The organism is Alteromonas infernus (assembly GCF_902705815.1).
In genome coordinates, this window is the sequence record NZ_CACSIG010000017.1 from 230,686 (window position 1) to 288,356 (window position 57,671).

General features: G+C 45.1%; 46 protein-coding genes, 1 other RNA gene and 1 pseudogene (2 of these 48 only partly in view). 29 read left to right on the forward strand and 19 right to left on the reverse strand.

Annotated features, from left to right (window positions below; all coding sequences use genetic code 11):
• The 6 genes in view from lptB to ACX5J7_RS04860 are tightly spaced (at most 2 nt apart) and all read right to left on the reverse strand, a layout consistent with a single transcriptional unit that may run on beyond the window.
• A protein-coding gene (gene lptB / locus ACX5J7_RS04835; RefSeq protein WP_012517340.1) for an LPS export ABC transporter ATP-binding protein crosses the window boundary here: on the reverse strand, window positions 1-712 show its 5' portion. Its footprint begins 14 nt before the window's first position; only the first 712 of its 726 coding nucleotides appear in the window; the start codon lies at window positions 710-712; the stop codon falls past the left edge of the window.
• 2 nt (window positions 713-714) lie between these two features.
• Window positions 715-1,269 (reverse strand): lipopolysaccharide transport periplasmic protein LptA, encoded by a 555-nt coding sequence (gene lptA, locus ACX5J7_RS04840; protein WP_020745391.1) that lies wholly within the window; start codon window positions 1,267-1,269, stop codon window positions 715-717.
• The gene (lptC, locus tag ACX5J7_RS04845) at window positions 1,238-1,816 is read right to left on the reverse strand and encodes an LPS export ABC transporter periplasmic protein LptC (protein ID WP_012517342.1); all 579 of its coding nucleotides are present in this window, start codon (window positions 1,814-1,816) and stop codon (window positions 1,238-1,240) included. The genes lptA and lptC overlap by 32 nt, the downstream gene beginning before the upstream one ends.
• Window positions 1,813-2,361, reverse strand: coding sequence for a 3-deoxy-manno-octulosonate-8-phosphatase KdsC (gene kdsC, locus ACX5J7_RS04850; RefSeq protein ID WP_012517343.1), 549 nt, complete (start codon window positions 2,359-2,361; stop codon window positions 1,813-1,815). The genes lptC and kdsC overlap by 4 nt, the downstream gene beginning before the upstream one ends.
• Entirely contained in the window at window positions 2,362-3,342 is a 981-nt protein-coding gene (locus tag ACX5J7_RS04855) for a KpsF/GutQ family sugar-phosphate isomerase (protein ID WP_012517344.1), read from the reverse strand. It abuts the gene before it with no gap.
• 2 nt (window positions 3,343-3,344) lie between these two features.
• Window positions 3,345-4,301 carry a calcium/sodium antiporter gene (locus ACX5J7_RS04860; RefSeq protein ID WP_012517345.1) on the reverse strand — a complete coding sequence of 319 codons (957 nt, stop codon included), beginning with the start codon at window positions 4,299-4,301 and terminating at the stop codon, window positions 3,345-3,347.
• 583 nt (window positions 4,302-4,884) lie between these two features.
• Here ACX5J7_RS04860 and mlaF point away from each other — a divergent pair.
• The 7 genes from mlaF (at window position 4,885) to murA (ending at window position 9,592) form a co-directional block, all read left to right on the forward strand.
• Window positions 4,885-5,685: a phospholipid ABC transporter ATP-binding protein MlaF gene (gene mlaF, locus ACX5J7_RS04865; RefSeq protein ID WP_012517346.1), complete on the forward strand. Its 801-nt coding sequence runs from the start codon at window positions 4,885-4,887 to the stop codon at window positions 5,683-5,685.
• Window positions 5,682-6,458, forward strand: coding sequence for a lipid asymmetry maintenance ABC transporter permease subunit MlaE (mlaE, locus tag ACX5J7_RS04870; protein WP_012517347.1), 777 nt, complete (start codon window positions 5,682-5,684; stop codon window positions 6,456-6,458). The genes mlaF and mlaE overlap by 4 nt, the downstream gene beginning before the upstream one ends.
• A gap of 9 nt (window positions 6,459-6,467) precedes the next feature.
• A complete protein-coding gene (gene mlaD / locus ACX5J7_RS04875) occupies window positions 6,468-6,941 on the forward strand; it encodes an outer membrane lipid asymmetry maintenance protein MlaD (protein WP_012517348.1) in 474 nt (157 codons plus the stop codon).
• A 118-nt stretch (window positions 6,942-7,059) separates the two neighbouring features.
• Window positions 7,060-7,725 carry an MlaC/ttg2D family ABC transporter substrate-binding protein gene (locus tag ACX5J7_RS04880; protein WP_012517349.1) on the forward strand — a complete coding sequence of 222 codons (666 nt, stop codon included), beginning with the start codon at window positions 7,060-7,062 and terminating at the stop codon, window positions 7,723-7,725.
• Window positions 7,722-8,030: an STAS domain-containing protein gene (locus tag ACX5J7_RS04885; protein WP_012517350.1), complete on the forward strand. Its 309-nt coding sequence runs from the start codon at window positions 7,722-7,724 to the stop codon at window positions 8,028-8,030. The genes ACX5J7_RS04880 and ACX5J7_RS04885 overlap by 4 nt, the downstream gene beginning before the upstream one ends.
• 29 nt (window positions 8,031-8,059) lie before the next feature.
• On the forward strand, window positions 8,060-8,317 hold the full coding sequence (locus ACX5J7_RS04890; protein ID WP_012517351.1) for a BolA family protein: 258 nt from the start codon (window positions 8,060-8,062) through the stop codon (window positions 8,315-8,317).
• A gap of 12 nt (window positions 8,318-8,329) precedes the next feature.
• Complete coding sequence (gene murA, locus ACX5J7_RS04895; RefSeq protein ID WP_015066281.1) at window positions 8,330-9,592, forward strand: UDP-N-acetylglucosamine 1-carboxyvinyltransferase; 1,263 nt, start codon at window positions 8,330-8,332, stop codon at window positions 9,590-9,592.
• A gap of 70 nt (window positions 9,593-9,662) precedes the next feature.
• Here the strand turns inward: murA and ACX5J7_RS04900 are convergent, their stop codons facing one another.
• The 3 genes from ACX5J7_RS04900 to ACX5J7_RS04910 form a co-directional block, all read right to left on the reverse strand.
• Window positions 9,663-10,733 carry a trypsin-like peptidase domain-containing protein gene (locus ACX5J7_RS04900; protein WP_012517353.1) on the reverse strand — a complete coding sequence of 357 codons (1,071 nt, stop codon included), beginning with the start codon at window positions 10,731-10,733 and terminating at the stop codon, window positions 9,663-9,665.
• A 298-nt stretch (window positions 10,734-11,031) separates the two neighbouring features.
• Window positions 11,032-12,393 carry a DegQ family serine endoprotease gene (locus ACX5J7_RS04905; RefSeq protein ID WP_015066282.1) on the reverse strand — a complete coding sequence of 454 codons (1,362 nt, stop codon included), beginning with the start codon at window positions 12,391-12,393 and terminating at the stop codon, window positions 11,032-11,034.
• Window positions 12,394-12,481: 88 nt separating this feature from the next.
• Window positions 12,482-12,919, reverse strand: a complete 438-nt coding sequence (locus ACX5J7_RS04910; RefSeq protein ID WP_012517355.1) for a ZapG family protein — start codon at window positions 12,917-12,919, stop codon at window positions 12,482-12,484.
• A gap of 255 nt (window positions 12,920-13,174) precedes the next feature.
• On the opposite strand from ACX5J7_RS04910, the gene zapE reads away from it, so the two are divergent.
• Both zapE and ACX5J7_RS04920 read left to right on the forward strand, forming a co-directional pair.
• The gene (gene zapE / locus ACX5J7_RS04915; protein WP_498706290.1) at window positions 13,175-14,272 is read left to right on the forward strand and encodes a cell division protein ZapE; all 1,098 of its coding nucleotides are present in this window, start codon (window positions 13,175-13,177) and stop codon (window positions 14,270-14,272) included.
• Window positions 14,273-14,500: 228 nt separating this feature from the next.
• On the forward strand, window positions 14,501-15,223 hold the full coding sequence (locus ACX5J7_RS04920; RefSeq protein ID WP_012517357.1) for a YebC/PmpR family DNA-binding transcriptional regulator: 723 nt from the start codon (window positions 14,501-14,503) through the stop codon (window positions 15,221-15,223).
• Between the two features lie 131 nt (window positions 15,224-15,354).
• Here the strand turns inward: ACX5J7_RS04920 and ACX5J7_RS04925 are convergent, their stop codons facing one another.
• On the reverse strand, window positions 15,355-15,786 hold the full coding sequence (locus tag ACX5J7_RS04925) for a group I truncated hemoglobin (protein ID WP_498706292.1): 432 nt from the start codon (window positions 15,784-15,786) through the stop codon (window positions 15,355-15,357).
• Between the two features lie 12 nt (window positions 15,787-15,798).
• Window positions 15,799-16,746, reverse strand: a complete 948-nt coding sequence (locus tag ACX5J7_RS04930) for a DUF3034 family protein (protein WP_498706293.1) — start codon at window positions 16,744-16,746, stop codon at window positions 15,799-15,801.
• 447 nt (window positions 16,747-17,193) lie between these two features.
• Between ACX5J7_RS04930 and ACX5J7_RS04935 the strand changes: the two genes are divergently transcribed.
• The 4 genes from ACX5J7_RS04935 to rnpB all read left to right on the forward strand — a co-directional run bounded on the left by ACX5J7_RS04935 (window position 17,194) and on the right by rnpB (window position 22,245).
• Complete coding sequence (locus ACX5J7_RS04935) at window positions 17,194-17,571, forward strand: hypothetical protein (protein ID WP_498706294.1); 378 nt, start codon at window positions 17,194-17,196, stop codon at window positions 17,569-17,571.
• Between the two features lie 84 nt (window positions 17,572-17,655).
• On the forward strand, window positions 17,656-20,232 hold the full coding sequence (secD, locus tag ACX5J7_RS04940; protein WP_498706296.1) for a protein translocase subunit SecD: 2,577 nt from the start codon (window positions 17,656-17,658) through the stop codon (window positions 20,230-20,232).
• Window positions 20,233-20,393: 161 nt separating this feature from the next.
• Window positions 20,394-21,857, forward strand: coding sequence for a potassium/proton antiporter (locus tag ACX5J7_RS04945; protein ID WP_498706297.1), 1,464 nt, complete (start codon window positions 20,394-20,396; stop codon window positions 21,855-21,857).
• A gap of 37 nt (window positions 21,858-21,894) precedes the next feature.
• An RNA gene (gene rnpB / locus ACX5J7_RS04950) (RNase P RNA component class A) lies at window positions 21,895-22,245 on the forward strand.
• A gap of 102 nt (window positions 22,246-22,347) precedes the next feature.
• Here the strand turns inward: rnpB and ACX5J7_RS04955 are convergent.
• Complete coding sequence (locus ACX5J7_RS04955; protein ID WP_498706298.1) at window positions 22,348-24,741, reverse strand: TonB-dependent receptor; 2,394 nt, start codon at window positions 24,739-24,741, stop codon at window positions 22,348-22,350.
• A gap of 387 nt (window positions 24,742-25,128) precedes the next feature.
• Between ACX5J7_RS04955 and ACX5J7_RS04960 the strand changes: the two genes are divergently transcribed.
• Complete coding sequence (locus tag ACX5J7_RS04960) at window positions 25,129-26,073, forward strand: DMT family transporter (protein ID WP_462835131.1); 945 nt, start codon at window positions 25,129-25,131, stop codon at window positions 26,071-26,073.
• Between the two features lie 266 nt (window positions 26,074-26,339).
• Here ACX5J7_RS04960 and ACX5J7_RS04965 read toward each other — a convergent pair whose 3' ends face one another.
• Together ACX5J7_RS04965 and ACX5J7_RS04970 are read right to left on the reverse strand one after the other, a co-directional pair.
• Window positions 26,340-29,219 (reverse strand): ATP-binding protein, encoded by a 2,880-nt coding sequence (locus ACX5J7_RS04965; RefSeq protein WP_015066292.1) that lies wholly within the window; start codon window positions 29,217-29,219, stop codon window positions 26,340-26,342.
• The gene (locus ACX5J7_RS04970; protein ID WP_015066293.1) at window positions 29,219-30,397 is read right to left on the reverse strand and encodes an ABC transporter substrate-binding protein; all 1,179 of its coding nucleotides are present in this window, start codon (window positions 30,395-30,397) and stop codon (window positions 29,219-29,221) included. The genes ACX5J7_RS04965 and ACX5J7_RS04970 overlap by 1 nt, the downstream gene beginning before the upstream one ends.
• A gap of 321 nt (window positions 30,398-30,718) precedes the next feature.
• On the opposite strand from ACX5J7_RS04970, the gene ACX5J7_RS04975 reads away from it, so the two are divergent.
• Entirely contained in the window at window positions 30,719-31,222 is a 504-nt protein-coding gene (locus ACX5J7_RS04975; RefSeq protein ID WP_015066294.1) for a 3'-5' exonuclease, read from the forward strand.
• A 38-nt stretch (window positions 31,223-31,260) separates the two neighbouring features.
• Here the strand turns inward: ACX5J7_RS04975 and ACX5J7_RS04980 are convergent, their stop codons facing one another.
• Both ACX5J7_RS04980 and metK read right to left on the reverse strand, forming a co-directional pair.
• Complete coding sequence (locus ACX5J7_RS04980; RefSeq protein WP_012517369.1) at window positions 31,261-31,731, reverse strand: hypothetical protein; 471 nt, start codon at window positions 31,729-31,731, stop codon at window positions 31,261-31,263.
• A gap of 243 nt (window positions 31,732-31,974) precedes the next feature.
• Window positions 31,975-33,120, reverse strand: a complete 1,146-nt coding sequence (metK, locus tag ACX5J7_RS04985; protein WP_012517370.1) for a methionine adenosyltransferase — start codon at window positions 33,118-33,120, stop codon at window positions 31,975-31,977.
• A gap of 405 nt (window positions 33,121-33,525) precedes the next feature.
• Here metK and tkt point away from each other — a divergent pair, with 405 nt between their 5' ends.
• From tkt to ACX5J7_RS05035, 10 genes and pseudogenes are all read left to right on the forward strand, one after another.
• Window positions 33,526-35,517 (forward strand): transketolase, encoded by a 1,992-nt coding sequence (gene tkt / locus ACX5J7_RS04990; RefSeq protein WP_015066295.1) that lies wholly within the window; start codon window positions 33,526-33,528, stop codon window positions 35,515-35,517.
• Between the two features lie 18 nt (window positions 35,518-35,535).
• Window positions 35,536-36,546, forward strand: a complete 1,011-nt coding sequence (gene epd / locus ACX5J7_RS04995) for an erythrose-4-phosphate dehydrogenase (protein ID WP_071950839.1) — start codon at window positions 35,536-35,538, stop codon at window positions 36,544-36,546.
• Between the two features lie 110 nt (window positions 36,547-36,656).
• Complete coding sequence (locus ACX5J7_RS05000; RefSeq protein ID WP_015066297.1) at window positions 36,657-37,832, forward strand: phosphoglycerate kinase; 1,176 nt, start codon at window positions 36,657-36,659, stop codon at window positions 37,830-37,832.
• A gap of 301 nt (window positions 37,833-38,133) precedes the next feature.
• Window positions 38,134-39,033 (forward strand): fructose bisphosphate aldolase, encoded by a 900-nt coding sequence (locus ACX5J7_RS05005; RefSeq protein ID WP_490369998.1) that lies wholly within the window; start codon window positions 38,134-38,136, stop codon window positions 39,031-39,033.
• A gap of 165 nt (window positions 39,034-39,198) precedes the next feature.
• Complete coding sequence (locus ACX5J7_RS05010) at window positions 39,199-39,513, forward strand: hypothetical protein (RefSeq protein ID WP_015066299.1); 315 nt, start codon at window positions 39,199-39,201, stop codon at window positions 39,511-39,513.
• Between the two features lie 251 nt (window positions 39,514-39,764).
• A complete protein-coding gene (locus ACX5J7_RS05015) occupies window positions 39,765-40,253 on the forward strand; it encodes an efflux RND transporter periplasmic adaptor subunit (RefSeq protein ID WP_498706307.1) in 489 nt (162 codons plus the stop codon).
• 1 nt (window position 40,254) lies between these two features.
• Window positions 40,255-40,854 (forward strand): efflux RND transporter periplasmic adaptor subunit, encoded by a 600-nt coding sequence (locus tag ACX5J7_RS05020; RefSeq protein ID WP_498706309.1) that lies wholly within the window; start codon window positions 40,255-40,257, stop codon window positions 40,852-40,854.
• A 10-nt stretch (window positions 40,855-40,864) separates the two neighbouring features.
• Window positions 40,865-44,047, forward strand: a complete 3,183-nt coding sequence (locus ACX5J7_RS05025) for an efflux RND transporter permease subunit (protein WP_015066301.1) — start codon at window positions 40,865-40,867, stop codon at window positions 44,045-44,047.
• Window positions 44,040-45,545: a TolC family protein gene (locus ACX5J7_RS05030; RefSeq protein WP_498706311.1), complete on the forward strand. Its 1,506-nt coding sequence runs from the start codon at window positions 44,040-44,042 to the stop codon at window positions 45,543-45,545. Before ACX5J7_RS05025 ends, ACX5J7_RS05030 begins: the two co-directional genes overlap by 8 nt.
• Window positions 45,546-45,730: 185 nt before the next feature.
• Window positions 45,731-47,840, forward strand: a pseudogene (locus ACX5J7_RS05035) (prolyl oligopeptidase family serine peptidase).
• Window positions 47,841-47,925: 85 nt separating this feature from the next.
• Here the strand turns inward: ACX5J7_RS05035 and ppx are convergent.
• The 3 genes from ppx to ACX5J7_RS05050 all read right to left on the reverse strand — a co-directional run bounded on the left by ppx (window position 47,926) and on the right by ACX5J7_RS05050 (window position 52,226).
• Window positions 47,926-49,488 (reverse strand): exopolyphosphatase, encoded by a 1,563-nt coding sequence (gene ppx / locus ACX5J7_RS05040; RefSeq protein WP_012517377.1) that lies wholly within the window; start codon window positions 49,486-49,488, stop codon window positions 47,926-47,928.
• Between the two features lie 16 nt (window positions 49,489-49,504).
• Window positions 49,505-51,577, reverse strand: a complete 2,073-nt coding sequence (gene ppk1 / locus ACX5J7_RS05045; RefSeq protein WP_020745401.1) for a polyphosphate kinase 1 — start codon at window positions 51,575-51,577, stop codon at window positions 49,505-49,507.
• 142 nt (window positions 51,578-51,719) lie between these two features.
• Window positions 51,720-52,226: a glycine cleavage system transcriptional repressor gene (locus tag ACX5J7_RS05050; RefSeq protein ID WP_012517379.1), complete on the reverse strand. Its 507-nt coding sequence runs from the start codon at window positions 52,224-52,226 to the stop codon at window positions 51,720-51,722.
• A gap of 209 nt (window positions 52,227-52,435) precedes the next feature.
• Here ACX5J7_RS05050 and ACX5J7_RS05055 point away from each other — a divergent pair, with 209 nt between their 5' ends.
• The 4 genes from ACX5J7_RS05055 to phoU form a co-directional block, all read left to right on the forward strand.
• The gene (locus ACX5J7_RS05055; RefSeq protein ID WP_498706314.1) at window positions 52,436-54,619 is read left to right on the forward strand and encodes an ABC transporter permease subunit; all 2,184 of its coding nucleotides are present in this window, start codon (window positions 52,436-52,438) and stop codon (window positions 54,617-54,619) included.
• Window positions 54,612-56,171, forward strand: coding sequence for a phosphate ABC transporter permease PstA (gene pstA / locus ACX5J7_RS05060; RefSeq protein WP_015066308.1), 1,560 nt, complete (start codon window positions 54,612-54,614; stop codon window positions 56,169-56,171). Before ACX5J7_RS05055 ends, pstA begins: the two co-directional genes overlap by 8 nt.
• A 17-nt stretch (window positions 56,172-56,188) precedes the next feature.
• The gene (pstB, locus tag ACX5J7_RS05065; protein WP_015066309.1) at window positions 56,189-56,995 is read left to right on the forward strand and encodes a phosphate ABC transporter ATP-binding protein PstB; all 807 of its coding nucleotides are present in this window, start codon (window positions 56,189-56,191) and stop codon (window positions 56,993-56,995) included.
• An 84-nt stretch (window positions 56,996-57,079) separates the two neighbouring features.
• Window positions 57,080-57,671 carry the 5' portion of a phosphate signaling complex protein PhoU gene (gene phoU, locus ACX5J7_RS05070; protein ID WP_012517383.1) on the forward strand. 125 nt of this gene lie beyond the right edge of the window, so only the first 592 of its 717 coding nucleotides appear in the window; the start codon lies at window positions 57,080-57,082; its stop codon lies off the right edge, out of view.

A 57,671-nucleotide genomic window follows, 5' to 3' on the forward strand; every position in this document is an offset into this window, starting at 1 on the left:
GTTCGCCTAGGTATACATCCCTTACTTTTTGATTACTTAAAACCTGTTCCGCTGTTCCTTGCGCGATAAGCTCGCCATGACTCACAATGTACGCTTTCTCACAAACATCCAATGTTTCTCGCACGTTATGGTCGGTGATAAGGATTCCAATACCCCTATCTCGAAGATGCTGTATTATCTTCTTTATATCATTAACTGATATTGGATCAACACCAGCAAACGGTTCGTCTAATAAAATAAATTGCGGATTAGCTGCTAGTGCGCGTGCTATTTCAACACGCCGTCGTTCACCACCGGACAAACTCATCCCTGTACTATTACGTATATGGTTAATATTAAATTCATCAAGTAGCGCGTCAGCTTCTTCTTCCTGCTGCTGTGAATTTAAATCTTTACGGGTTTGCAAAATGGCCATGATATTTTCATGTACCGTAAGCTTTCTGAAAATTGATGCCTCTTGCGGAAGGTAGCCAATTCCGCGGCGTGCACGCTCGTGCATGGGCTGATGAGTAAGCTCATTATCATCAATTTCAATCTTGCCTTTATCCAGGTTAACCAACCCCACAATCATATAAAATGTAGTGGTCTTACCAGCGCCGTTAGGCCCAAGTAAGCCAACAATTTGACCCGTCGAGACAGAAAGGCTGACGTCGCGTACTACCTGACGCGATTTATATGCCTTAGCAAGGTTGGTTGCGCTCAAAGTTGCCATTGCTATTGATTGTCCCCACTGTCTTTATCTTCTTTCTTCGATGATGCCTTGCGAATGGATTCAGGAGTAAATACCGTAGTCACTCGACCTTCTCCATTTTCGCCCGCACCACCAGTAGCAAGTAACTGCTCAGTAATCATGTCGAAAGTAATGTTGTCACCTTGCACTTTACTGGTGTCTTGTTGAAGTTCCGCGTTTCCTGAAAGAGAAATCGTGCGATTGATCACCTCATAACGAATTTCGTTTGCCTTAGCAGACACCGGAGTACCGTCTTCTAGTGTTTGAGAATAACTGGCTGGCTTTCCTCTGGCGATAAAAATTTCGCGGCCACTACCTTCACTCGCGATAACTTCCACTTCGTCGGCTTCAATTACCAGCGAACCCTGGGTAATCAGTACATCTTCTTTATACAACGCCGTTTTATTTTTACCGTCGATAAATTGAGTATTTGAGCCTATTTTAATGGGCTGCGAAAAATCATCTTCGCTTGCGTTTACCGCACCGCTAGCGATGACAAGTAAAAGGCTAGTTGCTAGGGGAATAAGTGGTTTGTACATGATCTAAAAGCTCGTATTCTTGTGTGCGTAAATTCGCGTTAAACCCATTGCTCAAAATGACATATTGGGTACCCTGTATTTCAACGACTTGATCAGATGTCATTTGTTTGGTGTCTAAATTAATCTGAATGTATTCGGTTGAGAGGCTTTTGACAAAGTCATCGCTGGTTTGGTTCTCGATAACAACCTGGTTTTCTAATTGAATCAGATCGTTGTTGTAGAGCGTTCCTTCTTGCGCCGTCACCACCCAAGGAGACGTAGCGTTCTCAGTATACAGTGTATACTTGGGCTGTTGGAACAATACAAAACCTAGCTGGTCGTAGTGCTCCATTGATTCGGCAAATACCTTGTGGTTTAACTCGCCTTCTTGGTTGTAAAGGGTAGTGGTCAAGTTCTTCGCTTTATAGGCAGGTTTTAAGGCGCCATTCTCGCTGCTGCCTTGTGATTCTGGCTGCTCTTCCATCCACGTAGGTACATACATCAGCAACGCCAAGATAAACAGCGCCGATATACTTAAGCCTAAGCGATTAAAGCCAAATTGGCTCATACACTTGCTCCAAAAATCTCATTCGCTACGCCTTTGGCGTGTAAAATAGTATCTGATATCTCGCGCACCGCGCCAAATCCGCCTGGCAAGGTGGTTATCCAGTTCGCTTGTTTTGCCACGAAAGGGTGTGCGTCGGCAACCGCTATTTTAATCGCCACATGCTTATACATGCCGGTATCAGGCATGTCGTCGCCCACCGCGGCAACCTCGTCAGCGCTTAAACCAAGATTTTCTATCAATGTGCTCAATGCGTCAGCTTTGTTTTCTTCACCTTGAATAATGTGGGCTACGTTGAGCGCACTCATTCTGTTTTCTACAATTGCGGAACGACGCCCGGTAATAACCGCTACGTTAACACCGTTACTGACTAGGGCTTTCACCCCATAACCATCACGAGTATGGAAAGCTTTCAGTTCTTCACCGTCGTTGCCTAAATAAATTCGACCGTCTGAAAACACGCCGTCCACATCACATACCAATAACTTAACGTTAGCCAGCGCATCGAAAAGCCCGTCATCCATTTCTGTGTACAAGGTTGTTGTCATTTATAGCACTCCAGCTTTAAGTAGCATATGCATGTTAAACGCGCCCACTGGTTTGTGCTCGTTATCCGTGACCATTAATGCACTAATCTTATGAGTTTCCATTAAGTTTAATGCTTCGACAGCAAGTTGTTCGGCTGTGGTTGTTTTACCGCCTTTGGTCATAACACTTTCGACGGTTGCGCTATGTACGTCAATGCGAGCATCTAAAATGCGCCGTAGATCACCGTCAGTAAATACGCCTGTTAGGGTACCATCAGTGTCAAGCACCCCAGTCATTCCTAGCCCTTTTTTAGAAATTTCGAGCAAAGCATCAGCCACCGATGCGTTTAACTCGATAAGCGGAATATCACTGCCAGTTAGCATGATGTCTCGCACCTTAAGCAACAGTTTACGCCCTAAGCTTCCCCCAGGGTGTGATAACGCAAAATCATCAGACGTGAACCCTTTCTGGTCAAGTAACGCAACGGCAAGCGCATCCCCCATTACTAATGTAGCCGTGGTGCTAGTAGTTGGAGCTAGACCAAGTGAACAGGCTTCTTTCTCAACGCTAATATCAAGGATGACATCAGCATGCTGCCCTAGCGAGCTTGAAGCACTGTTGGTCATGGCTACCACTGGAATACCTAAGCGTTTGACTACAGGCAATAAGTTTACAAGCTCATTGGTTTCACCAGAGTTGGATATGGCTAATAAAACATCGCCTTTGCCCAACATTCCTAGGTCGCCGTGATTGGCTTCACCAGGGTGCATAAAAAAAGCAGGTGTACCTGTGCTAGCCAGCGTGGCGGCAATTTTATTACCTATATGCCCAGATTTCCCCATACCGCAAACCACAACCTTTCCCTGACAGGCAAAAAGAATATCGCAGGCTGTAATAAAGTCGTCGTTTAAGCGCTCACTTAAATTGGCAATGGCCTGCGTTTCAATTTCAATAACGCGCTTCGCCGAGTCGATATAGTTCATCTGAGTTTGTGTATTCATGGTTATCCGAACAGCCAAAATTGGTAGCCGATAAAGCAGGCCAGAAATAAGCATCCGTTTGTTCTTGATATTGTACGCTTTCCTATTAAATCGAAACTGAACAGGAACAGTAATAGCGTTAAACCTAACATAACGTACATATCGCGATTATAAACGTCGGGGTCTAATAAACCGGGAGCAATGAGGCCAGGCATACCTAGCACAGCCAGCAAGTTGAAAATATTAGAGCCTATTATGTTGCCCAGCGCTAGGTCGTCTTCACCCTTTAATACGCCGGCAATACTCGCAGCAAGTTCAGGAAGACTTGTGCCCAATGCGATTATTGTTAAGCCTATGACTAGGTCTGATATTCCCATATATCGCGCAATTTCTACCGCAGAGTTCACTAAAAAGTGTGCACTTAAAGGTAATATAACAAGACCAACGCCTATCCAAATCAGCGCAGAGGTATTAGATACGCCTTTTGGAATCTCATCAGCGGTCTCTGCAACAAGGGGGTCTTCTTTATCAACCTGTAGTGACAACCATGCCATCATTGCCAGCACGAAAATGAATAGACCCAGCAAGATAATTCCTTCGTAAGACTTGAGTTCGCCGTCGAACATAAAGCCAATAGCAATTAATGAGATGATAAGAAGAGCAGGGAGTTCACGCTTTAACGTTGTAGATGACACTAGTAGCGGTTTAACTAGCGCGGTAATGCCTAGCACCAGAGCGATATTCGTTATATTGGAGCCTAATGCATTACCTACGGCGGTATTCATATTGCCATTCGCAGAGGCAATGGCAGAAACCACAATTTCAGGTGCCGAAGATCCCATAGCGACAATCGTTAACCCAATCATCATTGGAGATATGCCAATGTTTTTTGCTAATGCCGAAGCACCGTATACAAAACGGTCAGCGCTCCAACTCAGTATAACCAGCCCTACAATAAAAATGACGATGTTTAAAAGCACAACAACCTGTAATAAAAAGTATTTCGCTTGATTGTCGCAAAAAGAGTGCCATTTGCCTATGCTCGCAATGCTTTATTTTTAGCAAATAGGGTTAAATGCCGTAAATTCCCGCTGAAGAGGACATTAGACGCGGGGGCAGGCAGTAGAAATACCACATTCAGTTTCAGTTAATAAACAGGGAAATAGGATAGGAGTTGCGTGTGGGGATTTGCTTCGCTTGTTTCGCAGGGCTTAGGCAGGCCGCACTTAAACCCGAAAGACCTTACATTCGTCTTAATCGAACATAACTTGTAACTTTTTGACTTTGGCGAGGGTCTTGAAAACGCGTACAATGCCACAAAATTACACCGCCTAGTAAATAGAATTAGCCGGTTGGGTTAATAAACTACACTGCAGAGTAAACTTTCTCGGTATTTTGTGTTCTTAAAGTACACTATTGAGTATACTTTAAGGGCAATAGGTGCCGCAGGCATAGAAATTGAATACTCAGGTTGCTTGTATTCACTTAATAAATTTTAAAGTAGGCCGTGAGTATGATTCTTACAGCCATAATCTTACGTCAGGGGTCGACATTTAAGTAACTATGGATCATTTAGTTGAAGTAGATAACCTAACCTTTAAGCGTGGCGATCGCATCATTTACGATGAGATTTCGCTTAAGGTACCCAAAGGTAAAATTACCGCGGTAATGGGGCCAAGTGGAATAGGTAAAACCACCTTGTTGCGCCTTATCGGCGGGCAGTTAACGCCAGATCAAGGCGACGTTAAGTTCGATGGCGACTCTATTGTTTCCATGTCGAGAAAATCGCTGTATGAAACCCGACGTAGAATGAGCATGTTATTTCAAAGCGGCGCGCTTTTTACCGATATGAGCGTATTTGATAATGTGGCATTTCCTCTTCGAGAGCACACCAAACTAAGCGAAGATATTATTGCAACGATTGTCGCATTAAAGCTACAGGCTGTAGGTTTACGCGGTGCCGCTCAACTAATGCCAAGTGAACTTTCAGGCGGTATGGCAAGACGTGCAGCACTCGCTCGCGCAATCGCGCTTGACCCTGACTTAATTATGTACGATGAGCCTTTCGCCGGGCAAGATCCTATTTCGATGGGAGTACTGGTGAAGCTTATTCGCGAGCTCAATGATGCGCTTAACTTAACAAGCATTGTCGTAACTCATGATGTAACAGAAGTGCTCACCATTGCTGACTACATTTATATTCTGGCCGACAAACGCGTCATTGGTGAAGGCACGGCCCAAGAAATTAAAGAAAGTGACTCTGAACTGGTTCAACAGTTTTTGAAAGGGAAAGCGGATGGCCCCGTGCCTTTTCATTATCCTGCGCCTGATTTAAAAACGAGTTTTTTGGGAGCAGATAAATGAAGTTCTTTCAATCAACTGGGGCCAAGACCATAGGCAAGATAACGGCGATTGGCCGTGCGGCGCTTATGTTATTCGGCGCACTAATCGCGATTCCTAGAGCTAAAAATATTCCACTGACAATCAAACAGCTTTATGTGGTCGGTGTACAGTCGCTACTTATTATCATGGTGTCGGGACTATTCATCGGTATGGTTATGGCCCTACAAGGCTACACCATTTTGGTTGATTATGGCGCTGAAGGAAGTTTGGGCCCCATGGTGGCCCTGTCTCTTTTACGGGAACTCGGGCCGGTGGTTACCGCGTTGCTGTTTGCAGGTCGAGCAGGCTCTGCATTGACCGCAGAAATAGGCTTAATGAAAGCCACTGAACAGCTAAGTAGCTTAGAAATGATGGCGGTAGATCCACTAAGGCGTATCGTTGCCCCACGTTTTTGGGCCGGTATGCTCGCTATGCCAATGCTTGCCATTATTTTCAGTGCGATTGGTATTTTAGGCGGTCATTTAGTAGGTGTCGACTGGCTTGGCGTTGATGCCGGCAGCTACTGGTCAATCATGCAGTCAACGGTGGATTGGAACCAAGATGTCATTAACGGCGTAATAAAAAGCCTCGTGTTTGCCTTGGTTGTGACGTGGATTGCCATATTTAAAGGTTACGATTCTATTCCCACGTCGGAAGGGATCAGCAAAGCGACTACTGAAACGGTAGTCTATTCATCATTAGCAGTATTAGGGCTGGACTTCGTGCTAACCGCCCTTATGTTTGGTATCGAGTAGGGGATTGGAATGAGTAAGTATAAAACGGAAGTAATGGTTGGTGTGTTTGTCATGCTTACTATAGGTGCATTGTTATTATTGGCACTTAAAGTGGCAAACCAAACGGTGGCTACCGAAGGCGATACCTATACCTTATACGCGAAGTTCGACAATATTGGCGGCCTAAAACCACGTTCAGCGGTAAAAGTGGGTGGTGTAACAGTAGGGAGAGTTTCATCAATTTCACTCGACCAAGAAGATTTCACGCCGGTGGTAGAGCTGTCTATTTTAAATGAATACAACGGCTTTCCTGAAACCAGTTCGGTGTCTATTTTAACCTCTGGTTTACTCGGTGAGCAGTACGTAGGTTTCCAGCCTGGGTTTTCTTTTGATGGCGTCGCTAACCTACAAGACGGCGATTACCTTCAAGATACAAAGTCTGCATTAGTACTGGAAGACCTTATCGGGCAGTTTTTATTTAACCGCGGTAGCGACGAAGACTAGTTATTGCAACCGCGATGGATGAGCTATAAGCCGCCGCTTAAAAATTACAGAGGCTTGATGAAACAAAATCGATATTTGTCAGGTCTGCTTAAAAGAGTTTGAAGTTAGGAGAGATATTTTGAAAAAAATTATGGTAGCAATTGGCATCTTTATGATGTCTGTAGCGGGTGTAGCCAATGCACAAGACGTGAACGAGCAAAACCCTTATGAACTTGTTCAAGATGTGGCAAACCGAACCTTTGACCGCATTAAAGCTAACCAAGATGCAATTAAAGCTGACCCTGAAATGTTGCGTACTATTATGCAAGAAGAACTGGTTCCGCATATCGATTACAAATTTGCCGCTTTCATGGTGCTAGGCAAGCATTTTAAGTCTGTGCCGCAGGAAAAAATGGGTGAGTACATTAGCGTATTTCGTCAGTATCTGGTAACAACGTATGCGGTAGCAATGGGTTACTACGATAACCAAGAAGTTATTTTTGAGCCTGAATCATCGTTTGATGATAAAAAGTCGGTGACGGTACGCGCCGTGGTCCAAGATCCAAAACGCCCGGAAATTAAAATAGCGTTTAAAGTGCGCAAAGACAGCAAGACCAACGAATGGAAAGCGTATGACATGGTTGCTGAAGGTATCAGCATGCTTAACAGCAAACGCAGCGAGTTCGAGTCAATCCTGCGCCAAGAAGGCATTGATGCTGTTATTGCCCTAATGCGCGAAAAAATTGGTAAGCCTGTGGAGCTTAAGCAAGACGAGCCTATCGAAATCAAGGGAGAGGCTGAGTGAGCCTATTTGAGGTAAACGATAAAGGTGACGTGGTTGTTCACGGTCACCTTGACCGTGATACGCTGTCTAAAAACTTCTGGGAAAGCCTAGCGAGTAGTGAGCGCAATACGTTAGTTCAAAACCAACGTTGTTCAGTAGATTTGAGCGATGTAGAGCGTGCAGACAGTGCGGGTTTAGCTTGGCTTATTAATGCCGTTAGGGATGCAAAGCAAAATGGTGTTAGCATAACCCTTCATAAAATGCCGGAAAAGTTGCACAAGCTTGCAAAAATTAGCAACGCCGATGGCTTTTTACCCGTAGAATAAACACCAGTTAGCGAATAAAGAAGTAAGTTATGGAATTGTCTGAAATTGAAAAAATCTTGAAAGATGCCTTAGATCTTCACGAAGTCCACGTAAAAGGTGAAGGTTCGCATTTTAATATCATTGCAGTGAGCGATGCGTTTAATGAAATGAGTCGCGTAAAGCGCCAGCAGGCCGTGTATGCGCCTTTGGCGGATAAAATTGCAGACGGTAGTATGCATGCAATTACTATCAAGACGTTTTCAGTGAAAGACTGGGAGCGTGAGCGCCAGTTTAATATTCCTCAATAATAGGCGCTGCTCGTGGATAAACTCGTAATTAAAAAAGGCTCAGCCTTAAACGGAACTGTGCGTATCTCCGGCGCTAAAAACGCGGCGTTACCATTGTTGATGACAAGTTTGCTTACTGACTCTCCTTGTCGCTATACCAATGTTCCTCGCCTTCGCGATATTAACACTACTACCGCGCTGTTGCGTGAGCTAGGCGTTGAAGTTGCGCTTCCTGCTCCTAACGATATTGTTATTGATGCCAGTACACTTGAAAGCGTAACGGCGTCTTACGATCTTGTGCGTACTATGCGTGCGTCAATTTTAGTACTAGGCCCGCTTCTCGCGAAGCAGGGTAAAGCGAATGTATCATTACCGGGTGGCTGTGCTATTGGAGCTCGCCCTGTAAACCTTCATTTAACTGGCCTTGAAAAAATGGGCGCAAAAATTGAAGTGGACGAAGGTTATATTCGCGCTGAAGTTGATGGTCGCCTTAAAGGCGCGCGTATCTTTATGGATATGGTGAGCGTGGGCGCTACGGAAAACTTACTGATGGCAGCGGCCCTGGCTGACGGTACTACCATCCTAGAAAACGCAGCACGTGAACCGGAAATTGTTGACCTAGCAAACTGCCTTATTCAGATGGGCGCTAAAATTAGCGGTGCCGGAAGCGATAAAATTACTATCGAAGGTGTGGAAACACTCAATGGTTGTGATTATGCCGTGTTGCCTGATCGCATTGAAACAGGGACTTTCTTAGTGGCGGCTGCCGTCACAGGTGGCAAAGTTCGCTGCACAAATGCTGCGCCAGATACTCTTGATGCCGTGCTTGATAAGCTAGAACAAGCCGGAGCAAAAATTACCACAGGTGAAGACTGGATTGAACTCGACATGGAAGGGCGGAAGCCTCAAGCTGTAAGAGTTAAAACCGCACCGCACCCGGCATTTCCAACCGACATGCAGGCGCAGTTTGTTACCTTAAACTGTGTTGCCGAGGGCACGGGCGTAATTACGGAAACGATTTTCGAAAACCGCTTCATGCACGTACCTGAACTGCAGCGTATGGGGGCTGAAATTGCGCTTGAAGCTAACTCTGCGGTATCGAAAGGCAGCTCAAGCCTTAAAGGCGCACCCGTGATGGCAACAGATCTTCGCGCGTCGGCAAGCTTAGTGATAGCGGGGCTTATTGCCGAAGGTGAAACTCATGTAAACCGCATTTACCACTTAGACCGTGGTTACGAAGCAATAGAAGAAAAGCTAGGCGGGTTGGGTGCCATTATTGAGCGCGTTAAAGAGTAATACTCACAACTTATAAGAATGCTAAAAAGCGCCCGAATATCCCACGAGGCGCTTTTTTCGTGCCTTATTACTATTGTCCTGCGCGAAGCTCACCCACTGTAGCGGTAAGTGTTAACGAACGCCCATCGCGGCTCAATTCAATTTCAAGCTCTGTGCCAGGTTCTGTTTCAGCAATCATATCCAGCGTTTTCGATGCACTTTCTAAGCGTACGCCATCTATTGCCACTATAATGTCCCCTGGGCGTATACCCGCCACGTCAGCAGGGCTACCTTTCGCTACTGCCGACACATCAATGCCAGGGCGGTTGCGGTTCTCTCCACCCACAAAGCCTAGCTGGCCGCGTATAACTCTGCCGTTACTAATAATTTCATCCATTACGCGCTTGGCTAACTCGTAAGGTACCGCAAAGTTAATGCCGTCTACGTTGCGAACACGGTTATTTGAATCAAGTACCTGGAAGTTGGCGTTGGTAATGCCTAGCAAAATACCGTTACTGTCTACTAATGCACCGCCGGAATTTCCTTGGTTCAACACCGCATCGGTTTGGATAAAGTCTACGTAGTTTGAAAGCCCGTTACGACCAGCTCTACTTACAATACCTTGAGTAATGGTTTGGCCTAAATCAAACGGGTTACCAATTGCCATGACGACGTCGCCAACGTGGGTATCAGGTTCAGCGACTTGTGGAATAATATGTAGGTTATCAGCGGTAACTTTTAACACTGCGAGGTCGGTTAGTGGGTCGGTACCCACAATTTGCGCTTCTAGTATACGCCCGTCTTGCACTGCTACATAGATACTGTCGGCATCCGCTACTACGTGATGGCAGGTAAGCAAATAGCCGTTTTCTGTCATGATAACCCCGGAGCCCAGATTGGTGCGCCCACGGGATTGATTGCGAAATAGCCCCGAGCCATTTTCGATGCTAACACTGTAGATATTGACCACAGCAGGTGCTGAGCGGCTTAACGCTGAAAAGTAGCTTTCGCGACTAGCGCTAACGGATGACTCGTTAAAGAAGCCTTGTGCCAAACCTTTACCTTGACGAAGCTCAGGTAAAAAAATTAATAGCAAAGCAGCAACGGCAACACCGAGGATCACAGATTTTAGTAAGAAGTTTATTATTGAGCGGCCAGTCACAAGTCACACTTATCGTTGTCTGTCGCACTTACTCCATACGTACCGTTATTGGGGTACTACTTCACAAATTAAAAGCGCAACGTTCTTGAATTATCTTTATTAGTGTAAAGGATATCACTTTATTCACTAAACTACCGTAACGAAACGCAAATTTTGTGTAACTCAAAGAGTCTGGTTATTTCTGTAGAAAGGGGGTTTGCGAACCGTGTCAGTAAGCCTTGAATTGGTAAAGTAAAAATAAAAACGGCGCTTTAATAGCGCCGCTTGATCAATAAGTTAAACGATACCTAAATGAAAACTACTGCCTAATAACTAAGTATAAAGTAGAGTTTCCGCGTTTCACGTTAAGCGCGATAACGCCTTTAGCTTCATCAAGGGCATTTCTAAACTCGGCCACTGTAGACGTGCGCACTCGGTTAACACCAATAATAACGTCATCGGACTGTAGCCCAATTCTTGCCGCTGGCGCACCGCGTTCAATATCAGACACAACAACACCTGCATTACCTGCATCATCGGCTCCGTTAGAAAGGGTTGCACCTTCAAGGGCCGGGTGGATTTGCGCTGCCGTAACCGTAGTATCGGTAGCATCGTCAAGCACCACATCAACATTCATTTTCTTACCTTTACGCATTACGGTAAGTTCAACTTCAGCACCTGCTCCCATGCTTGCGATTTTCGCGCGTAGCTCTTGGAAACTGTGAAGTTGACGGCCATTGATGGCAGTAATGATGTCACCCGCTTGTAGGCCTGCTTTCTCTGCTGCTGATTCTGGCTGAACTTCGCTAACGAATGCGCCAATATTCACTTCGGCATTCATTGCTTCAGCTAGGCCAGCGTCAATATCGCTACCCAGAATACCGAGCAGACCACGACGCACTTCACCAAACTCAGCTATTTGGTCAACAAGACTCTTCATCATATTGGCAGGGATGGCAAAACCGATCCCTACGTTTCCGCCGTTAGGGCCAAAAATAGCGGTGTTGATACCAACCAATTCGCCGTGAAGGTTAACCAGTGCGCCACCTGAATTACCGCGGTTGATGGCGGCATCTGTTTGAATGAAATCTTCGTAACCGCCAATGTTAAGACCTGAACGGCCCAAGGCGCTTACAATGCCCGACGTTACGGTTTGAGAAAGACCGAATGGATTACCAATGGCGACTACAAAGTCACCTACGCGCAGGCCGTCAGAATCGGCAAGAGGGAGGGCTTTTAAATCATCGGGTTCGATTTTTAGAAGCGCAATGTCACTTTGTTCATCAGAACCCAGCTTTTTCGCTTTAAATTCGCGACCGTCGGTTAGCTTAACGGTAATTTCATCGGCGTTATCGACTACGTGGTTGTTGGTAACGACATAGCCCTTGTCGGCATCGATGATAACGCCAGAGCCAAGGCCTCTAAAGGGGCGCTCTTGAACTTGCTCTTGGGGAGCGCCGAAGAAGTAGCGAAACATTTCAGGTACGCGTTGACGTGAGGTCTGCGTACCCTCAACTGCAATACTGACTACCGCAGGGGTAGCTTCTTCGAGCATGGGCGCTAAAGACGGCACTTCATCTTTTGAATCAGAAAAAAACGGTAACGCCGCCTGCGTGCTAGCAGTAAAGCCCAGTGAACTTACAACAACGGCAGACGCCAATAGACAATGGCGGAAAGACATTTTCATGTTCGCTTACACTCCTTCATGTTATATGCGACATAGCATGGTTTCAGTAAAAGAGTCCGACGTCGTAATAAAGTTCCCGATGTTACTGTTTTTCTGCGTTATTCTGCTCAGAACCGCCGACGAACAACCCCGAACCTGAGTTTGCGAAGTCTTTCGGCTGGGTATCAGAAACACGATTAACTTTAGACTTATCTGACCCTTTCAGATTATTACGTAAATAGGTAGTAGCCTGTTCCCCGTAAAAAGGAACTTTGCTGTCTTCTTCATCACCGCCTTGTTCTAGCAGTGTTTCGTACTCTTCAATTTGTTGCTTTAGCGTTTCGCACTGGCTTTCAATGCTTTCTAAGCTTTGACGCGTTTGATGAATGTGATGCTGTGCCTGCTGTGCGAGGATCTCTTTCACTTGCTTCTCAGTTTGTGCAGCATTACCTGCGCCCTGCTTTTGTTGAAAAAAGCGACCTGCGAAAAAGCCAATAATTAAGCCAACAACTAACAAAGCAAGAGATACTAACAATTCCATTATATTCTCCGAATAAATCTACATCGTGCAGCCGACCTTTACTTCTACGATCTAAAAGCTGCTTTCGACCATATGCTGAATATAGCAAGGTCGAACCCGAAAAGCGCATACATAGTGACATTTATTCAGTGTATGTCGAATTTCAATGTGAGATTCTACCGTGATTTCCATTAAAATTAAGGTCATAATTGAGAAATTCAAGCAGGTCGGTGCAGCGTGCGCCGCTATTGACTTTTATACGGAGTGGTTTCGGCGATGACGCCATGGGAAAAATATCAGCTAGATCTTAAGTCGTCTGATTTTCATTACGACGCGGCACAAGAAAATGCAGTAAAAGAACTTCAACGTTTGTTTGATGAACTAACCCAGCCTGAAAAGAAAATGACGTGGCGGGTAAAGTTAAAAGCAGCATTTGGTAAAGGCCATGCAAAACCGGGCATACAAGGTATTTACTTTTATGGTGGTGTAGGGCGAGGCAAAACCTATTTGGTGGATACCTTCTACGACTGCTTACCGTTTGAAAAGAAAATGCGTGTGCATTTTCACCGCTTTATGTACCGCGTTCATGACGAGCTCAAACAGCTTAAAAACGCCCAAGACCCGCTGAAGCTAGTAGCTGAAAAATTAGCAAAAGAAGCGCGAGTGATATGCTTTGACGAGTTTTTCGTGTCAGACATTACCGATGCCATGATTTTAGGCACGCTAATGGAAGAGTTGTTTGGCCATGGTATCGTGCTGGTGGCAACGTCGAACATAGTACCCGATGACTTGTATAAAAACGGGCTACAACGTGCGCGATTCTTACCAGCAATTGACCTGCTCAACCAAAACACTCGGGTGGTGAACGTAGACAGCGGTATTGATTATCGTCTAAGAACCTTAGAACAAGCTGAAATTTATCATTACCCACTTGATGAAGAAGCCACCGAGAACCTGCATAGCTATTTTGCACAGCTAGCGCCAGAGGAAGGGTCGAAGGACGAAGATATTGAAGTAAATAACCGCAAAATTAGTACCCTGAGAAATGCTGACGGCGTGCTTATGATTGATTTTAATGCGCTATGCGGTGGGCCTCGAAGCCAAAGTGACTATATTGAACTAAGCCGTTGCTATCACTCGGTATTGCTCGCCAATGTAAAAGAGATGGGGCAACACAATGACGATGTAGCAAGACGCTTTATCGCCATGATAGATGAATTCTACGAACGCAATGTAAAACTGATAATATCCGCAGAAGTTGCACTTGAAAGCCTTTATACAGAGGGCTTGCTCAACTTTGAATTCAGGCGATGCTTGAGCCGATTAAAAGAAATGCAGTCCCACGATTACCTAGCCACAGAGCACTTGCCATAGACACAAGTGTGTGGGGTCAGAGTACATTTAGTACTGAATGAAAACGTAAAGGCAACATGCCAGCTTCCTTTCTAAGGGCATTCACATTGGTATTAAACGAAAATTAAGGTAGAATTTCGCACAATTTTTCTGTGTCGCTAGGCAAAACTCCAAGGCTTGCCATTGCGCGGCACGGTAGCCCGATAAAACCCAACGCAGCGTTCTAATTGCGAGAAAGAGAATTTTAAGATGGGAAGAGCATTCGAAGTACGTAAAGCCGCCATGGCGAAAACCGCTGGCGCAAAAACTAAGGTTTATTCTAAATACGGTAAAGAAATTTACGTGTGCGCGAAAAACGGTGGTGCCGACCCAGACACCAACCTTTCACTTCGCCGCCTTATGGAAAAAGCGAAAAAAGATCAGGTTCCAAGCCACGTTATCGAAAAAGCAATCGATAAAGCGGCAGGTGGTGCTGGTGAAGACTTCCAGCCTATGCGCTATGAAGGTTTCGGCCCGGGCAACTGCATGGTAATTGTTGACTGCTTATCTGACAACGCAAACCGCACTATCACCGAAGTACGTAACTGCTTTACAAAAACTAACGCCAAGTTAGGTGCGCAAGGCGCGGTATCGCACATGTTCGACCACCAAGCTGTGTTCCAGTTTGAAGGTGACGATGAAGACGCTATCTTAGAAGTGTTAATGGAAGCAGACGTAGACGTCACTGACGTTGAAGTTGAAGACGGTAAAGTAACGGTTTATGCACCGCATACTGAATTTTACCAAGTGAGAACTGCGCTAACTGAAGCGTACCCAGACCTTAGCTTTATCGCAGATGAGATAAGCTGGATGCCGCAAACTGAAACTGAAATCAGCGAAGAAGACATGCCTATGTTCGAAAAATTCATGGACATGCTTAACGATTGTGACGACGTACAAGACGTTTACCACAACGCGGTAACGCCTAGCTAAAAAGCGCACTATGTAGATGCTCAAAACCCTCGTTTATACGAGGGTTTTTTAATACACGTACGAAGAAAAAAGTGCTTTGCAACAATTAGGATTTTTCGGAAAAGCTTAATCTTGTGATAAGGGCTCATATCTTAGAGATAAACGGTTTCGTATTTAATAGGCGCCAACTTTTTAAGAATGCGATTTTCTTGTTGATAAGTCAGGCCCACATCGCGCATGGCGCCCTGCACGTATTCCACTAAAATATAGAACTCCCGCTCTTTGATATTTAGGTCTTTATGAGACTCTACCATGGTCTTACCGTCATACTCGCAAGGCCCCCCAATAAGCTCGCACGTTTGCAAAACAAGCTGGTCACGCAAATGCTTTTTGGGAACCCCTTTAAAATAGTGACCAATTACAGGGTCTGTATAAATTCGCGTAATAGCTACGCCGTATATAGTATTAAGCGTTTTATGGCCCCCAATTTCATCATAAAGGCTTTGTTCAGGAGAAGTCGCGCACGCGCTGATAAAAGCGCCTAGAATCGCGGATACTGTTAACCTAATGCAATGTTTGATCATTGTATTCCCCTATCAAAAGTTGCCGTTAACCGAAAGGTAAAAGCCACTGGAGCTTTCTTGTAACGGTAAGTTACCTAAATCGACGTAAGCTGCCGTAATTGAAATAGATTTATTGGGGAAGTAAGCAATAAAGGCATCAACAACCGTATCTTCTTCGGCCAGCCCACCAAGTCGGTTAGTCTGCGTTCTAAACTCTGTTCCTATTGCGGTAGTTGGGCTAATTAACAGGGCCAATGAGCCTTCCCATTCAAGCTTTGCATTGTCGTTTTCTTCGGTACCGAACCCCAACAGACCAAACACATTGGCTTTTGTGTATCGAGCGGTAAGATTGGTAAGTAAATTGTAGCCTGATGGTGTACCTAACCATAATTTAGTAGCCGAAACGTAAACATCAGTGCCGCTATCGTCTTTTGCGCCTAAAAGCAAAGGTACGCCGATCTCTGGAAGTGGAACGGTGCCATCTGGCAATGAAAGCGAACTGTCGAAATCTCTATTTTTCTTATACTGGGCACCTATCGCAACTTGTGGAACCCATGAGTTTTGCGTAAATACACCATCCCCAAATAATTTCACTTTCGCGCCCACGATATCTTGTTCGATAGTCGCACTGTTAGCGTTGGTCACCGCACCTTCTGTAAGTAACGCAAAAACATTGCTGGTTAACCCTGCAGAAATATCTAAACGCTGGCGCTGCACGCTAATCTCTACGCGGTCAAACAGACTTATGCCTGCACCAGCAGTAGTGAGCGAGTAATCGTTAAGGCTTAAGTATTGAACATTGGCAGAATAACTTATCTCTTCTTTACTGGTGTACCCACCAATGAACGCCCATGGGGTTATACCGCCACCCGCGGTGCCCTCGAACCCTGTAATTCCCCCTGAGGCTATTAAGCGAGAACCGCTTTGTGCAAATACTAGCGGCGAAATAAAAAATAGGGATAACAGCAAACGCTTTATCATAAGGTAAACCTAATTTATTCATGGAGTTATTTGAATTATCGTAATTCAGCATAGCGGTTAGCCCTCCCCTTGTGAAGTTAATCACAAAAAGGTTTTAATAACGCATTCCACGGTATTGGTTTAGAAAGATAATCCTCCGATGACGATAAAGCAGCTTTAAGAGGTTTTCCGTTTGTACTTAAACTTATTTTCAAATTTACTTTGAAACTGATTCATTTTTTATAGGGCTTATCAGTGAAAATCTGAATCTATACCATACGCACAACTTTTAGATTATTCCCATTTATGTATTGAGGAGTTAGTTGTGTCTCACCCAATTATTGAAGATTTAAATAAGCGTTATACGGTTAAGAAGTACGATGCAAACAAACGTTGAAAATAATCTGTCCGCCCCCATCTCACCTGCTTGTCTAAAATCGTATTTTTAGTAAAACCAGCCTAAATATCGTGCGCGCTTTTATAAAACGCTATTGCCCTTCTTCATTTACGCCGCTTCTCGCCGCGTGGGTATTGTCGTATCTAATTGTTAGTACGGGTTTTCAGACACCTGATGTAGCGAATAATGCTGAAGTTACGTCGCAATCTCCGCTGGCTAAGTTTGTTCACAGCACGCAAAACTACTCTCTTAGGTTTAGCGCCACTAAGCTGACCGGTGATAAAGGCGATAAGGCCTTTGACGCAGAGCCGCACGGCTTAATATCGGCATCGCCAAACTTTGCCTTTTACAAAGCTTCATCCACCAAGGTGCCATCAGCAGGGCCTTTCTTTAACCGTAAAACGTGGGTAAAAGCGAGCCCGCGAGGCCCACCTTCCATCCTGAGTTAACCCCTTTACATGCGCTAACGTGAAAGCAAAGCTCCTTTGTTTCTCGTTATAGCGCCTTAAAACTTAATTACTCAGGATTTTAAAATGGCACGATTTTCATTTCGTGGCTTTGTGTATGTGCTCATCGTTATGCTCGGTTTACTGAGCGCTGCGCCCAACATATTGCCACAATCAGTTAAACAACAGTTACCCACGTGGTATACCACTAGCACACTTTCTTTAGGCTTAGATTTACAGGGCGGCTCGCATCTGCTCTTAGCCGCAGACACCAACGCGCTGTTTGCGAAGCAACTCAACAGTTTTTCCAGCGATGTACTTAGCGAATTACGTAGCCAAAACGTACGCTATACCAGAACACCTCACTCGCTTTCTTCTAAGGCCAGTAGTGAAGATAGTGCTGGACGCGTTGTATTTACCTTGCGCAGTGCAGATGATGCTAGAAAGGTCAAAGACATTGCCTATCAAATTTCCGCGCAACCGAACGGAACAAGTGCACTTGATGTTGCGATAAAGCAAAACACCGTCACCCTTACGCTTAATGAGTTGTACACCGAAGAGTTGGTTAAAGACACATTAAACCGAAGTGTAGAGGTAGTTCGAAAGCGTTTGAACGAAACAGGACTTACTGAGCCAAGTGTTACCTTACAGGGTAAAGACGCGATTTTAGTCCAGATGCCGGGCATGTCTGATCCTACCCAAGTTAAAAAACTATTGGGCACTACAGCACAAATGACCTTTCATTGGGCTGCAAACAGCCAGTCTGAGCAAGTAATGAATAAACAGGATGTCGCAGGCAATACCTATCAATTAGAGCAAAAGGTGGCGCTAAAGGGTGAGCATATCACTGATGCGGCAGGTGTCTTAAGTAGCGAAACCGGTCAGCCCGTAGTGACCTTTCGTTTAGACAGTGCCGGTGCTAAGCAGTTTGCCACTATGACCCGTGACAATATTGGCCGCGTGCTAGCTATTGTTCTTGACGACAAAGTGGTAACCGCCCCGGTTATTAACAGCGTGATCCCAGGCGGACGAGGAGAAATTACCGGTAACTTTACGTTGCCCGAGGCAGGTAATACTGCATTAATGCTTCGCACCGGTGCGTTACCTGTGCCCCTTAATATTATAGAAGAACGTACGGTTGGGCCTGATTTAGGTAGCGATGCTATTCAAACCGGTGTAGAAAGCGGTATAGCAGGTGCGTTGCTAGTTTTAGCATTTATGGTAGCGATTTATGGCAGATGGGGGGCTATTGCAAGCTTTGCTCTGTGCATCAACATGGCATTGGTGTTTGGTGCGTTAACCTTATTTGGCGCAACACTCACATTACCTGGCATTGCAGGCTTGATTCTGACTATGGGCATGGCGGTAGATGCAAACATTTTAATTAATGAACGTATACGTGAGGAAAGTAAAAAAGGCCGCCCTGCAGCCAGTGCAATCGAAGTGGGCTTTGAAAAAGCATTCGCAACAATAGTAGATTCAAACTTCACTACGCTTATCGCAGTCAGCTTATTGTTTATGTTCGGTAGTGGGCCTATCAAAGGTTTTGCTATCACCATTGCCCTCGGTCTTGTGTCCTCTGTTTTTACTGCGGTTGCCTTAACTAAAGTGCTAATGCTAAAAGTGGTTAAGTCGAAGCACAGAAATACGCGAGACCGCACTCAGCAGCGCCTTTATTTGCGCTTCTCATCACCGCTACTGCGGTTGAGCGATAAGCTTAGCGGTATTGATTTTCTGGCTAAACGTAAAATCGCATTAGCTATTTCGGTATTGGTAACAGTGCTCTCAATCGGATTATTTGCCAAACCAGGTTTACATTATGGCGTCGATTTTACCGGTGGCACCATGATTGAGCTGACTGCGCCAGCGCTCTCGACTGACGAGTTACGAGATGTCATTGAAAGTAATGGTTTTGATCAGGTAGCCATTCAAGAGTATGGCAATGAGCATCACTATTTGTTGCGCGCACCTGTTCTCGACAGCAATGGCGAGCTTGAAAATAGCAATGCAAAGCAGACTGACGCGCTGAAACGTGCGATTTCACAGGCTGACGACACGGTAAGCTTTGATAAAATTGATATGGTTGGTCCCAAAGTTAGCGGAGGTTTCGCGGAGCTATCTATTCTTGCGCTGCTTATCGCCGGTGGTGGCATGTTGGTGTACCTGTGGGCGCGTTTTGAAGCGCATTTCGCGACAGCAGCATTACTTACTGTGTTACTCGATTTAACCAAAACCGTAGGCTTTTTCGCGTTAACCGGTATCGAGTTTAACTTAACCGCTGTCGCGGCGTTATTAGCGCTTATTGGTTATTCGATAAACGATAAAGTGGTGGTGCTTGATCGCATCCGTGAATTACTGCGTTTAGACCCAGCTAAACCTTTAGCGAACACTATCAATGAAGCGGTGAACAGCACATTAAGTCGAACGGTATTTACGTCAGTTACCACGCTATTAGCGCTGCTCCCAATGGCTATATTTGGTGGTGACGCAGTAGAAAGTTTTGCAGTGCCTATGGTCTTTGCTGTCGTAGTTGGCACGTCTTCAACTTTGTTTATTACCTCTACATTACTGTATCTATTGGGAAGTAGAAGAGAGAGGCAAGGAAAAGCACAGTTAAAGCCCACTGCAGAAGAAATTAAGGCGTCGTTGTCGCATATTCCTTAAGCGACACACGCTCTTTAATTCATCCCCGTACCGCGTTTTTGGTGCCTCAATACATTTGCGTAGAAACGCGGTAAGGTAACAGTATTAACAGGAACCTTTGATGTGTACCTACTTAGTTTGTGAGTATGTATATTGACATTAAAGGCAATAAGGAACGCATAATGTTTGCAGTTGATCACATTATTTTACTTAGCGCAGTGCTGGCCATTCTAGGCGTGCTGGCCAGTAAATTGTCTCCGCGCTTTGGTGTACCTGTTTTGGTGTTATTCCTTGGTGTAGGTATGCTGGCTGGTGAAGATGGGATTGGGCGTATCTTCTTTGATAATGCCGATGCTGCGCACGCTATAGGTACGTTCGCGCTTATTCTTATCCTTTTTGACGGCGGCCTGCAAACCTCAAAAAGATCGATTGTTCAGGCGTGGAAACCGGCTGCGCTACTGGCAACTTTTGGTGTTATCGGTACCGCTACATTAACCGGTCTGTCCGCTATGATTATACTCGATTTACCGTTATACAAAGGCTTGTTGCTGGGGGCTATTGTAGGCTCTACCGATGCCGCCGCCGTATTTTCAGTATTGCGAAATGCAGGTATTCGCATACCGACTAAAATAAAATCTACCCTAGAATTAGAAAGTGCCTCAAACGATCCCATGGCTATCTTTCTTACCATAGGTCTTATTACCCTCATTCAAGATAGCACCACCAACCCTCTGGATTTGGCCTCTTTATTTGCCAGTCAAATGGGGGTGGGTGCTTTCGTGGGTATTGCTATCGGCGGTATTGCCGTGTGGCTCTTTAGACGAGTTACACTCATGGCGATAGGGTTGTACCCGGTGTTTGTGATGCTGTTTGGTGTGTTATCTTTTGGCCTAGCTGCAAACCTAAACGGAAGTGGCTTCCTCGCCACGTTCATTACGGGTGTTATTGTGGGCAACAGCCGCTTTGCCTATCAGCGCAATACCTTTGTGTTTCTCGACGGGCTGGCCTGGCTAGGCCAAATTGCTATGTTTGTTATCTTAGGTCTGCTGGTTACCCCAACAGAGTTGTTTGTTAGTTGGAAAGACGGTTTATTGATTGCCTGTGTGCTGATATTTATAGCGCGCCCGCTGGTGGTAATGCCCATTTTGTTGCTTTCTAAGTTCTCGTTTAAAGCGTCTCTGCTTATTTCGTGGGTGGGGTTACGCGGCTCAGTGCCCATTATTTTGGCTATATTCCCGCTTATATTCGGCATGCCTTACGCCGAGCTTATATTCAACGTGGTATTTTTCATCGTGCTAATTTCGGCCTTGTTGCAAGGTTCTACGCTCCCCTATGCAGCGCGTAAGTTAGGCTTGGTATTAGATGATAACGTTAAAGCATCGAGTACCCTAGAAATTGTCAAAGTCGCCAAGAGCAAGCGGGAACTTATCGAAATTGAAGTATCAAAGCTTTCGCCAGCGCTTGATAAAACTATTAGTGAGTTAGCGTTACCCGATAATACGGTTGTGGCGATGATTGCCCGTGGAGAAGACACCCTTATCCCTAAAGGAAGCACGAAAATAGAGAGAGGCGATCAAATTTTTATCATCACAAAACTGCTCGATAAAAACGCCGTTGAGCAGTGCTTTTACAGCGAGCAGGAATAGGGTGCTATTGTAGTGCACTTCATGTAGAATGCGCCGCGGAGTTGGCCAGGCAATCGCCGCTTTCGTAAGAAAGGGGAGGAAAGTCCGGGCTCCAAAGGGCAGGGTGCCAGATAACGTCTGGGCGGCGTGAGCCGACGACAAGTGCAGCAGAGAGAAGACCGCCTAAGCATGTTTACATGCCGGTAAGGGTGAAAGGGTGCGGTAAGAGCGCACCGCACCTCTGGTAACAGAGTGTGGCAAGGTAAACTCCACCCGGAGCAAGACCAAATAGGATCCCTCAACGTGTGGCCCGCATGGGGATCGGGTAGGTTGCTTGAATCAGTGAGCGATTGCTGATCTAGAGGAATGGTTGCCCACGACAGAACCCGGCTTACGGCCAACTCCACTCTTTTCCAAGATAGCGTTTATTGACGCTTTTGTTATTTAGCTTTCAGGTGAACGCTTTACCTGAAGGCGCATACCTCCAGGCAAAGCGTTTATTCATCCGTAACTAGAAGAAATAACGGAAGGTTGCGCCTACAGTGCGAGGCTGGTTAGTGGTAAAGCCAAGGCGTGCACGACCACCACGTTCTCTATCAAACGACAACAGTGCGTTCTCGTCGAACAGGTTGTTAGCGTAGACTAAGATTTCGTAATCATCGTACGTTAAGCCAAAGCTCATATTCAGCGTGCCGTAGTCGTCTAACAACAAATCTAATTCCGTTGTTTCGCTACCTGTAGCTCCGCCAAAGGCAAGCCCTGATGTGAAAGTGCCCGCGCCCGCAACTTGGTCGCTTGGTTGGGTTATACGATCGCCCACATATTGATACGAACCTTGGAAATAGGTCGCATTTGATGAGAATAAAGGCTGCGCTAAATCGTAAGTAAACGCGATAGCGAAGCTTTCTTCAGGTACTGACGCTAAACGATTCCCTTTTTCTACACCACCAAGTACCGCACCGTCGCCATCAACCACCGTTGAGTCGAACTCAGCTTCGATGATGCTACCGGTTAACGAGAAGAATAGTTGCTCGGTAAACTGGCGGGTAAGTTCAAATTCAATACCTTGGGTGAGGGCTTCAGGTACGTTAAACGAGACCCGTGAAGAACAAGACCCCGCATCTAACGTAACTTGAAGATCTTCGATATCGTTATAGAAAGCCGAGATATTAGCCGTCCATCCACGACCTGATGATTTCATACCAATCTCATAGTTAGTAAGCTTTTCATCGTCATAGTCTTGGAATGAACCAAAGATGGCTTCATCTTGGTCGGTACACAAGCTGCGGTTTAGCGGGTCATTAACGCCGCCAAGTCTAAAGCCCTGTGACACCTGAGCATTAAAGTTCACGTTGTCGTTCAGGCTGTACTGGCCAATTACGCGAGACGTAAAGCCGTCTGATTCTGTTGCGTCGGTTTGGTTATCGCCGTTAGCAAACAAACCGCCAGAGATAAATTGTCGCTCTTCTTCGTAATCGTAAAAACGCGAGCCAACGGTCATTTTGAAGTCATCATTAACCTGATAATTTACTTCACCAAATACCGCCAGCTGTTTTAAGTCGTAAGGTAGGTAAGCGTTGTATGGCGAATCTGCTTCAAAGCCGTTTGCTACAGCCGCCGAAGTGCCTTCGCCTAACGTTGCATCAGTGAACGCGTCGTACCTAGGGGTTGGAAGTGATTGATCGTACACGCGCTCGGTAGACGAGTAAAATGCACCAACAAGCCAGTCTAGCGCACCATCATCGTTAGACGCAGCGCGAAGCTCAAAGGTGTCCTGTTCTACTTCTGTTCTATCCAATAAGTTCGATGGCAATAATACCGCTTCATCTGGAAAGCCTAGGTCGATACTAACCGAGCCTGATAGGGCGCTGGCGTCGCGACTAACCAGGATATCGCGGTCGGTGTAGCTGTAAACAAAGGTGAAATCGGCAATATCAGCTTGATATTCAGCGGTTACGTCAGCAATAAAGGTGTCATCGGAGAAGCCTTCATCGAGCAATAAATATTGCTCACGCTCATCAAATTCGACAGTGGGTCGTGAGGTGGTATAAGGGTTATCAAACAGGTTATACACTTCTTGACGGTTAAATCCATTCATTTCCAGTTCTTGGAAAATAAGTCGTGGAGTAATGGTTAATTTATCATTTGGCGCTATCACGAAGGCAACGCGACCGCCGGTTCTATCGCCGTCATTAACGTCTTCTTTAAACGCGCCATTTTCGCCATAAGCATCAATAAAACCCGCGTAGTCTGTGCGATACACTACAGCGCGCATAGCGATGGTATCTGAGATGGGTAGGTTAACCATACCTTTCACGTGTCCGCCTACGCCGCCATCGGTCACTGTATTTAAGTTTGCTTCAAATTTACCTTCAAAGGTGTCTAATTCAGGCTGGTTGGTAATGTATCGAAGGGTACCGCCAATAGAACCCGAGCCAAACAATGTGCCTTGTGGGCCGCGCAGCGTTTCAATACGGTTAAGATCAAAAAGATCGAGATCCGGCGTGAATAGAGATAGCGAGATCACGCTTTCATCTAGATACACACCTACCTGCTCTTTAACGCCGGGCTGATCGCGAACGATTTGCCCTGCCGATACACCACGCATAGACACTTGACTCTGACCCGGTCCAAGGTTTTGAATGGATACGCTTGCTACGTTTCTTGCTACATCTTCAAGATTTCCAGCACCACTGCGCTCGAAGTCACGCTGTGTTTGAGCGTTAATGGAAAACGGAATGTCTTCAATGGATTCTGCACGCTTCGTTGCTGTAACAATAATTTGCTCGAAGTCGTCATCGTCTGCTTGTTTTGTGTCCTGTGCTATTGCGCCAGAGCTAAGTAAACTCATTACCGCAATGCTTACTGTGCTTCGTCGAAACGACGAATTTTCTAGTTTAAACATAAGTCCATCCAGGTTGGTTGTTTCTATTTTGTTATTAGGCAAGGGCGTAATGTGGCAAAAAGCGGGGGATTTTCCATAGATACTAGAATAAATATTTCAACTTTAGTCGAATATCTTGATGTGTATTTTAATTGTAATAGTAATGTTAATCTTGGTGTTGGCTGGACGCAGTAGTGAACTTGCGTCTAAAAGGTCAAAAAAAGCGTCTATCAAGCTAAATACAATGGAAACAATCCACGTATGATCATGTTTAAGTAAGTTGTCACGCTAAATAAACTTGGCGTAGCGATGAATAGAACTTTGCACTAGCTTGGCTATTACACAGTTAGTAAGCAGGGCTATAAAGCAAGTGGTATCTATCAGGAATATCTGTCAGGAGCATCAGAAGTGAAGAAAGTTTCAAGCGTGGACGACGGGTTAAAGGGCATTATTGCTATCGTTATCGCCAGTTTTTTATGGGGAACAACCGGAACTGCGGCGCAATTCGCCCCCGAGATAAGCCCCCTCGCTATTGGTGCGTTTGCTATGGGAGTAGGGGGCATTTTGTTGTGTGTGAGTGCCCACAGGGCCTTGGTTCGCGATGCACATATTCTATTTTCTAGGCCTTGGGTGCTGGTGTTTGGAAGCGTATGCGTGGCTGTATATCCGCTTGCGTTTTATAGCGCGATGCGATTATCTGGCGTTGCAATAGGTACCGTAGTCTCAATTGCCAGTGCGCCGCTATTTGCTGCTGTTTTGGAACGCGTTATCAGCAAAAAGCCGGTATCTTTTAAGTGGGCTGTTAGCTTCGTGATAGGCGCCATCGGTATTGCACTATTAGCGGCAGGGAGGTCTACTGAAACCCTCGGGTTGTTAGAAGCACAGCGTCATCAAACATTAGGCGTTGTATTAGGCCTAGTTGCAGGTTTAACCTATGCAGGCTACTCGTGGGCTGCTAAGCAGTTAATTGAGACAGGCGCAAATTCGACTTCCTCAATGGCCGGGCTTTTCGGGTGCGCTGCATTAGTATTATTACCGTCGCTTTATTTTACCGGTCAGAATGTGTTTGAAAGTACTATCAACACGAGCGTTTCGCTATATATGGCTGTGGTGCCTATGTTTTTAGGGTACCTTCTTTTTGGGTATGGTCTGCGTACCACACAAGCAAGTAAGGCCACCCTTATTACCCTCATTGAGCCTCTTGTTGCAACGCTATTTGCCATATTTCTTATTGGCGAAGCGTTTAAGCCGGTAGGGTGGGTTGGCATGGGGCTAGTTTGCCTCTGTTTACTTATTCAAACCGTGAAACTTCCGGTCTTTTTACAACTTTCAAGTCGAAAGGCCATTACCTAAAGGTTTGTCATATTCTATTTTTAATCCCGCCCTATCCATAATAAGCGGCAGGTTTTCAACTAAAATGCCTGCTCGATTTTCGTTAATAGCATTTTCATAGGGGGGGAGCTGCCAGAAGTACCTATATTATAACGCAGTACTTCTTCCGCTAAGGCGAAATTGCAATACATCATGGCAGCCACGAACAAGCGCAATAAACAAATCTGTTTGAGGGAAGTTGGCACACTTGCAAAGGCATTTAACGGCCTAAATTTATTACCACGGCACTAATGTACGGCGTTCGCTTCTTGGTCTTTCTCAATACTTGCCCAACGTTCCACTTTGTCGGTAAGGTCTTCGGCGTCAAAAGGCTTACTTAAATAATCGTCCATCCCAGCGCTTACGCAGCGCTCTTTGTCACCTTTCATGGCATTAGCCGTAAGGGCTATGATGGGGACATTCAAATATCGAGAGCCGGCTTCGCCATTTCTAATGCGCTTGGTGGCTTCAAACCCATCCATTTCGGGCATTTGGCAATCCATCAAGATAACGTCGAAGGTAACCTTCATTTTGTTCAAAGCTTGCAGGGCCTCAACACCCGACTTTGCACTTAACGTGGTGTGATTGCTAAGGTGCTGCTTTGCAATTACCTGGTTAATATCATTGTCTTCTACAATGAGCACTTTACGCTTCTTGCCTTTCACGGTTTTCGACGCGTTGTTGTAATGTATCGGTTTTATCAGGCTTTCGTCGGCCTCTTCTAATTGAATAGTGAACGAAAAAATGCTGCCGTTACCTTTAACACTTTCAAGTTTGATGTCGCCGCCCATAAGCCCGCACAGCTGTTTACTTATAGAAAGGCCAAGGCCGGTTCCACCAAACTTGCGAGTAGTAGAAAGGTCTTCTTGCGTAAATACATCGAAGATAGTGCTCTGCTTATCTTGTGCTATTCCGATACCTGTATCTTTTACGCTGCATAATAGACGAAGGGTATTGTCGGGTTTTTTCTCAATACAGGTAGTTACCTCAATGTAGCCTGTATCGGTGAATTTGACGGCGTTACCAAGTAAGTTTGAAAGAATTTGTCTAAATCGAACATCATCACCTTGAACGACATGGTAGCCTTGTAAGTCAAAGTGGAAGTGTAGCTCTAGCCCTTTTTCTTGGCAGAGTATGGCGTACTGGCTTTGTAAATTTTCCAGAGACTCCAAGATATCAAACGGGCTCTCTTCTATTTGAAGCTGACCTGCTTCAATTTTAGAGAAATCCAAAATATCGTTTACGATGTGCAACAATCCCTGAATACTAAATTTAGCCAAAGACAAGTAATGTTTTTGTTCCCCGGTAAGTTCTGAACTCGCTAACAGTTGTAGTACGCCAGAAATGCCGTGGATAGGTGTACGGATTTCATGGCTCATACTTGCCAAAAAGCTAGACTTGAGGCGCGCAGACTCTTCCGCTTTCTCTCTTGCTTCCTGAAGGTATTGTTCAGTTTGACGCTGCTGGGTTACATCTTGCTGAAACCCGATGTAATGAGTTATTTCACCGTTAGTTTTAACGGGAGTCAGGTTTAGGCGATTAAAGAACTTGGTGCCGTCTTTTTTATAGTTCAATAATGTGGTTTCTATGGGCTCTCGGGTAGCGATAGCTTTGCGAATGCAGTCAATGGTCTTTTCATTGGTTTCCTCTCCCTGCATAGAACGGCAATTATGCCCGATGATTTCTTCGCGGGTGTAGCCAGTTAGCTCTTCAAATGCACTATTTACATAGATAATAGGCTGACCAACGCGTTTGATATCAGAAATGATAATGGATACGGTGGCTTCATCCATTGCGTGGGTAAGCACTTTTACGTGGCTTTCTAACGAACGCTGCTCGGTTTCATCACTACCTACAAAAATATCGCCGCGAATGTTGCCATTCGCATCAGCAAGAGAGGTTTTTGTCCAACGAACGAACCGCTCTTGTCCTGTGCTAACCGAAAAGTGTTTTAGCTCATTGCTTTGAGTCGATCCCAGCTTTTGCATGATAAATTTAAGGATACCTTGCTTTTCGCCATATTGGTCATCGCAAAAATCATCAAACCGTTTGTTCGAAAGCAAGACTTCTTGATTTTGATCGACAACAACTAACATGTCGCCCATTGACTCAAGAACATTAGAAAATTGTTCATTTGAAAGAGAGACTTCGGTGAGGTCCCAAATTAGCTTGTCAAACGCTTTACGAATGTCGGAAAGCTCTTGCGCTTCAAGCTGTTGGTCATCGCGCAAAGGCGCATTGCTATTGCTGTTAAGGCTGTTTTTGATATCTTCGTAAAGCTTAGAGAGCGTGCGTTCAGCTAATGTACCTGTCATGCTAACCATGTGCAAAATAATAAATATGAAGCCTGCAATCATGGCTAACAAAACAATGCCGGTCCACGCCATTTCCCGGTACGCTGTTATTGTGGGCTTAACGCTGTATAGCGTTAGATTTTTCCAGTTTGCCCGCGTTATAGCGTACCCGCTATTGTTGAAATTAGAAAAATTTGAGCCGGGTGCAATAAGGGTTGGTTCGCTGCTAAACAGCACGTGGCCAGTTGAATCTGTGACAAGCTGATTTGTTAAACGAGGGTAAGGCGCTAATAATGATTGTAAGCTATCAACGTACATGACCAGTGCACCTTCGGCAACCCCTTTAAGAAGCACTGGAACACTAATAAGTACACCATACTGTGATACAGAAGAGAACGTATTCGATGAGCCTAACGTCTGTTGTCGCCATGCACTGCTTAGCGATTCAGGAATAGTTGCATTCCAGTTTTTATCGATAACTCGGTTTCCCGCAAAATCAAATAGTGCAAACTCTACGCTTTTCGCCTGCGTTAAATTTAACGAGCGAAAGAACATTGGCAGATAACTATCACGGCGCTCTATATCGACAAGCGCGTTGATAATGATGTCGTTTGCAGCAAGGTCAGCAAGTTGTCGAGTGGTATCACTAACAATGTAGTTAATGTCCTGCTCTAATCCACTTATCGACTGACGCTGAAGTTCATCTGCTTGCTTAATGATAAAGTGAAAAGAAAGCCCAAATAGCATTACAGACAGCACTGCTATTAACAATGCTAGTCGAGGTATCATGCTTGAAAGTAGTAAAGAGCGTAACCTTGTTGGCTTGTGTTGCATTATTTTTGGCCTATTGTTACCAAGTGGCCTTTATCATTATACTTCGTCATAAAATAATCCTTTGACCAAAGTGCATCATGCCTTTCTTTTGTAAATGGGGCGTCATAGTGTTTAACGGCGCCTGAAACGTTCTGCAAAGATTCAAGGGCACTGCGCAATTTATCAATTTCTATACTACCAGCTTTATCGGCAGCCGCAGCGATCAAATGAATTAAATCATAAGCATGAGCTAGCCCTGTAACACCGCCAATAGCCTGACTATCTACTAAGCCATATTTATTGTAGTAGGCTTCTAACAGTTGTTTCGATTGGCTATTTTTTTGATGGCTGAAGTGAAAAGTTTGGAGCACAGAGATATTATACATGCCAATCGGGTTAGCTAGCGCTGACGCAAATTGACCAGAGGCGATACCCCAATGTGAAATTATGGGGAGTTTGGTTAACTCTTGCTTTGCTATTTCATCAAGAACCACAACCCCTTCAGGAACATTCGTCACTAAAATTATGCCCTCAGCCTTGTTGTTTCTAATGGCAGAAATATCTTCAGAAAAATCCTTTTGTTGCCAGTTAATCCAGTGGGTTGACGTGAACGCAATGCCTTTTTCACTTGCGGCTTTGGTGAGCGACGCGAGATTAGAACGACCCCAGCCAGTGCGCTCTAAGACAAGGGCTACGTTAGAGAGGCCAATGTTTTTAACATAGTCAATGAGCACCCTTGCGGCTTCTGCATCGCGAACCGATACGCGAAATACATTGTTGGGTGTTTTATCATTATCGACAATAGGTGTGCCCGCCGCCCATGGTACTAGCATTAATATGTTTTTTTCGTGTATGACTTCTATTTCAGCAAGAACAACAGGTGTGTGAACACCCCCTACCACGGCAAGTAAGTGTGGCATTTCAGAAAATTGGTTAATATTAAATACACCACGCGCAGGGTTACCTCGGTGATCTTTAGAAATTACCTTTAGTTTACGACCAAGAATTCCACCTGCTGCATTAATTTCATCAACGGCTAATTCAACGCCTCGTGATATAGCTACGCCCCCTTCAATGGCTACGGCAGACAAGTCCGCATCAATGCCTATAATCAAAGGCTCGGTGGTGCTATTGGCTCGAGGCGTTATGAAAAGCAACAGAGCGCTTATGAGAACTGATATGAAAAGCTTTACACGCATGAATAAGATACCTAAGGGTTCACTATAAAAGTGTATAGCAATGCGTGAACATTTTTCTCTTTAACGCATTATTCTTTAGTATAACTTAGGGGAGGTTATCTACAGTTTTAAATAGTGCGCATTCAGTATTACGCTCAGTGACAGGAAGCAATGTGGCATGATTCTACTATTAGTCGTACAGGAATAATGTTGGCTGTATATTTAGCGTACAGGTGTTGGTAGGCGTTCAGCAGTTTCAATGCCCTAAAGTGTTTAAGGCCAACGTATTGAATATTGTTTGACTGTGTTGCAAGCAAGGATAAATAGCGGTTTGGAGTATGAGTGCGAAATATAAGCCTGCCTACAATAATAGATGTTGAAGCAAGTGGATTTGGGGCTGCGAGTTACCCTATTGAAATAGGCATCGTGCGCTATGATGGTGCAAAGTGGTGTAAATTGCTAAGGCCCTTTGCTTCTTGGGTCCATTGGGACAAAAGCGCTGAATCGCTCCACGGTATTTCGCAACAGATGCTGGAATCGAGAGGCGAGGAGCCTTATACCGTGTGTATGGAGCTAAATAATTTCTTAGGTAATACCATTGCTTACAGCGATGGGTGGGTAGTAGATAACCCGTGGCTCATTAAGCTATATGCTGCTGCTCAAGTAGAAATGTCTTTCACGTGTCGAGCGTTAGAGTATATTTTGACTGAAGCGCAAATGGATAAGTGGCATGAAGTAAAGGATCGCCTGAGCGCAAACGTTGATGTTAAACGCCACAGAGCCAGCTCAGATGCAATGATTATTCAGCAAACCTACGCGAAAACCCTTGAACTCACTAAAACCTAGGTTTTGCTTTTAAGCGAGCAGCTGTCACAAGTTACTTTTTAAAACAGGTAGTTTACGCCAAGCGATAACGCCATGTTTTCTTCTTCCCCTACCATCCTATGTTCAATTTCAACAGCCATGTTTAAACCCTCACGTCCACCAAGTAACCAACCTAAGCGGGTAAAGGTTCCCTCGTCGTGTGGCAAGTATAGCCACTCTGCATAATGTTGAAACGCCGTATTATTGGTTTTGTACGTCGCATAAACCTTTTGCGGAACCCAAGTATCAAAACGCCGACTGGCACTTATCATCCCTTGTGAACCTGCAGGGTAAGCAAAACTGCTGTCGTAATGATGGGTTTCGGTAATTGACTGTACGCGATACATGCTATTTAGCTGCCATCGAGCCAGTTTTTTGCTTTTAAATTGAATAGGGCTGAAATGCGTGTCATTTGTCCCTGCAAAAGCCTGTGTTGTCATCATGGCTGCAGTAATACAGAGAGCGAGAAAAATACTGGTAACTACATTCATGGATGAGCCCAAGTGTTGCCACTGCTTGTATAGCGTTTAGATTACAAGGGGTGAGTAGCAAATAACGAAGCGAACATTATTTAATCATAGCGTTAAATAATAAATGTTGAAAATAGAATCGTTAACTTTTTCTCCTCGCACGCTAGCATTGTCTCGAAGAAAAACAAAAACGCCGCTCGGTACGACGATAATGAAAACGTCAACCGAGCGGCGTCTTGCACTATGTGCTTATTGCCTACTGAATTAAAGTGAGGCTTTTAGCGCTTGCGCTTTGTCTGTTGCTTCCCATGGGAACTCGTCACGACCAAAGTGACCATATGCGGCCGTTGGGCGATAAATAGGACGCTCAAGGTCAAGCATTTGAATAAGGCCGTAAGGGCGTAGGTCGAAGTGTTCACGCACAAGCGCTACTAACGTTTTCTCATCAACAACGCCCGTTCCAAAGGTATCAATGCTAATAGACGTAGGCTCTGCAACACCAATGGCGTAAGACACTTGAATTTCACAACGCTTTGCAAGACCTGCCGCAACAATGTTCTTGGCAACATAACGGCCTGCGTAGGCTGCGCTGCGGTCTACCTTAGATGGATCTTTACCAGAGAACGCACCACCGCCGTGACGAGCCATACCACCATATGTGTCTACAATGATTTTACGACCTGTTAAGCCGCAGTCGCCCATTGGACCACCAATAACAAATCGGCCCGTGGGGTTAATGTGAAAACGTGTATTGCCATCAATCCATTCACTTGGTAGCACTGGCTTAATGATTTCTTCCATTACCGCTTCGCGAACCGTTTCAGTGCTTACTGAATCGCAGTGCTGCGTTGAAAGTACAACAGCGTCAATACCCACAGGCTTGTCGTTTTCGTACTTGAAGGTAATTTGGCTTTTTGCGTCCGGGCGTAACCAGTCTAGCTTACCAGACTTGCGTACTTCGGCTTGCTTTTGCACAAGACGGTGAGAGTACGTAATAGGTGCCGGCATCAAAACGTCTGTTTCATCGCTGGCGTAACCAAACATTAAGCCTTGGTCACCTGCACCTTGCTCTTCAAGGCTTGCTCTATCAACACCTTGATTGATGTCAGGAGACTGTTTACCAATGGCATTTAATACCGCACATGAGTCAGCATCAAAGCCCATATCTGAATGGGTATAGCCGATTTCTTTTACGGTGTTGCGGGTAAGCTCTTCAATGTCTACCCACGCTGAAGTGGTTACTTCACCACCTACTAAAACCATACCGGTTTTTACATACGTTTCGCAGGCCACCCGAGCGCGAGGATCTTGTTCTAAAATAGCGTCAAGAACCGCATCTGAGATCTGATCAGCAATTTTGTCCGGATGTCCTTCAGACACTGACTCGGATGTGAATAAATGCGTGGCCATAAATGCTCCGTAAGCGTTAAATTATCAAAATAGTCGTATATTGTACTAAAACAAGTTATAAATACCAGTCTTTACTTCTAGACGTCTAAAAGTCTCTTTGTTACGAAATGTTGACATGACCCGATCAGTATTAGGGTTATTTCTATACAATAAAAAGACTTAGGCAAAGATAAGAGGGTTTTCATTACCGAGCTAATACGCATTGGTGAGCGTATAGACCATTTTTTACTATTACTTTCACTATTGGCAATGAAAACCCATTGAACTGTTAGGTGGCATAGGTAAGAATAATGCCACATTCATTCGTATAAAGAAGTGGAGCGAACGCCTTACCTCTACGCTCGTCTAGCTTGCCTAGCCCGCTAAGATACGAAACAAAAGATACAAAATAAATCAGGAGACAACATGCCCTCTCGTCGTGAACTCGCCAATGCTATCCGTGCACTAAGCATGGATGCTGTTCAACAAGCTAAATCAGGTCACCCAGGCGCCCCAATGGGGATGGCTGACATCGCGCAGGTACTATGGGGTGATTTCTTATCACACAATCCTGCTAACCCGTCTTGGGCTAACCGCGATCGCTTTGTGCTTTCAAATGGTCACGGCTCGATGCTGTTGTATTCTTTGCTTCACCTTTCAGGCTACGAACTGCCTATTGAAGAGTTAAAGAACTTCCGTCAGCTTCACTCTAAAACCCCAGGCCACCCAGAGTATGGCTATGCGCCAGGTGTTGAAACTACTACTGGCCCGCTAGGTCAGGGTATTAGCAATGCAGTGGGTATGGCGCTTGCTGAAAAAGTGCTAGCAGCACAATTCAACAAAGACGGTCACACTATTGTTGATCATCACACCTATGCATTCTTAGGCGACGGCTGCTTGATGGAAGGTATCTCTCATGAGACGTGTTCACTAGCCGGTACGCTTGGTCTTGGTAAGCTCATCGCATTTTGGGACGACAACGGCATTTCAATTGACGGTGAAGTAGAAGGTTGGTTCACCGACGACACACCAGCGCGCTTCAAGAGCTACGGCTGGGAAGTGATTGAAGGTGTTGACGGTCACGATGCTGAGCAAGTGAAAGCCGCAATCGAAAAAGCGCAAGCGAATACAACGCAACCAACGCTAATTTGCTGTAAAACCACCATTGGATTTGGTTCGCCTAATAAAGAAGGTACTGAGTCTTGCCACGGTGCACCGCTTGGCGATGATGAAATTGTTGCTACGCGTGAGAAGCTTGGTTGGAGCCACGGCGCATTTGAAATTCCAGACGATATCTACGCGGGCTGGGATGGTAAAGACAAAGGCTCAAAAGCGGAAAGCGCGTGGAACGATGCTTTCGCAGCATACGAAGCCGCTTATCCAGAGCTTGCAGCAGAATTCAAACGCCGTGTAAATGGCGAACTGCCAGCAGATTTCAGCGACAAAGCAGACGCTATCATCGCTGAACTTCAAGCTAACCCACAAAACATTGCTTCGCGTAAAGCGTCGCAAAATGCGCTAAACGCATTTGGTCCGCTGCTACCTGAGCTATTAGGTGGCTCTGCCGACCTTGCAGGTTCTAACCTGACTATTTGGGAAGGCAGTAAAGGTGTTGAAGCGAACGATGCATCAGGTAACTACATATACTACGGTGTGCGTGAGTTTGGTATGTCTGCCATGATGAACGGTATTACCCTTCACGGTGGCTTTAAAGCTTACGGCGCAACCTTCCTAATGTTTATGGAATATGCACGTAATGCGGTACGCATGGCGGCGCTTATGAAGCAGCCTGCTATTTTCGTTTATACCCACGACTCGATTGGTCTGGGTGAAGACGGCCCAACTCACCAGCCGGTGGAGCAGGTGGTTGCGCTACGTGCAACGCCTAACCTTGATAACTGGCGCCCTTGTGATCAGGTTGAGTCTGCTGTGTCGTGGAAGTCTGCCATTGAGCGCACTGACGGCCCAACAACACTAATCTTCACACGTCAAGGCTTAGCGCAGCAAGAAAGAACGGCTCAACAAGTGGCTGATATCGCGAAAGGCGGTTACGTACTTAAAGACTGTGAAGGTACGCCAGAGCTTATTCTTATCGGTACTGGTTCTGAGGTTCAGCTAGCCGTTGAAGCCGCAGCCAAACTAACCGAGCAAGGCAAAGCCGTTCGCGTAGTATCTATGCCATCTACTGATGTTTTTGATCGTCAGTCGGCTGACTACCGAGAAAGCGTACTGCCGTCTAGTGTTGTAAAACGCGTAGCGGTTGAAGCCTTGTCTAAAGACAGCTGGTACAAGTACGTTGGCTTTAACGGCGCTATCGTAGGTATGGACACCTTTGGTGAGTCTGCACCTGCAGGCGACCTATTTAAGCACTTCAACATTACCACTGACGCTGTAGTAGAGGCTGCACTGTCTCTGTAAGAGGTAATAGATAAGCCTATGGTAAATATTGCCATAAATGGGTTTGGTCGTATTGGTCGTAACGTATTGCGCGCGCTTTATGAAAGTGGGCGCAATAACGAATTCAACGTGGTGGCCATTAACGACATTGCTAAACCCGAAGGCATTGCACATTTACTTAAATACGACACCGCCCACGGGCGGTTCCGTTTTGATGTGGCCTTAGAAAACAATACGCTAAATGTAGCGGGTGATGATATTGCTTTGCTTGCAATAAGTGATATTAAAGAGCTTCCGTGGAGAGACTTAGGCGTTGATATTGTGCTTGAGTGTACGGGAAAGTTTGATGACAGAGCGTCGGGGCAAGCGCATTTAGATGCAGGCGCTGGCAAAGTACTTTTCTCTTCACCCGGTTCACCAGATTTAGACAATACGGTCATTTTTGGGACCAACGAAGACACGTTGACCAGTGAACAAAAATTAGTCTCTAACGGTTCGTGCACCACAAACTGCATTGTTCCTGTCATTCAAGCGCTAGATGCGGCATTCGGTGTTGAAAGTGGTACGATAACAACCATTCACGCGTCTATGCACGACCAGCAGGTTATCGATGCTTATCACGAAGATTTGCGCAGAACCCGTGCGGCCAGTCAGTCAATTATACCTGTTGATACACGTCTTGCTGCGGGTATAGAGCGCATTCTGCCTAAGTTTGCGGGTAAGTTTGAAGCCATTGCCGTTCGTGTGCCTACTATCAATGTTACTGCCATGGACTTAAGCGTAACGCTTCAATCTAAGGTAACCATTGAGCAAGTTAACCAAGCCCTTCGCAATGCGAAAGCAGGGCGATTACAAGGCATACTCGATTACACCGAAGAGCCTTTGGTGTCGGTAGATTTCAATCACGACCCCCACTCGTGTATTGTAGATGGTACACAGACAAGAGTCAGTCATAAGCAACTAGTAAAAACACTGGTGTGGTGTGACAACGAATGGGGTTTTGCAAACCGTATGCTCGACACAGCAAAAGTGATGTTCGACGCAAAATAACGCATTGATGCTGCCAGGGCTGGTAGCACAGCCCGCGCAGCTTTCACAGTTAATTTGAGCGTGCTTTTAAACGCACGCTCTACTGAATTTAAATTAACATAGGAAAGACAATGGCAATTCCAAGCATGAGCGACATGGCCTTAAACGGTCAGCGCGTACTAATTAGACAAGATTTAAACGTGCCGGTAAAAGACGGCAAAGTTACCTCTGATGCCCGTATCAAAGCATCTATTCCTACGATTAAAGCAGCCCTAGACGCAGGTGCGGCCGTTATGGTGATGTCTCATCTTGGCCGTCCTACAGAAGGCGAGCCTGCAGACGAATTCTCTCTTCAACCTGTTGTTGATTATCTTAATGACGCCCTAGACGTCCCTGTGAAGCTAGTTAAAGACTACCTAGACGGTGTTGAGCTTGCAGACGGCGAATTGGTTATCCTTGAAAACGTCCGTTTTAATAAGGGCGAAAAGAAAGACGACGAAGCGTTATCTAAACAGTACGCCGCACTTTGCGATATTTTTGTAATGGATGCATTTGGCACGGCGCACCGCGCACAAGCGTCTACCCATGGCGTTGCTAAATTCGCGCCAAAAGCCTGTGCTGGCCCATTACTTGCTGCAGAATTAGATGCACTGGGTAAGGCGCTAGATAATCCGAAGCGCCCAATGGTTGCCATTGTGGGTGGTTCTAAAGTATCGACTAAGCTTACCGTGCTTAAAACGCTAGCTGAAAAAGTAGATCAGCTTATTGTTGGTGGCGGTATTGCCAATACCTTTATTGCAGCGCAAGGGCACAATGTAGGTAAGTCGCTGGTTGAAATGGACCTAACTGAGCAAGCTACGCAGCTTATGAATGAAGCGCAGGCTAATGGCGGTAATATTCCAGTGCCGACTGACGTAGTGGTAGGCAAGGCGTTTGATGAGAACACTGAAGCTACGCTTAAAGTGGTAAGCGATGTTGCCGATGACGATATGATTTTTGATATTGGCCCAGATTCATCAAAAGCCCTTGAAGATATCATTAAAAATGCCGGCACCATAGTATGGAATGGCCCTGTAGGCGTATTTGAATTTGAACAGTTCAGTGCTGGAACAAAGGCGCTGTCTGAAGCGATTGCTGCAAGCGACGCATTCTCAATCGCAGGTGGTGGTGATACACTAGCCGCAGTTGATAAATACGGAATTGCCGATAAGGTTTCTTATATTTCAACAGGTGGTGGCGCGTTCCTAGAGTTTTTGGAAGGCAAAACGCTACCAGCGGTAGCAGTACTAGAAGAAAAAAATAAATAAGCCTGAGCACTGCACACAAACGCAGTGCCTGATAGCTCAATATAGCTAAGGCCTAGTACAAACGTTACCCCATAGGTGTCACGCTCAGTAACAGCATTTTTGAGCGTGACCTTTTAATCGGAAACGATTACCCCTGCGAAACAGTGAAGTACGCAGGCATAAATACCAATTTTATTACAGATGTGTTTACTTTAGGTACCGGCACGCCGTGTCTGAGACAAACAGATCTTTAATAGAATTGGTATAACAATAAACCCTACACCTGCCTATAAAGGCAGTATAATACAAAAGGAGTGTTGCAATGGCATCACAAGCTCAGCAGGCAATGCTGGATAAACTGAAGACGCAAACCGGTTTTATTGCAGCGTTAGATCAAAGCGGCGGTAGTACCCCTAAAGCGTTACGCTTATATGGCATCGAAGAGTCTGAATACAGCTCAGACGAAGAGATGTTTAACCTTGTTCACGAAATGCGTACGCGCATTATCACCAGCACACCTTTTAGCGGCGAGCGCGTTCTAGGCGCAATCTTGTTTGAAAACACCCTTGATAGAGAAATAGAAGGCATGTCTTCTGCACACTTTTTGTGGCAGAAAAAGCGTGTTATTCCTTTTTTGAAAGTGGATAAAGGGTTAGCTGATGAAAGCAATGGTGTTCAAGTGATGAAGCCTATGCCAGGGCTTGATGCACTATTAGCAAAAGCCGTAGCGCAAGACGTGTTTGGCACTAAAATGCGCAGTGTTGTAAAGCTTGCTAATCACCAAGGCATTAAAGATGTTGTTGCTCAGCAATTTGAAGTAGGTAAGCAAATTCTAGGGGCTGGCCTTGTTCCTATTATCGAGCCAGAAGTAGATATTCACAGCCCGCAAAAAGCAGAAGCAGAAGCACTACTTAAGCTAGAAATTTTAACCCAGCTTAATCTTCTTAGCGAAGGTGAGGAAGTGATGCTTAAGCTAACGCTACCAACTGAAGCTAACTTTTATAAAGAACTTGTTGATCACCCTCGCGTACTTAAAGTGGTTGCGCTTTCTGGCGGCTACAGCCGTGATGACGCTAATGCTAAGCTTGCTGAAAACCAAGGTATGATTGCGAGTTTCTCTCGCGCTTTAACCGAAGGTGTATCTGCACAGCAATCTCAAGAAGAGTTTGAAGCAACACTAGATAAAGCGATTGAAGGTATTTACCAAGCTTCTAAAGCCTAGACTTTTTCTTAACTTGTTTATTACAAAGGGCGCTATTCAGCGCTCTTTTTGTTTATATTAACGCATTCAATTCAAAGCCTGTTGTCAAAAAAAAGGGGACTGTGTAGCATTTCGCGCCATTGTCATTGCTTGATATCATTGAAGCCTAGCATTGGAAGTAAACTGGTGAATTTCCAACACATAAATACTCAACGCTTTTGCTACGGTTTAGCGCTGTTATTGTTTACGTGCTTGCTTACGATTAAACAAGATATTAAGCCCATCTCGTTTAAGCATCAGCTTGATGCATCCGTCTCGACCCTATCAATAGAAAGTAGCGCAGAAGAAAATGGACAAGACGACCTATTTTTGTCCGTTATCAATACGTTTGGTAACGCTGCGATTATTAGTTCACTTAGTGAAAACCCTCTCCCGTATTTAGTCTCTTGGTCTAAAAAGAGCTACGTCACCCCACTTACAAGAGCGCCACCTGCTGTTTAAGCTTTTTCTCTTGTCTTTGGATGCAAGAGTAAAGCCCTGCAATTTTAAAATTTTCACAAACGTCAGTTCTCTTCAGGGCTGGTTATATTCGTGCGTGCATCGCTGAGTGATAGAAAAGCCCCGAGCGGTAGTAGAGCCCGTGTGCTAGCAAAGCTGAATGGTATACGACACCTTTTAGTGAGTTACTCGCTATGCCGTACTAATGCTGTTGCCTGTGTATAGGTAACACCTATAAGAACGATTTAAAAATTATGAGCAAAAAAACGCTTTTAGCAGCAAGTATTCTTACCATTATTTTAACTGGGTGTGGTCATCAAGAGCACGAAGCTCACCATAGCGGCCCGCTAGAATTCAATGTCTCGCACCCAATAAGCAAAGATACAGTTCTTGTTAAGGAGTATGTCAGTCAAATCCGCGCCATTCAGCACATTGAACTAAGGGCTATGGAAAGAGGGTACCTTGCCTCTACTTTCGTTGATGAAGGTCAGACCGTAGAGAAGGGAAAACCTATGTTTAAAATAGTGCCTACTATCTACGAAGCAGAGCTTAAGCGAGCTAAGGCAGAGGCAAAAGCTGTGCAAATGGAGTTCAAAAACACCAAGTCGCTAGTTGACCAAAATATAGTGTCACCTAACGAGCTTGCTGTTGTGGAAGCCGAGTATCAAAAAGCGCAGGCTGAAGTTGAACTAGCAGAAGCACATTTGGCATTCACTGATATTAAAGCGGCCCTTTACCGGTAAGATGGACCATCTAGAAGCAAGAACAGGCAGTCTGCTCGATGAGGGGGAGCTTCTCACAACCATGTCTGATTTAAGTCAAATGTGGGTTTACTTCAATGTACCAGAGTCCGAATACCTAGATTATGTTCAAAGCGGGAAAGCTAATGAGGGGACGAGCGTTCGGTTAAAACTCGCAAACGGTACGATTTACCCTTACAAAGGCGTTATAGATACCATTGAAGCCGATTTTGATAATCATACTGGCACTATCGAAATGCGAGCGTCATTTCCTAACCCTGATGAAATGTTACGACATGGACAAACCGGTAACATACTCGTCGACGTCGATTATCCAAACGCGCTTGTCATTCCCCAAAAGGCGACTTTTCAAATATTGGATCAGAACTATGTATATGTTCTAGATGCTGACAATACCCTTACCACACGACATATAGAGATTGCAGCTGAGTTACCTCACATCTTCTTGGTATCAGAAGGGCTGAAAGAAGATGACACAATTCTTCTTGAGGGTTTGAGACGAGTAAGTAATGGCGATCGCATTAAGCCAAACCTTATTTCATCTGACGATACGTTAGCTGAACTAGCACTTCAGGCAGAGTAGGGGATTTAGTATGTTTGGTGTATTTATTAAACGTCCGGTGATGGCGATCATGCTATCCCTTATGATTATCTTTTTAGGCGCGCTTTCAGTTTTTACCTTGCCTACTTCTCAATTTCCAGATATCGCTCCTCCCAGGGTTCTAATTTCTTTGGCATACCCTGGTTCAAGTGCTGATGTACTTGTAAAGTCATCCTTGGTAACCATTGAGCGTTCAATAAATGGTGTGCCGGGCATGAAGTACATTGTGTCTGATGCCACAAGTGCCGGTGAAGCTACTATCCAAGTTATTTTTGACTTGGATGTAGACCCTAACCAAGCGTTAATAAACGTGAAAACGCGGCTTGACCAGATAATGAACCGGCTCCCGCAGTTGGTACAACTAGAGGGGGTGGTACTTCAAAGGGTGCAGCCAAGCATGTTGATGTACATCAACGTGTACAGCACAGACGAAGACGCCGATGAGAAGTTCCTTTATAACTACTCGAACATCAACGTTATACCAGAAATACAGCGTGTTAACGGTATTGCCAGCGCTAAAATATTGGGTAGTCGTCAGTATGCTATGCGCATATGGTTAAAGCCAGATCGCATGCGAGCGTATAACATTTCAGTCGATGAAGTGATGGAGTCGATTGATGAGCAAAGCCTTATTGGTCGTCCAGGCCGACTCGGACGAAGCTCGGGAATAAGTGCGCAGTCTAAAGAATATGTGCTTGTTTACGAAGGTCGGTATGACGAGCCTGATGAATATAAAAATATCATTATCAGAGCGGATAGTGACGGCAAACTGCTTAAATTAAGTGATATAGCGGACGTAGAGCTTAGCAGTGAGTTTTTCGATATCTATTCAAATAAAGATGGATATCCTTCTGCGGCAATCGTGTTAAAGCAAAACTACGGCAGTAGCGCTAATGAAGTGATATCTCAAGTAAAAGCTAAAATGGCAGAGCTTGAAGAAACCTTCCCTGAAGGCATGAAATACGAAATTAACTATGACGTGTCTAAGTTTCTCGATGCATCAATAGAACAGGTACTGCATACCTTATTTGAAGCGTTTATCTTAGTCTCGCTGGTGGTTTTCATCTTTTTGGGAGACTGGCGTTCCACCTTAATTCCCTTATTGGCCGTCCCGGTATCCTTAATCGGTACCTTTTTTTGTATGCAAGCAACGGGTGTAAACATTAACTTGATCACCCTTTTCGCGTTGGTATTGGCTATCGGGATAGTGGTAGATAACGCCATTGTTATCGTCGAAGCTGTGCATGCAAAAATGGAAGAGAGCGCTAGCTTGACGCCTTATATGGCGACGCAGCAGGTATTAGGTGAAATGGGCGGCGCTATTATTGCTATCACGCTTGTGATGACAGCAGTATTTGTGCCTTTAGTGTTTATGACTGGGCCGGTGGGCGTCTTTTATCGTCAATTCTCTATCACCATGGCATCGTCTATTATCATTTCTTGTATTGTAGCGCTTTCATTAACGCCAGTGTTGTGCGCGATGCTGCTTAAAAATCCGCATACACATACCAAAAAAGCCACGCCAATCAGTAAGCTTATTGATGTATTTAATCGTTGGTTTGACAAGCTCACCGGTGGTTACACTAACATTATTAAAGCGTTAGTAACCCGTCGCGTGGTGACTATTCTGTCGCTCTTTGCGTTTGTCGCAGGCACGATTGGTTTTAACCACATTCTTCCTACAGGTTTTATTCCTGGAGAAGATCAGGGGCAAATTTACGCCATTATTCAAACTCCTCCAGGAAGTACCCTTGAAGTAACAAATGAGGTGGCGCGAGAACTCCAAACCCTTGCTCTTGATGTAGAAGGGGTGTCATCGGTTTCTTCACTTGCAGGTTATGAAATCTTAACGGAAGGGCGAGGTTCTAATGCGGGTACTTGTCTAATTAACCTTAAAGACTGGGCAAATAGAGACCAGACGGTACAGGAAATCATTGAAGAACTTGAGGCTAAGACCCATCACCTTGGCGCTGTGGTTGAATACTTCGAGCCCCCTGTAGTGCCTGGCTATGGCGCCTCATCAGGGCTTTCATTCCGTTTGCTCGATAAAACGAACACGACGGACTACCAAGAGTTTGATGAAATAAACCAATCCTTTATGGATGAACTGTCAAAACGTAAAGAGCTCAAAGGGCTATTTACTTTCTACGCGGCTAATTATCCGCAATATAAAATTGAAATAGATAATCAAGCAGCGATGCAAAAGGGTGTATCAATTGGTAAGGCAATGGAAAACCTTAACATTTTGATTGGTAGTACCTACGAGCAAGGCTTTACCCGTTTCAATAACTTCTACAAGGTGTATACCCAAAGTGCCCCAGAGTATCGTCGTTACCCTAGCGATTTAATGGACTACTACGTTAAGAACGAGGAAGGTGAAATGGTGCCTTACTCTGCGTTTATGAAGCTAATTAAAACGCAAGGGCCAAATGAAATCACTCGATACAACCTGTACACCTCTGCAGCCATTCGAGCGGAACCCGCAAAAGGCTACACCTCTGCCGAAGCCATTAAAGCGGTAGAAGAAGTCGCCGCAGCAACGTTACCCAAAGGCTATGACATAGGTTGGGAAGGGCTATCTTTTGATGAGGCGAAACGCGGTAGTGAAGCCATCGTTATATTCGGTGTAGTTCTGCTATTTGTGTATATCGTATTGGCGTCGCAATATGAAAGCTTATTGCTTCCCCTAGCGGTTATATTGTCTTTGCCAAGCGGCCTGATTGGTTCATTTATTCTGCTTGACCTAATGGGCCTAGCGAACGATGTATACGCGCAATTAGGACTTGTAATGTTGGTTGGATTACTGGGCAAAAACGCAGTGCTAATTGTTGAATACGCGGTACAGAAAAATCAGCAGGGTTTATCTATCGCAGAAGCCGCCGTCGACGCAGCAAAACAGCGATTCCGCCCTATATTAATGACCTCATTTTCGTTCGTGGCGGGGCTTATCCCTCTGGTCATCGCCACAGGCGCAGGCGCGGTAGGAAACCGTACAATTGGTGCTTCAGCACTGGGAGGTACACTTTGCGGAAGTGTCTTCGGCATCATAGTTATTCCAGGCTTGTACTATCTTTTCGCTAAGCTAGAAGAGGGTAAGTCGCTAATTAAAAACGAAGATCACGTCCCACTTACAGAAACCTACCACTACAACGATGAGGTGCTAAGCGATGAGTAATAACACGCGTCTTTTGAAAAAGCCTCTTTTTATGGCGATTGGCAGCGCACTTCTAGTTCAAGCGTGTGCTATCCCGACAATAGAAACTCGGGACCCGAATTTATCGTTGCCGGAAAAGTTCAGCGCAAGCAATGAGCTAAGTACTGGAAGCAGTACAGGCTTAGGCGCCGACAAAAACAACGACGCCAGTAATGGTGAAGCAAAAATTGAATGGGAGGCGTGGTTCAACGACCCATATTTGACAGCATTAGTTGAAACCGCTGTAACGAATAACAAGGAAGTCGCCGTACTTGTACAACGCATTAATATGGCGTCTAACGAGGTGTATGCGCGGGAAGGTGAGTATTTACCAAGTGTGTCTGCAGGTGCTGCTATTGAAACCGAAAAAGTGGGTGAATATACGCGAGAAGGCGCGGTGGAAGAGCAGCTTGATATCAGAGAAGGTGAAGCATTCCCTGACCCTTTAGCTAATTTAAAGCTTGGGTTGAATGCGTCTTGGGAAGTGGACATCTGGCATAAGCTTAGGGATGCTTCAAAGGTAGCGTCACTCGAATACTTAGCTTCTATTGAGAGTAAAAACTTCTTTATCACTCAACTTGTTTCTGAAGTGTCTCGTAGCTACTACGAACTATTAGCTTTGGATAACAAGCTAGCGAATATTGATGCCACAATAAAGCTGCAGCGCAACGTTATACATACCATTAATACACTTAAAGAATATGGCCGAGCTTCTTCTTTACCTGTAGCGCGCTTTAACGCTGAAGTGAAGAAAAATGAAAGTGAACGCTTTCTCATTAAACAAGAAATTGTGGAGAAAGAGAACACAATCAATTTATTGTTAGGGCGCATGCCTCAGCCTATTCAACGAAATAGTAACGCTTTGTTTAGCGAAGACATTGTTAAGCCTAATATTGGAGTGCCTGCTTCACTGTTAGAAAACCGACCCGATATTCGAGAGGCTGAACTTACGCTGCAGGCTGCAAACTTAAATATAGATGTAGCTAAAGCGAACTTTTACCCGTCATTAGAGCTTAAAGCAGGGGTAGGGTTGTCAGCGTTTGATAGCCGGTATTTGTTTAACGTACCAGAGTCACTGGCCTATTCGCTATCTGGCGATATCTTTGCTCCTTTAATTAATCGACGTGCTATTGAAGCTGTTTATAAAAATGCGAGTGCGGAGCAAATACAGGCCGCCTATGAGTACGAGCTTACGCTGCTAAAAGCGGTGACAGAAGTGTCGAATAGTTTGTCTAAGTTGGATAATCTGGGCAGAAGTGCGGATGCTAAAAAAGCGCAAATTTCTTCCTTGGAATCGTCAGTTGATATCGCAAATCGTTTGTTTACGTCAGCGCATGGTGAGTATTTAGAAGTGCTATTGGCGCAGCGCGAAGCATTAGAAGCGCGTAGTGAGTTTATAGAAACTCGTCAGCAGCAACTGGCAGCAATCGTCGACTTATATCAGGCCCTAGGAGGAGGCTGGCAATCTTCGTCGACCTAAATTAAGTTACCTAAGCTGATAGCTGTTAAGGAGAGCAATTGCTCTCCTTTTTTTGTTTTATCGTCTTCTTTAAGCATTCCAACGTTTAATTCTTATAGGTCATAATATTTAAGTAAGATGAAAAAATTGAGCGATCACCGCCAACACAAGACGGCAGAACAATAACCATAATCTAAAGGTGAACTATGTCTTTTTTTAAAAATAGACGATTACAGCAAATAATTAAGCGGAATCGGGGGGCGTTGACTCTATTGAGTCTTGGTGCACTGGCGTTGTCCTCCCCTGTATTTGCAAATTCTCAGTCGGATGAAGCTACTTCAGAGAAAAATACGTTTTTCCAATCGGAAGATATCTTTAATTTGGAATACGTCAGTGAAGTTCAGGTATCCCCAAACGGTAAATATATCGCGTACGTGCGCCGTTCAAACGACATCATGTCAGACAGTGGCCGCGCAAACGTCTGGTTAGCGTCTGTAGACGGCAAATCTCATCGCCCACTACTGTCATCTAAAAAAACGTTACTACTCCATTCGCTGGTCACCAGATGGCAGCCGATTAGCTTACCTTTCCAATGAAGAGGGTAAACCGCAACTGTATGTGCGCTGGATGGATACGGGGCAAACGGCGTTAGTCACCAACGTTACTTCAAGCCCAAGTAATATCACGTGGTCACCCGACGGAAAATACATTGCATTCACTATGAGTGTGGATGCCAAGGAAAAGCCGCTAGACGTTAAAATGCCTAAAAAGCCGGAAGGCGCAAAGTGGTCGCCTAAATTCCAATATATCACTAAGGCGCGTTATCAAGCCGATGGCAAAGGCGTGCTTGACCCTGCCTATACCCATATCTTTATTGTGCCCTCTGACGGAGGTACAGCAAGACAGTTAACCTCGGGCAACTACCATCACAACGGTCGGTTAAGTTTTGCGCCGAACGGTGAGAAGATTTATTTCTCTGCTAACCGAAGTGATAACTGGGAATATGAACCCGTTGAGGCCGATATATTTTCTGTTGATATGACGGGGAATATTGAACAATTGACGCAGGACAAAGGGCGAGAGTCGTCACCAGTAGTATCGCCTGACGGAAAGCATATTGCTTATGCGTACCGCGACGACGAAAAAGTGATGTACAAAAATAGCTATTTGTATGTAATGAATAGCGACGGCTCTGAACAAAGAAACATAACAAAAGATATTGATAATTCGGTGTCTAATTTTCACTGGAAAGACAATAAACGCATCTATTTTCAGCAATCAGTTCGCGGTCTGGCCCAGGTGGATGTGGTATCGCTATCGGGTAGTGTAAAAGCCGTAGCAAAAGGGCTTGGTGGCACCACGTTAGGCCGACCTTATGTATTTGGTACTTACCATGCGGTTGGCGATGTTGTGGCATACACCAAAGGTCGTACCGACCGGCCTGCAGATTTGTTCGTTACCACCAGAAAAGAGCGCCAACTTACAGCACTTAATGAAGATGTTTTAGACCACAAGCAGCTTGGTGAAGTGAAAGAAGTTGTTTACCCATCGTCTATCGACGGTGAGGAAATTCAAGGCTGGTACATTCTGCCGCCAAACTATGACAGCTCAAAAACCTACCCTCTCATTCTGGAAATCCACGGTGGGCCTAACCTAGCCTATGGGCCTGTATTTACTGCTGAATTGCAGCGCATGGCCGCAGAAGGTTACGTGGTGTTTTATGATAATCACCGAGGAAGTACGGGATACGGCGAACGCTTTGCGTTATTACTTCAAGGGAAATATAGCTCTGAGTACGACTTTGCTGACCATATGTCAGGGGTAGACGCGCTGATTGAAAAAGGCATTGCCGACCCTGAACGTCTATTCATTACGGGGGGCTCTGCAGGTGGTATTGCATCTGCTTATGCCATTGGTCTTACTAACCGTTTCAAAGCGGCAGTGGTTGCAAAGCCCGTTATTAACTGGCTGTCGAAAGTGCTTAGCGCTGATTCGGGCCTTTATCAAATTCCTTTTCAGTTCCCGGGAAAACCGTGGGACAACGTTGAGCACTACTGGAAGCGCTCGCCATTATCGCTAGTGGGCAACGTTACTACGCCTACTATGCTGATTACCGGTGTAGAAGATAAGCGCACGCCAATGTCTGAAACCGAGCAATTTTATCAGGCACTTAAGCTACAAAAGGTTGACAGTGTATTAGTTAAAGTTCCCGGTTCGCCTCACGGTATTGCCGCTAAACCTTCACGAATGATTGGCAAAATAGAAAATATTCTGGCGTGGTTCAAGAAGTATGACAGCGACGCTGTCAAAGAGTAGGACATTGCAAGAAAGGGCAAATACAGTCTGTATTTGCCCTAAACCTGGTGAGCTTTCTATTACAGAATAAGGCCTTAACTTTTACCTATCCAGCCGATGGGTGAATCTCACTAATATCGGGAAGCACGGTTAGCTTCAAACCCAATGCCTTCCAGTAGTGGCTTTCTCTTAAAAGGTCAGCAGAGATAATCGGCTTCTCGTCAAGCCAACCATCTGGAAACGTAATAGTGAGTTCGCTTTTGTCTACGTTGACCTTAAGTTCAGGTAAGAAACCTTCCTGACGCTTTATATTTAGCAGTACACCAAGGCGTAGTAGTGCAATTAAGCGCTTTATCGAATGCTCATCGAACAGATTAAACGAGGGGAGCTCATTGGTGCGGATCTTCTTTCTGTGGAAACGCACTAGTGTGGCTAACAATAGTTGCTGTTCTTGAGTGAAGCCCGGCATATCCACATTACCCAGTATATAGGCGCTGTGTTTTTGAATACCGCGGGAGTTAATTTGCATGCCTACTTCGTGCAGCAGGGCTGCCCAACCTAGCATGCTCTTAAAGTCTTTTCCCTTCAGTTTCCATGCTTTTTCAACCTCGCCGAAAAGTGCCAGCGTGGTATTTAGAACCATGGTCGCCTGCGTTGTATCAACGTCATACCGTCTGGCCAAGCTACTCGCCGTGCGCCCGCGAATATCTGCATGATGAAGTTCATCTTCCATTTGGTACAACACGCCTTCGCGCAGCGCGGCGGGTGAATACACTAAACCATCAATTTCTAGCGCCTTGAAGACCGCAATCAATATGGCTAAGCCGCCAGCGATAACCACACGACGATCTTCACTTAAATCTGGGTAAGCTAATTTATCGACGTGACCGGCGCTAACGAATTGCTTCATTAGGTTGCGTAGGCTTTTTAAGGTTACTGGAATATCATGCCCATTTGGACGGTCTTGCTGACATAACGTGAACAACGATCGGATAGTACCTGAGGTACCTACACACTGTACCCAGCCTAATCTGCGATACTTGTTATCTATCATTTCAAGCTCTTGTTGAGCTGCGGTAATCGCGCGCTCAAAAGCTTTAGACTTTAATTCGCCGTCGGGGAAAAAGCGTTGAGTATAGCTTACGCAACCCATTTGAAGGCTGCGGCAAAGTAAGGGTGTGAAGCCTTCACCAATAACGAACTCGGTGGAGCCGCCGCCTATATCGATAACAAGTTGCTGGCCATCAGCATGATTGGTATGGGCCACGCCAGAGTAAATCAGACGGGCTTCTTCTACACCAGAGATAACTTCAATGGGGTAGGGAAGAATGTCTTTTGCTGCACTGATAAAGTCTCTGGCATTGCGGGCTTTACGCAGTGTATGGGTGGCAACAATGCGCACAGAGTCAGGCTCGAACCCCTTGAGGCTTTCTGCTACCACTTTAAGCATAGCAAGCCCACGCTCCATCGCTTCTTCAGACAGAATATCGTCCTCATTGAGGCCTTCGGCCAAGCGAACTTTTTGCTTAACTCTATGCAGTATCTGAACAGACCCAGCAACAATACGCGCCACTACTAAATGGAAGCTGTTAGAGCCAATATCTAACGCCGCGACTTTACTTACCTCGCGGGTTTCCACATCATTAAAAACGGTTTCATGCTGGGTCATGGACTAATTTTTTATCCTACAAAGTGTCTTCTAGCTTCTTTAAATAGTCGTAAATTTCTATTTGCGAGCGAAGTTTTTTACGATTACCCCTCGCAACGTACTTGTTGCTCTGATCCTTGTCAATCACTCGAGCCTTCAGGGTATCTTTAAATTGCAGTTCCATTATATCGACAATACGCTGTTGAAGACCTTTATCGTAAACGGGGCAGCCTACTTCTATGCGGTTATCCATGTTTCGGGTCATCCAGTCAGCAGATGAAATATACACTTTTCTTTCGCCACCGCCTTCAAAAATCATCACGCGAGGGTGTTCAAGGAACCTATCAACAATAGAGATGATCTCGATGTTTTCGCTAATCCCTTTTATGCCTGGATTAAGTGAGCACATGCCGCGCACGATACCGCGGATCTTAACGCCAGCCTGGCTCGCGCGATATAAATCATCAATAAGTTCTTTATCAACAAGGTTGTTAATCTTAAAGGTGATTTGCGCATCTTGGCCCTGATTCAGGTGCTGAATCTCTTGGCGAATTAACGACTGAATTTTGGTTCTGGCGTTTAACGGCGAAATTTGTAGATGCTGAAACTTATAACGTCGGTAAGGGTATTGAATAAGATCGAATACTGCGACGCCTTCATTGGCAAGCTCCTGATTACGGGTGAATAAGCTGTAATCGGTATAAATTTTCGCGGTTTTCTCGTTGAAGTTACCCGTACCGAAATGCGCATAATTCACCAAACTGCCCCGTTCTTCCCGGGTCACAATACATAGTTTAGAGTGAATTTTCAGGGTGGGCACACCAAGTACTACGCGTATGCCTGCATCGGTCATGCGCTTAGACCATTCGATGTTTGCTTCTTCATCAAAACGCGCGCGAAGCTCTACGACTACGGTGACTTTTTTGCCGTTATCTACCGCGTCAATCAACGAATTTATTATGCGAGAATTACTCGCCACCCGATAGATATTAATGCGTATGGTTTTCACGTTCGGGTCGAAAGCGGCCTGACGCACGAACTCTGTGAAGTGAAGGAAGCGATGATAAGGGTAATATAGCAAGATATCACGAGCAGTTATGGCATCGAATACGGTGTTGTGTTTTGAAAATGCCTTGCTGTCGATAGCAGGAAGCGGCGCGTGTTCTAAATAATCTCGGCCCACATTGGGGAAGCCGATGAAATCTTTAAAGTTGCGATAGTGCCCTGCAGCATGCATGGTATCAAGCTTGGTTATTTTAAGGCGCTTGCGTAGGTCCGACTGCATGTCTTCAGGCATGTCGGTGTCATAAATAACGCGGACAGGCTCGGCAATAAGACGCTGCTTCATGCTTTCTGACATTTTTTCTACGAAACTTTCGTCAATTTCTTCGTTGATAGAGTATTCCGCATCTCGTGTCATTTTAAAGGAGAAAGCTTCAATTTCGTCGAATTTCACAAAACCGCGGAAAATATCTTCAATGCACAGCTGAATCATGTCATCGAGCATAACAATGCTCTTTTTCTTACGGCTCTTTTGCGGAGGGATCAGCATAAAGCGTGACATTTCAGACGTGGGGACCTGAATAACGGCAAACCTAGGGTTGCGTTCTTTTCTTCGTAGTGCGACATATAAATACACAGAGTTGCCGTTTAAGCGGCTGAGCAGGTCTGTCTTTTTATCAATTAATATGGGAGCGATGTGTCGCAGTGCTTTATTGATAAAAAAGTTACGCACCCACTGCTTTTGATAATCATCTAAGTCGTCTTTACGCAGGATATGAATATTGTAGCGGGCAAGGCTTTTGACAACGTCTTTATGGATTTGGTCAAATTTTTCAGAAAGCTGTACCACTTTCTTTTGTATCTGCGCCATAAGTTCGGTGAGGCGCTCTGCTTCTTCTTCGTTCCCGTCGTTTTGCGCAATCGTGATAAGGCGTTTAACATCTGCCGCGCGTACCCGATAAAATTCATCAAGGTTATTAGAGTAAATACCAAGAAAGCGAATGCGTTCTATCGCAGGGTTATTCTTATCCGCAGCTTCTTGCAATACTCGTTCGTTAAACGATAGCCAGCTTAATTCTTTGGGATAATATAAAACGTCGTTATCCATAATGTCTCAATTCACGTTCATAAAAATGGTCAAAGACTGCCACCAGTCAGTGACATTACTGTGACAACGCGTATTTCGTGCTACACGCACGCTTACGTTGCGGTGGTTCCGTTACCTATATACCTTTAGCGAAGCTAAGCACTCAACGCTTAGCGGTAATATCTACGACTAGGTCGTTAGCGAGTGATTCAAGGGCTTCTTGCAAAGCGCCATCGTCAAAACCGGCAGGTACAGCAATTTCGGCTTTGGCTTTGAAAATGAGGCTTCCCCAATTTGGCGCACTTTCACAATGAGAGGCAAAAGTAAGAATATTTAAATTAAACTGGTTGAGAACAGAGGTTAGTTCCTGAACAATACCTGTCTTATCGTTACCCATCACATCGACAGTCAGCTTGGTGTTGTTGCTTTTTTCACTGCTGCCAACGGCTACCGATTGCACCGACATATCTTTTATCGCGTCAAGCGCATCGATTAGACTTTGCTTATTGTCATTTGACACGTGAACTTCTACAAAGCCGGTGAACATCCCTGCCATATGCGCAAAACTTGAGCCCTGCCAATTGCCTTCGTGTTTGTATACGCACTTAGCTAATGCGTCTACCAAACCAGGCTTATCTTTACCCATGATGCTTATTACCAATGACTGCATGCGATGCTCCTTATTGGGCGTGTAGAGAAAAACTTTGATCGTCTTCCTGTTGGGTAATACCATAGGCGCACAGTAGTTTGCGCGAAGGTAATGCTATAAATTTTTACTTGCTATTAGCATAACAAAACTTACACTGCTCACCAGTGCAATTTAGGGTTATTCTTCTTAAAAATGAAGAATTTCGAAAATAAGAATGACTAAACAACCGCATGACTTTCGACAGCAACAGCTCAAATAAAAAACGCCAGCGCAACGATAAGTTGTCACGCTATGTGGTAACGGGGTTTGGCGGCCTTGTTTTATTGATGTTAGTCATTCTTATTACTCACCTTATTAGCCAAGCGCTGCCTTTAACGTATATTCCCAGCTTAAAACACCTTACTACCTTTACAACCTCAGAAAGCGAAGCGCTTGTCAGTGCAGGTGACATTGTTAATGGTCAGCCTCTGCTCGTTAGGAATTCTGACTGCCGTTTAGGTTTAAAGTTGCTTCAAGATAATACGTTAGTCAGTAACCACGAATACATTCGCCCTTGTGAGCATGTGCTGTCGGCCGATAGCGTTATGGGGGAAAACTACATTGTCGATATTTCCCCCAACGCGTTAGTCAGAGTGTTACCGGTAAGGTCGTTCAACGTAAGTAATAATAACCTAGCGGATATGGCGGCGCCCCCTCAAACTGCCCAGTCAGTATTAACCAACAACATCACTTTCTCGCTTCCTAAAGAAGTATGGAAGGAGCGCGAAAGCTGGGATATGGCGTTATCTTCAAAGTGGGCGGTGGTGTCTATCACCCATGGTGATAGCGTTTTCGTTAGATGGGTTAACCGCAAACGACCCACGCATATAGTAGACAAACGTTTTTATAATATTGATCGTTTAACGTTATTACCGGGCAGGGAAAGCGTACTTCTTCAAGTTGACCAAACGCTCTACCTTAACAGGTTACGAGATGAAGGTGTGGCGCTACTTCCCGTGGTGGGCAATGTTTCCGCCTCTTTAGATGAAAAAATAGTGTTCCCCCTTGCTAAAGATCGCACGTTCTTTTTGATGAATAGCAAAACGGAAACATTAACGCGTTGGGTCTTAAGCAAAACGGATAAAGGCCTTTCCTTCGAGCAAACCTATCAAATTCCCTTAAGCAATGAAAAAGTAAAAGATGTCGCTGAACATGCGAGTATGAATTTAGTGGCAGTACTGACGAGTAACGCTAGGGTACTGTTAGTCAATCGCGTATCAGGGGATGTGGTGTCTTCTCAAAAGATAGACGACTCAGCTGAACAGATTATTTGGTACGGAAACAAGCTGTATGGTTTTTCTGATAGCACATTGTCGGTGTGGGAAGGACAGCATTTAAGCGGTATCACGACATGGTCTTCCCTTTTCGACCCCCAACACTATGAAGGCTATGAAACCGAAGAAACTGTTTGGCAAACAACCAGCGCATCTGATTTTCAAGAAGCTAAGTTTAGTTTAACCCCGCTTCTAATTGGCAGTATAAAAGCGTCTTTGTTGGCATTGCTTATTGCCATTCCCGTTGCCATTGGCGCTGCTATTTACACCGCTTTTTTTGCTAAAAGCCGAATGCGGAATATCGTTAAGCCTGCCATAGAATTACTTGAAGCGATACCTAGCGTACTTATTGGTTTTATAGCCGCTATTTGGCTTTCGCCTAAAGCTGAGCAATTTCTTTTCTCCTTTGCTTTTTTTCTTATAGTTATCCCCTTTGTGTTAATTGCTGTAGCGGTAATGCAGCGCCCCGTTGCCGAATACCTACCTAAGCACCTAAGGCATGGGGCGGAGCTTATTTTCGCAATAGGCGGCGTATTTTTGTTGGGATTTATAAGCGTAGAGTTTGCGCCATCCATCGTCTTGTCATTGATGGGAGTAGAGGGCTTCACCTTATTAGCGGCAGAGTCTGATAGCCCTATTGGTAAAACAACCATTGTGGTTGCATTGGCGTTAGGCGTAGCTATTTCTCCCAGTATTTATTCGCTTGCAGAAGACGCCATCAATGGCGTACCAACTGATTTAAAACATGCCTCTTTTGCATTAGGGGCAACGCGTTTACAAACCCTGCTCCACATCGTTTTACACGTAGCCCTGCCCGGTATTGTAGCGGCTATTATGCTGGGTTTTGGTCGGGCGTTTGGTGAGACAATGATCGTGCTTATGGTAACTGGGAACACACCCATATCAAGTTGGGGTCTTATAGAAGGTTTGCGAGCACTGACTGCTAACTTGGCTATTGAGCTTCCCGAAGCGGATGTGTCATCCGCGCATTATCAAATTTTGTTTTTCACCGCGTGTATATTGTTTTTATTTACGTTTTTAGTTAACACAGTAGCAGAGCTTATACGCCAGCGAATTAGGGGCAGGGCTTACTATGGTTAACCGAGACATATTCGGGCTTAATGCGGTTCAGCGCCAGTCGTTGGTGATTAGCTTAACGGCTTTTTTCACTAGCTTGCTGCTCATTGCGCTAGTTAGCGTACTAATACTAATTAGCTTTCGCGGTACCGCTTATTTTTGGCCTGAACCTATTTATAAGGTAACTGGCACGCTACTAGATGGCTCTCGGTTCTCTGTACTTGCGAACATCTTTGAGGATGCGTCAGAAGAAGACATCACCCTCAAATATTCAGATGTGAATCACCCCTTTGGCTTTCAAAAACAAATTGACCGTGAACAGTTGCTCAGTGCTAACCTCGCCTTGGACAGTGCAGAGATTAAACTGTTGGATGGCAGGCGGGTAATGGCTATTCCAGAGCACATCGTTGTTCCATCAAAACCGCCACAGCCTCTAGATAACATTGGTGAAGTATTACAAGATGTTGCCTTGATTACGGCACAAATTGAAGACCTAAACACCGAGCATCTTGCGCCTATTCATGAGGCCTTGTCTCAATTTGATAAAAGAGATGTGGTGGAAGATGCGCCGGCTAGAGAAAAGCTGGTTGCTGCTTTTAACGAGTATCAAAAGCGTGTTGAGGCTTTAGAGAGCACGCGTGCCCAGTATAGGTTGCTTGTTAGTTTCGCTGACGGTTCGCCTTTCATTATTCCCATTTCAAGTATTCAGGATGTGGACTTTGTAAGCCGTCTAACCACGTTTGAAAAGTGGCAGGTGGTGTTTTCTGAAATTGGTGTTTTTCTCTCTGACTCCCCTAAGCAAGCGAACACATCAGGGGGTGTTTTCCCCGCATTATTTGGCACAGTACTGATGGTATTTTTAATGACCATTATAGTGACGCCTTTTGGGGTGCTAGCCGCTATATATTTAAGCGAGTATGCGCCGAACACCGCGTTAACAACCATCATTCGCGTTAGCGTGAGTAACATGGCAGGCGTGCCGTCCATTGTTTACGGTGTATTTGGGCTTGGCTTCTTCGTATACACCTTAGGTGGCAGCATTGATGAGTTGTTGTTTAGCGATACGCTGCCTGCGCCAACGATGGGGAGTCCAGGCGTATTCTGGGCAGCCCTAACGATGGCAATTTTAACACTTCCCGTGGTTATAGTGGCAACCGAAGAAGGCCTGCGTCGTGTACCTGATGGGTTAAAAGCCGGCAGTTATGCCTTAGGCGCCACTAAAATTGAAACCATATTACGTACGGTTTTGCCTATCGCTTCACCAGGGATCATGACTGGCGTCATTTTAGCGATCGCCAGAGCGGCAGGTGAAGTGGCCCCTCTTATGCTTGTGGGCGCTGTTAAGTTTGCGCCAACTCTGCCCATAGACGGCGAGTTTCCTTATCTACACCTAGATAGACAGTTTATGCATTTAGGCGTGCTTATTTACGACGGTGCTTTTCATAGCCAAACTGATGGGAAAAGTGCCAGTATGATGTTTGCGGCCTGTTTATTATTGTTAATCGTGGTTTTCGTACTCAATATTTTGGCCGTTTTGCTTAGGGCGCGTTTGCGTAAGCGCTATCTCAAAGGTTAATTACAGGTTTTTAGTACATGTTGAAGTTGTTTGAACACAATACGCTAAACGTTAAAGACATTAGTGAAGAGCAAACTGCCGTTGATGTTAAAAATCTCAACTTATGGTTTGGTAATAAGCATGTTTTAAACGACGTCAGCATGCGTATTCCTAAAAATAAGATCACGGCCTTAATAGGTCAAAGTGGGTGTGGTAAATCTACCCTTATAAGCTGTTTTAATCGACTTAATGACTTGTATGACGGCTGTAAATACAACGGTGAAATCATTATTGATGGACGTAACATCAATAGCCGTAAAGTTAATGTGTCGCGGCTGAGAACCAACGTTGGTATGGTGTTTCAGCGTCCCAATCCGTTTCCTATGAGCATTTATGAAAACGTGTGTTACGGGCTTAGACTTCAAGGTGTGAAGGTACGAAGACATCTAGATGATGCGGTGGAAGGCGCACTTAAACAAGCGGCGCTGTGGGACGAGGTAAAAGATCGTCTTTTCGAATCGGCTCAAGTGTTATCCGGTGGTCAGCAGCAGCGTTTGGTCATAGCGAGAGCGTTGGCATTAAAGCCGGATATTTTGCTACTTGATGAGCCTACATCGGCACTTGATCCGCTGACTACACTGTTTATAGAGGAACTTATGGACGTGCTGAAAAAGCAGTGCACCATTGTTATTGTTACTCATAATATGCAGCAAGCGGCACGTGTAAGTGACTATACCGCCTTTTTCCATCAGGGCCGGCTAATAGAATACGCTGACAGTGACACACTGTTTACCATGCCTGAGAAAAAGCAAACCGAAGATTATATTACGGGTCGCTATGGATAACGTGGCGCGTGTAAAGAGCAGAGCCCAGATACAATTAACGTTTGCTACAACACAACAAGTGTGGGCACGCGAGGAGAAATAAGCATGCGACAGGTGGCCTTAAATACGCACATCTCTGGCACCTTTAATATTGAGTTGGAAAACTTACGGAACTCGGTATTAACCATGGGCGGAGAGGTTGAGCAGCAGTTAGTTAATACCTTAAAAGCGGTGAAGCATAACCATGCCTCATTAGCTGAAAAAGTGGTATTAAACGATTTGAAGATTAACTCGATGGAAATCCAAATCGATGAAGAGTGCCTTCGTATTATTGCCAAACGTCATCCCACGGCAAGCGACTTGCGTCTCATTATGACGGTTTCCAAAGCCATTACCGACATTGAGCGAATGGGGGATGAGATTGAGCGTATTGCAAAGCTGGTGACCCGCAATAAGCTTCCTAGTTCAGATACGATTAAAAGCAGTATGTTACTTATCGGCGAGCGTGTAGCGGCGATGATGCGCGGTACGTTCGATGCCTTTGCACGTCAGGATGAAGCGGCGGCACTTGAGGTATACGATCAAGACAATCGCATTGATAGTGAGTACAAGCGGTTATTGTCTTACACCACCTCAGAAATGCAAAAAAGCACAGACGATATGCAGGATTGGCTGGATGTGTTGTGGGCAATGCGTT

Coding starts and splice junctions, on each gene's coding strand:
- lptA (WP_020745391.1), bottom strand. CDS start 1,269: ATGTACAAACCACTTATTCCCCTAGCAACTAGCCTTTTACTTGTCATC.
- lptC (WP_012517342.1), bottom strand. CDS start 1,816: ATGAGCCAATTTGGCTTTAATCGCTTAGGCTTAAGTATATCGGCGCTG.
- kdsC (WP_012517343.1), bottom strand. CDS start 2,361: ATGACAACAACCTTGTACACAGAAATGGATGACGGGCTTTTCGATGCG.
- ACX5J7_RS04855 (WP_012517344.1), bottom strand. CDS start 3,342: ATGAATACACAAACTCAGATGAACTATATCGACTCGGCGAAGCGCGTT.
- mlaF (WP_012517346.1), top strand. CDS start 4,885: ATGGATCATTTAGTTGAAGTAGATAACCTAACCTTTAAGCGTGGCGAT.
- mlaE (WP_012517347.1), top strand. CDS start 5,682: ATGAAGTTCTTTCAATCAACTGGGGCCAAGACCATAGGCAAGATAACG.
- mlaD (WP_012517348.1), top strand. CDS start 6,468: ATGAGTAAGTATAAAACGGAAGTAATGGTTGGTGTGTTTGTCATGCTT.
- ACX5J7_RS04890 (WP_012517351.1), top strand. CDS start 8,060: ATGGAATTGTCTGAAATTGAAAAAATCTTGAAAGATGCCTTAGATCTT.
- ACX5J7_RS04905 (WP_015066282.1), bottom strand. CDS start 12,393: ATGTCTTTCCGCCATTGTCTATTGGCGTCTGCCGTTGTTGTAAGTTCA.
- ACX5J7_RS04910 (WP_012517355.1), bottom strand. CDS start 12,919: ATGGAATTGTTAGTATCTCTTGCTTTGTTAGTTGTTGGCTTAATTATT.
- zapE (WP_498706290.1), top strand. CDS start 13,175: ATGACGCCATGGGAAAAATATCAGCTAGATCTTAAGTCGTCTGATTTT.
- ACX5J7_RS04920 (WP_012517357.1), top strand. CDS start 14,501: ATGGGAAGAGCATTCGAAGTACGTAAAGCCGCCATGGCGAAAACCGCT.
- ACX5J7_RS04925 (WP_498706292.1), bottom strand. CDS start 15,786: ATGATCAAACATTGCATTAGGTTAACAGTATCCGCGATTCTAGGCGCT.
- ACX5J7_RS04930 (WP_498706293.1), bottom strand. CDS start 16,746: ATGATAAAGCGTTTGCTGTTATCCCTATTTTTTATTTCGCCGCTAGTA.
- secD (WP_498706296.1), top strand. CDS start 17,656: ATGGCACGATTTTCATTTCGTGGCTTTGTGTATGTGCTCATCGTTATG.
- ACX5J7_RS04945 (WP_498706297.1), top strand. CDS start 20,394: ATGTTTGCAGTTGATCACATTATTTTACTTAGCGCAGTGCTGGCCATT.
- ACX5J7_RS04955 (WP_498706298.1), bottom strand. CDS start 24,741: ATGTTTAAACTAGAAAATTCGTCGTTTCGACGAAGCACAGTAAGCATT.
- ACX5J7_RS04965 (WP_015066292.1), bottom strand. CDS start 29,219: ATGCAACACAAGCCAACAAGGTTACGCTCTTTACTACTTTCAAGCATG.
- ACX5J7_RS04970 (WP_015066293.1), bottom strand. CDS start 30,397: ATGCGTGTAAAGCTTTTCATATCAGTTCTCATAAGCGCTCTGTTGCTT.
- ACX5J7_RS04980 (WP_012517369.1), bottom strand. CDS start 31,731: ATGAATGTAGTTACCAGTATTTTTCTCGCTCTCTGTATTACTGCAGCC.
- metK (WP_012517370.1), bottom strand. CDS start 33,120: ATGGCCACGCATTTATTCACATCCGAGTCAGTGTCTGAAGGACATCCG.
- tkt (WP_015066295.1), top strand. CDS start 33,526: ATGCCCTCTCGTCGTGAACTCGCCAATGCTATCCGTGCACTAAGCATG.
- epd (WP_071950839.1), top strand. CDS start 35,536: ATGGTAAATATTGCCATAAATGGGTTTGGTCGTATTGGTCGTAACGTA.
- ACX5J7_RS05000 (WP_015066297.1), top strand. CDS start 36,657: ATGGCAATTCCAAGCATGAGCGACATGGCCTTAAACGGTCAGCGCGTA.
- ACX5J7_RS05005 (WP_490369998.1), top strand. CDS start 38,134: ATGGCATCACAAGCTCAGCAGGCAATGCTGGATAAACTGAAGACGCAA.
- ACX5J7_RS05015 (WP_498706307.1), top strand. CDS start 39,765: ATGAGCAAAAAAACGCTTTTAGCAGCAAGTATTCTTACCATTATTTTA.
- ACX5J7_RS05020 (WP_498706309.1), top strand. CDS start 40,255: ATGGACCATCTAGAAGCAAGAACAGGCAGTCTGCTCGATGAGGGGGAG.
- ACX5J7_RS05025 (WP_015066301.1), top strand. CDS start 40,865: ATGTTTGGTGTATTTATTAAACGTCCGGTGATGGCGATCATGCTATCC.
- ACX5J7_RS05030 (WP_498706311.1), top strand. CDS start 44,040: ATGAGTAATAACACGCGTCTTTTGAAAAAGCCTCTTTTTATGGCGATT.
- ppx (WP_012517377.1), bottom strand. CDS start 49,488: ATGACCCAGCATGAAACCGTTTTTAATGATGTGGAAACCCGCGAGGTA.
- ppk1 (WP_020745401.1), bottom strand. CDS start 51,577: ATGGATAACGACGTTTTATATTATCCCAAAGAATTAAGCTGGCTATCG.
- ACX5J7_RS05050 (WP_012517379.1), bottom strand. CDS start 52,226: ATGCAGTCATTGGTAATAAGCATCATGGGTAAAGATAAGCCTGGTTTG.
- ACX5J7_RS05055 (WP_498706314.1), top strand. CDS start 52,436: ATGACTTTCGACAGCAACAGCTCAAATAAAAAACGCCAGCGCAACGAT.
- pstA (WP_015066308.1), top strand. CDS start 54,612: ATGGTTAACCGAGACATATTCGGGCTTAATGCGGTTCAGCGCCAGTCG.
- pstB (WP_015066309.1), top strand. CDS start 56,189: ATGTTGAAGTTGTTTGAACACAATACGCTAAACGTTAAAGACATTAGT.